This window comes from Mycoplasma corogypsi, from assembly GCF_045276875.1.
Classification (GTDB): domain Bacteria; phylum Bacillota_I; class Bacilli_A; order Mycoplasmatales; family Metamycoplasmataceae; genus Mycoplasmopsis; species Mycoplasmopsis corogypsi.
This window is the reverse complement of record NZ_CP174163.1, coordinates 519043-576713: the sequence shown is the minus strand read 5'-3', so window position 1 is coordinate 576713 and position 57671 is coordinate 519043. Positions and strand designations below refer to the sequence as shown.

The following is a 57671-nucleotide window of genomic DNA, read 5'->3' as shown; positions in this document are numbered from 1 at the left end:
TAATTAAAAATACCAAAATTCGAGCAGCTGTAATTAGTCATAAAATCGCAAGCAATCTAAATGATATGAGCACTTTTTATGATTGTGCTAACATTTTCAAAGTTATCAAACTCAACGAAGGTTATTTAATCTATGAAAACCCACCAGCTCATTTAGATCAGTTAGTAATTAATGAAGCTGGAGTTCATATTTCATATACTTTGCATAACGAAACTAACCAAAAAAGCAAGTAATAAATGCGTGGCCACGCATTTTTTTGTATAAAAAAATCTAGCAAGGCTAGACACTGGCGGGAGTTGCAGGATTCGAACCCACACAAACAGTTTTGGAGACTGCAGCACTACCGTTATACTAAACTCCCAGTGCTACAATTATACTAAAACTAATTAGAATTTTAGTTTTAGTATCTAGGTTATTTAAAAAGACTAATTTACACACTAATTAGGTGCATGATTAGTGCTTTTTTAATATCTGAAAATGGCACAAATAAAAATTATTTTGATAATAGAAAACTTAATTTTTAATATAATAATATTAATATTGTAGAACCTATATTTTGTCAAAGGAGACGATATGAAAAAAACAATTAACGACTTAAAACTTAAAGGGAAAAAAGTTTTAGTTAGAGTTGATTTTAACGTTCCAGTTAAAGATGGAGTTATTTCTTCAACCAAAAGAATTACAGCTGCTTTACCTACAATTCAAAAAGTTATTGAAGAAGGTGGAAAAGTTATTTTATTATCACACCTAGGTAGAGTTAAATCAAGCGAAGATTTAGAAAGTAAATCATTAAAACCTGTTGCAGTTGAATTAGCAAGACAATTAAGAAAAACAGTTACTTTTGTTAACCAAACAAGAGGTGAAGTTTTAGAACAAACAATTGCACAAATGCAAGAAGGTGACGTGTTATTAATGCAAAACACACGTTATGAAGATTTAAATGATAAAGCTGAAAGCAAAAACAATCCTGAATTAGGTGCTTACTGAGCATCATTAGGTGATGTGTTTATTAATGATGCATTTGGTACAGCTCACCGTGCACATGCTTCAAATGTAGGAATTAGCTCAAACATTGCTGAAAGTGCTTTAGGGTACTTAATGGAAAAAGAAGTTTCTTCATTAAATAAAGCTATCGAAAGCCCAGAACACCCATATGTTGCTATTATTGGTGGTGCTAAAGTTTCAGATAAATTACCAGTATTAGAAAACTTAGTTAAAATCGCTGATAAAATGATTATCGGTGGTGGAATGGCTTATACATTCTTAAAAGCTCAAGGACACAGCATCGGAACAAGTTTAGTTGAAGATGAATATTTAGATTTAGCTAAACAATTCTTAGAAAAATACGGTGAAAAAGTTATTTTACCAGTTGACCACGCTTGTGCTCAAGAATTCGCTGATGTTGAACCTACATACTTTGGTTTAGAAATTGCTGATGGATACATGGGGCTAGATTTAGGACCTGAATCAATGGAGCTATTTGTTAAAGCATTAGAAGGTGCAAAAACTGTTGTTTGAAACGGACCTATGGGTGTAACTGAATTCAAACACTACGAAGCTGGAACACTTGCAGTATGTAAAGCTGTTGCTGATTTAGAAGGATGCTACTCTGTAGTTGGTGGTGGTGATTCTGTTGCTGCTGTTGAAAAACTAGGAATGGAACAAGAATTCTCACACGTATCAACAGGTGGTGGAGCTTCTCTTGAATTATTACAAGGGTTAAAACTTCCAGGTGTTGAAGCAGTTCAAGACAAACCTGCTAACAAAAAGAAATAAGAAATTAAATAATTAATGATTAAGCAGCTTTTGCTGCTTTTTCTATGCTTTTAATAGTAAAATTTAATTATGACTAACGAGCAACTATTAACCAAATTAAAAAATGTACCAAAACAACCAGGTGTGTACTTATGAAAAAACGCTCAAAATGAAGTTATTTATGTCGGCAAATCTAAAAACCTATTTCACCGAATGCACCAGTATTTTGAAGGTTCTATTAACTCATATAAAACCACTAAAATGGTGAGCCAAATCTGTGACTTTGATATTTTCGTAGTAAAAAGCGATAAAGAAGCTTATATTTTAGAACGAAACTATATTGAAACTTATAATCCTAAATACAACTTACAACTTTTAGATGACAAACGCTATCCATACTTAAATATTAGTTTTAATAACAATTTATACATTAAAAGTACTTTTAGAATTACTAAATCAACGCCAAATAACTTTTATTTTGGTCCATTTACACGTAGAAGTAATTTAAGAGAATTGGTTCACATTTTGCAACGATTATTTTTATACAAAAATGGTTTACCAATTCTAAATGAAACACCTGAGTTTTGGAAAAATAAGTTTGAAGCTGTCATTGAAACTTTAAAACTAAAAAATAGTGACATTTTAAAGCAAATTCATCAAAAAATGCTTGATGCTTCTGATAACTTAAACTTTGAATTAGCTTTAGAGTACAAAAAAGCCTTAAATGTCTTAAATGAGTTAAAAGAAAGACAAATTAGCGAATTAACTAACTTTAAAAACATTGATGTTTTCTCATTTAAGGAAAAAGATAATTATTTATTTATCCTAATAGTTGTTTATCGTTTTGGGGTGCAAATTTCACACTTTAGTTTTGATTTGCAACTTGTTGATAATTTAATACACACCATCGATTCATTTATTGAGCAATACTATGAATTTAATGAAATACCTGATACTATCGTATTAAACAGTGAATTTCAAGGTAATGATTTTAATAGTTTATTTGCGAACAAAATTGTATATCCCAAAATAGGTATCTTAAAACAATTAATTATGCAAGCTGATCAAAATAATATTATTAATCAATCGTTAATTGATCAATATAAACTTAAAGAAGAATTAAATGTAGCTTTTTGAGACGAAATGCGTAGTATTTTCGGTGAAAATGTTTACAATCAAACAATTTATTTATTTGATAACTCAACCATTAACAATCAAATACCAAGTGGAGTAGCTGTTGCATATCGACAAGGAAAAGAAGCTAAAAGTTTATATCGAAAATTCAATCATACGCAGTACTTTGAAAAACTTAAAGGTCAAGGTGATGTGCAGCTGATGTATTTAACTGCTACTAGGTTTTTTTACAGTGATAAAAATATTTTAAGTGATGGTGATATCATTATATGTGATGGTGGTTTTGCACAAATCCAACAAGTTTTATACGCTTTAAAAGAAAACCAAATTAGTACAAAAATTCAAGTGTTTGGATTAGTAAAGGATGATAAACATCGTACTAGAAAATTGGTTAATAAAGGCGGAATTGAAATTAATGTTAGCAAATTAGTCTTTAACTTTTTAGCTCGTATGCAAGTTGAAGTGAATCGTTTTGCTAAAAGTTTTATGCGAAAAAGACATACTAAAAGTAATTTTAGTTCACAACTACAACAAATTAAAGGAATCGGTTTAAGCACTGAACAAAAACTGCTGGCAACTTTTGAAACCTATTCAAATATTTATAATGCTAGCGAAGAAGAATTGGCCAAAGTAGTAGGTAAAAAAGTGGCTAAAAACATTAAAGAAAGTATCAAAAACTAGTAACAAAAAAATAGACATAGATTAGCTATGTCTATTTTTTTATTAAAACTTAATGTGGCATTCAACTGTTGGATTTTTATCACTGTAATCTTGATGGTATTCTTCAGCTAAATAGTAGTTTTGGAGTGGCAAAACTTCTGTTACTACTTTTTTGTTATAGTTAGCTTGAAGTTTTTCAATTGTTTTTAAAATAACTTCCTTATCGCTTTCGATTTCATAATAAATTCCATTACGGTATTGAGTTCCGTGGTCTGGACCTTGGAAATTTAGCGCTGTTGGATCAATTACTTTAAATAAAGTTTTGATGATTTGTTCTAAACTAATTTGGTCTTCATAGTAGTATACTTCTACCATTTCAGCTGCATTAGTTTCACCTGTACAAACTAGTTTGTAACTAGGGTTTTCTACTTTTGAATTTCCATAGCCAACTGTAGTAAATCTAATACCTTGGATTGTTTTAAAGTATCCTTGCACACCTCAAAAACAACCACCTGCTAGATAAATTCTTTTCATAATTATTCCTCTAATCCTCTAAAAATAAAAATCATAGCTATAGAAATAGCTATGCTAAAAATCAATTATTTTTGTGATTTTTTTTCAAGACGTTTGTTGAATTTATCAATTCTACCTGTTGCTTTAGCTTGAGTTCTGCTTCCTGTGTAAACAGGGTGGCAACCTGAACATACGTCTACTGTAAAACTTTTACGTGTTGAGTGAAATTTGAATTCTTTAGAACATGTTGAACATTTAACATTAACTTCATGATAAGCTGGGTGAATATCTTTTTTCATAATTTAATTCTCCAATTTCTAGTTACTATTTTGAGTAGAACTCAACAATCAGTGCATCTTTAATTTCTGTGTGTACTTCTGTTCTTTCAGGAAGTCTATCTAAAGTAACTGTGAAGTCTTTTCTTGTTAATCATGCTGATGGTGTTCTGTTTTCTAAAGCTTCTTTAACTTGTTTGTTGTTTCTTGAAGCTTCTTTTAATTCAATTTTATCCCCTAAAGAAATTGACATTGAGGCAATGTTTGCTTTTTCACCATTCAATGTGAAATGTCCGTGTGATACTAATTGACGAGCTTGTCTTCTTGTTTGTGTGAATCCAGCTCTGTAAACTACTGAATCAAAACGTGATTCTAGTAATTGTAGTAACACTGTACCTGTAACCCCTGGTGTTTTAACAGCTTTTTCAAAAACTCTTCTTAATTGTTTTTCTGTTAAACCGAACATGTATTTAACTTTTTGTTTTTCATATAAGTGTAAACCGTAGTCTGAAAGTTTTACTCTTCTGTTTCCGTGTTGACCTGGTGCGTATTCTCTTTTTCTTCCTTTAGAAAATTCTTTACCTGTTTCTAAAAGAGAGAAACCATAACGACGTGATTTCTTGAACACTGGTCCTGTGTATCTTGACATATTTTCCTCTTTCTGCATATAATAGAGGGATTATTTCCAATTGGGGAAATTTAACTTAATACTTTCAGCCCTTAGCAGCTTGCTTACTAGTAAATTGTTACACAAGTTAAATTTTAATTCCAATCATAATAATCTGCTGTTATTTATGCTTATAAATTTTAACACAATAAGTTTAAATAAAAAGCTATAAATAAATAATTTATAGCCTGTATTTTCAGCGTTTTAGTATTTTAGAATTATTTTCCGAATTTAAAGTGACAAATATCACCATCTTTCATTATGTAGGTTCTACCTTCTTGTCTTAATTTTCCAGCTGCTTTAGCTCCAGCTTCGCCACCATAACTAATGTAGTCATCAAATGAAATAACTTCAGCTTTAATAAATTTTTTCTCAAAGTCAGTATGAATCACCCCAGCACATTTAGGTGCTCCTCAACCTTTATAATACACCCATGCTCTAGCTTCAACTACACCAGCTGTAAAGTAAGTTTCTAAATTTAATAAATCAAATGCTTCACGAGTTAAAACATCTAATCCACTAACTTCAATTCCATACATGTTTAATAATTCCATTTTTTCAGCTTCATCTTGTACTTCAATTAATTCGCTTTCTAATTGAACACAAATTGGTAGTAGTTTTTTGTTTGCTTCTAGTGAATTCTTTAGTGAACTAAATAATGGATCATTTTGGTAATTAGCAAATTGTTCATTGCTTAAGTTTGCTACATAAATAATTGGTTTGAATGTCAATAAATGATACCCCTTGATGTATTTAATTTCATTTTCATCAAGGTCAACTTTTCTAGCAGGAATATTTTGTTCTAGTGCTTGTTTAATTTTGGTTGCAGCAGCTTGTTCTATTAAACCTTCTTTATCACCAGCTTTAGCTTTTTTGGCTACACGATTTAAAACATTATTAATTGTTTCTAAATCAGCTAATAACAATTCATAGTTAATAATTTCTTTATCCCTAACTGGATCTACACTATTAGCCACGTGCATAATATTCTTGTTTTCAAAACATCTAATAACATGAATTATTGCATCAACTTCACGAATATTTGCTAAAAATTTGTTCCCAAGACCTTCACCTTTTGAAGCTCCTTGAACTAATCCAGCAATATCCACAAAATCAAAAGTTGCATAAATGATTTTTTCAGGATTAATTAATTTTGCAATTTGTTGTAAACGTTTATCAACCAATGGAACTGATGAAATATTAGGTTCAATAGTTGTAAAAGCATAGTTACTTGCTTCTACTTGTTTTTTAGTAATCGCACTAAATAGTGTACTTTTTCCAACATTTGGTAATCCGACAATACCAGCTTTTAAAGCCATATTTCCTCCTAGCAATTTAGTTATTATATTTTACAAGATTTTTAATTTTCTCGATAAATAAAGTCTTAAAGCATAAAAAACAAGCACATAAGTGCTTGTGAGTTAATTAGATATCAACAGATGATCTATTTGCTGGTCTTGTATCAGAATCTAATTTCTTAATATAGTTGTAGAAGAAGATACCGTTTGGAATTGGTGTTATTTGTCTAATTCCTGCAACGTTGTTAGGAACTTCTGGACCTATTAATGTATCTAGCATAGCTTGGTCAGTTAGATTATATAATGCTGCAAAGTAGAATGCAGCAGCTAATTTATTTGCATGACCAATAGTGAATCTATCATCATTTTTTAGTTTAGTTGGATCAACTGAGTATCCTGAAATTCTACCTGCTAGTGGATTATCGTTATTTGTAGCTGTATATTTGAAAATTGTACCTTTGCTTGGGTCAACATTTAAGATTTTTTCACTAAATGCATTTGCAAAAGCGTCATATGCTGCTTTAGTTTTTTCGTTTGTAAATAAGAATGGTAGAGGTTTTAAATTTTCTTTTAGATACACAACGGTTGAAGGTGTATTTATAAGTGTTTTCTTATCTGTTGGACTAGCAGTTTCTTCATTAAATTTAAGAGGTTCTCAATATTTTGTAGGTTGTCCTGAAGCGTTAATTGTAATATTGGTATAGTTGTTGAATATTAATTTTCATCTAAAGAATGGATTTAGTGAAAACTTAATAAAATAAACTTCTGGCATTTTAGCCATTAATGCTTTGATTGAGTTTACTGTTTCATCTGAAACAGATGCAGTATTTTCTGAATTATTCGCATTTGCAGGTTCAGCTGCTGTATTAGTAGCTATAGCTGTTCCTGGCTGCATTGGGGCAGCTGCTGAACTTTCATTTGAATTTGATGCTGGTGTATTTGAATTACTTGAACTTGTTTCAGCTATGAATTTTTCTATATTAACAAGCGCTAAAGTTTCAGTTAGTTTATCTTTGTAATCTTTATAAGAATCTTGAGTTAATCATAAGTTTTTATCTAATTCTTCTTTGTAATATGTTGCAATTACTTGGTAAATTGGTAGTAAAAGTTTTGTTTTATCATAGAAATATTTTTCAACTAGTGCTTTAACACCATCGATACCTTCTTGAATTTTAGCCACCGTGTTTGGTACTCTTTTGTCTCTTGGTTCTGACATAAATCCATAGTTTGCAGTTCCGAATTTTTTAAATTCAGTGTTAAATTCATCAAATAATTGAGCATTTTTTCTGTCTGTAATAAATAACGGACCAACAACTGCCTTAATAACTGAATTACTTGTTAAAAGATCGAATTTACCTGATGCATTTTTTGCATATACTTCAATAATATTAACAATCTCTGAAACTCAATTTCTTAATGCAATCAGCTCATAGTATTTCTCAAATAGCTCTTTATGTTCATTGTATTTAGTGATTTGAGCATCAATTTTAGCTTCAGCGGCATCAAATTCTTCTTGTGAACTATCTGCTGTAATTGAATCAAGTGACAAGTAATCATTAATTAATTCATCATTATAAAATGAGTTTGTAAATGATGAAGTTTTTATAAATAGGTCTCTTAATTGTAATGCTTTAGTTACAACTTTTTGTTGTCTAGCGTCTAATTCTTGTTTAGCATGAATAGCAGCTTCTAAGGCTTTTTGAACTTTAGTTAATGCAGCTTGTAATTCTTCTAAACTTTGATTTTCTTTAGCTAATAAACCTTCAGCTTCAGTATAAGCTTCTTCTAGTTTTGTTTTTTCTGCTTCAAATTTGCTATATTTAGCAACTTCATCTGTTTTAGCAGAAATTAGTGTGCTTAAACTAGCTCTAGCATTATCTTCATTAGCTTTTCTTTCAGCTTCCATTCTAGCTTTTTCGGCCTCAGCTTCTCTTGCTAGTCTAGCTCTTTTTTCTTCTTCTGTTTCAGCTTTTGGCTGAGTTTGACTATTAGTTTGGGTAGGATCTTGACACGCTACAACAGTTAAAGGAACTGATGCAGTAAGTGCCGATGAAACTAATAGTAATGTTCTTTTTAATTTCATTTTTCTCCTTTTATTCGTAGATACCTTGTTTTCATTTATTAACTTCTTCTTCTGTTCCTAAAACATAGTGATCATCGTTAATTTTAATTCATTCAGGTTGTATAGTATCGTTATAACCGTGAATTTGTGGATTATAGACATAACCAATTAAACTTCCTTTTGTTCCTTCAATTGATGGAACTGCATCTAGTAAGCTTTTGGTGTAAGGATGAAGTGAATGGTGAGCTATTTCTTTTGTAGAACCTATTTCTAGTAATCTACCTTTGTTCATAACAGCGATTCGATCAGAAATATATTCAACCATTCTTAAGTCGTGAGCGATAAATAAGATTGTTAAATTATATTTTTCTTTTAGGTCGTTAAATATATTAACTACTTGTGCTTGGATTGAAACGTCTAACGCAGAAATGGGCTCATCAGCAATTAACAATTGCGGTCTAAGTACTACAGCACGTGAAATACCAATTCTTTGTTGTTGTCCACCACTAAACTCCAGTGGATAACGACGCATCACACTTTCATCAAGTCCAACGCTTTTTAAAATATCTCTAACTAAAAATCTCTTACATTCTTTTTCTGAAAGTTTGTTTAATTTATCACGCTCAATTTTTTGTTCTTGTAAGTAAGTTAAAGCTTCTAAATCATTATTATCTTCTAAATCTAAAGCTAACTTTACATATAAAGCATCATAAGCTTCATTTTCGTTTGTTGCAATTTTAGTATTTAACTCTGTTAAATATTTAAAGTGGAATTTTGGGTGTGTTTTATGTCTAATAAAGTGTCTATATAGGTATTTTTGAACTTCTTGATCAAAGTTATATAGATAAATTTCTTTAGAGTTTTTAGTATTATCTAACCCTTCAGAAACAACTGATTCAACATTAATATGTGGATTTAGTGAGTTAGCTGGATCTTGGAAAATCATTTGCACTTTATTAACCATAAAGTTTAAGATTTCCTTATACTCTTTTAATTTCTTACCAGTTTTAATTCCTCTTTTTAATTGCTTTGGTAAGGTTTTATCAAGTAATTTGATTTCACCAAAACTATAAGGAACTAGTCCAACTAGTGTTTTACCAATGGTACTTTTACCACTACCACTTTCACCAACTAGTCCTAAAACTTCACCACTATAGATGTTTAAGTTAAAGTCATTTACAGCTCTAAATGCTTTAGTTCCTCTTCCGTAAGTAATATCAACATTTCTTAAAGAAACTAGAATCTCTTCTCCGTTTTTTGGAGTTAACATTTCTTTAGTTCCTTTTAATGGTTCTCTTAGATAGTATTTTTTACCAAAAATAGTTTTTTTAGTTTCAATATATGCAGCCATAATTATTTAGCTTTATAAACAACTTTTGTGCTACCATCTTTTACACTAGTAGCTATAACTTGCTTGATTTGGTTTTTAGCTAAATACTCCTTTCACATTTTTTGTATTAAGTGAGGTGGTTGATATTTTGGTGCATTAACATCTAATAAAGCAGATTTAACACGGTGAGTTTCACTTACATAATAAAAACCAGGTTCTTCAACAAAATCATTACTTAAAGCGTAGTTATTTCTAGGAGCGAATGCATCTCCGACAATATTATTTAAGTTAGCAGGAACACTACCACGAATAGTTTCTAATCTTTCACCATTATTTAAATCAGGCATTGATAAAATTAATCCTCAAGTATAAGGGTGTTGTGGGAAACCTAAAATTTCTCTAGCAGTTCCTTCTTCAATAATTTGTCCAGCATACATAATAGAAATGTAATCACTAATTGAAGCTACTACACCTAAGTCGTGAGTAATGAAAACAATTGATAACTTAAGTTTTTCTTGTAAATCTTTAATAACATCTAAAACTAATGCTTGCACAGTTGGGTCTAGCGCAGTGGTTGGCTCATCCATAACTAAAATTTTAGGTTCAAGTGTAACAATAGCAGCAATAACTACACGCTGAATCATACCCCCACTCATTTCATGTGGATATAAGTTCATTACAGCTTCTGGATCATTAATTTTAGTTAGTTTTAAGTATTCTATGGCCCTATCGTATGCTTCTTTTTTAGTTTTAACTACTTTATTAATTAGCATACCTTCCATAATTTGTTTACCAACTTTCATAGTTGGATTTAAAGTTGACATAGGGTTTTGAAATACTGCTGATACGATTTTTCCACGGTATTGAGAGTTTTCTCAATTTCTAAAGCTAAATTTTTCAACATTATTGTTGTATAGTTTAACTTCACCTTTATCAATAACAGCATTATCTCCAGTTAGTCCGTATAAAAGTGAGGTAATAACACTTTTACCACTACCACTTTCTCCGATGATAGCGTGTACTTTTCCTTCATAGATTTTAATACTTGGTCCACGTAGGACTAAGTTTTTTTCACCTGGACGAGCTGGGTTAGTAAATGATAAGTAAATATCATTAATTTCAGCAGCTATTTTTAATTTTTCACCAGTTGAAAATTCTTGATATTGGACATCTTTGTAAAATTCATCTCAATCAAAGTTTTGTCTTTGATTTCTTAAAAATGGAATAAATCTTTTAACTCTTTGTAAGAAGCTACTTTTAGCTTTATTAGTTTCTAAATTAGCTTTTTTCATATAGCTCCTTTTATTTTTGTCTTCTTAAAGCATCTTGAATGCTTGATCCAATAAATTGCACACAAGTAGTAATTGTAACTAAGAAGAATGCTGGCACAAAAACATATCTTAAGTATGTTGGGAATAGTTTTTGTCCTTCTGAAATTAAGTTCCCTAAGGTTGGAACATCATCGATTGCTAGTCCAATAAATGCTAGTGAAGTTTCACTTAAAATAACACCAGGAATAGTAAAAACTAATTGTGTAATTAAAATTGGAATAATTACAGGTACATAGTTTTTTAAGATTTTATAAGTTGGAGTTCCTAGCACTTTTGAGGCTGCTACTCATTCAAAGTTTCTCGCACGTTTTACCTGTGCTCTAATTTGGTTAGCCATACCGATTCAACCAGTCATTGATAAGGTTAAAGCAATAACTCAGAAGCTTGGACTTAGAATAATGGTTAATAAAATCAAGATGATAATGTTAGGTACAACTGAAATAACTTTAATTACAAAAGTCATAACTCTATCAAATCTCTCAAATTGTCCCATCATAATTCCAATAGCTAAACCAATCATAATTTCGATAGTTGTAACAACTAACGATAAAGCTAGTGAGTATCTAAGACCTCACCATAATCTAGCTCAAAGATCTCTACCAACTGCATCAGTACCTAAAATATGATGAATTCCATTGTTATCATATTCGTTAAATGTTAAGTTTTTAGACATAACATTTGAAATTGTAGGATCAGGAGTAGTAAATGGCACGATAATAGCTAACGATACAATTAAAAATAAAGTAACTAAACCAAATACTCCAAAAAAACTTCTTGAATAACGGTGAATAAATTCTTTAAATAAGCTAGTTTGTGGACTTAAGTGTTGAGATTCGTTGTACTCAAAAGCATCTCCAATAATTTGTCATGCTTTGTGGTTAAATGGTGATACAAAAGCGTTTGGGTGTGGGCTATCGCTATATTTTTGATTAGTTTGTTCTTGAGCTTGAAGTTTGTAATAACGCTGTAAAAATCAGTTTCAAACTTTTTGTTTAAACTTTTGCATTACGCACCTCTCCTTCTAACTCTTGGATCGATAGCTTCATAAAGAATATCTCTTGTTGCAAATGAAAGTGTAGTAAGTAGTGAGAAAATTACCACGATAAATAAAATAACATTATAGTCTTTTGACTGAATTGCTTGTAGTAATGTTGCTCCTCCACCAGGGATGAAGAAGATTTGTTCAATAAACACACTACCAATAAAAGAACCAAAAATAACAGCTGGTAAGAAAGTAGCGATTGGGAATAAAGCTGGTTTTAGTGCATGTTTTCACACAAAACGGTTTTTAGTTACACCTTTTAAGTAAGCAAATTTGGCATGAACTGAGTGTAGTTCACGGTTTAATTCAGTACGGATGTACTTAATGTAAACAATAATACTTCCAAGTGATAAAGCTAAACCAGGTAGGATGTATGATAGGAAGTTTCTTTGGTCAAAGATATATGGCAATCCAATTAAACGGCCTATAAAGACTAGTAGTAAAGCAAAAACAATTGATGGAATAGAAGAAAAGATACTTACGATAACACTTGAAACAACATCTACTACACCACCTGGGTTTTTACCAACCCATACACCAATTGAAATTCCGAGCACAATAGTTAAAACCACACTAAAAATTCCAACTAAAAATGACATATAGAAACGCTCTCAAATAAAAGCATTAATTTCTTGACGTGGAAATAGTGATAGTGAAATACCAAAATCCCCACTAAATAGGTTTTTTAGGTAAATAAAGTACCTTTGAATTAATGGTAAATCTAAATTATATTGAGCTTCAATAGCTTTTCTTAATTCTGAATCTTTAATTTGGCTTGTTAAAGTAGTTGAACCAGGAATGATATTAATTAAAAAGAAAGTAATTGAAATAGCAATAAGTCCGATGATTAGAAACTCTAGTAATGTAGTGATAAATCTAGTTGTACTTTGTAAAAATGGCGAGTTAATTGATGTTAACTTTTCAATAAAACTTTTATCTTCGTTTCTCTTGTTACTAAAAATTATTTTATTATCGCTAATTATATATTTTGGTTGTTTTTGTTTCATTAACCTACTCCATTTCCGATATTTGTAGGAAGTCCTGGTCTTGGTGGTCTAGTGATATCATAAGCGTATTGAAGGTCGAAAGTATATAGTGATGAAACACCTCCTACTTTACTTACTTCTCAGTTAGTATCAACTTCCATAAGTGGTGCAACAGGAGCTGCATCACGTAAGATTTTTTCAAAAGTTCCAATTAAAGAATAAATATAGTCTTGTGCTCAACCTTGTTTTGCTTCTTCAGTTGTAAAGTTTCCTGAGAAAAACGAACTTAAACGGTCTGAATATTGTTGCACTGATTCATCATTTTTTTGTAGTGATAAATCAATAGCTTTACTTCATAAGTCTAATTCTTTAGCTTCAGTATTTCCATTTGCATCTTGTTTATTGATTTTAATATTTGGTTCAATTAATCTAGCTCTAGTTTCACTAGTATGAGTTAAAAAGTCTTCTAAAGTATACTTATCAACAAAAATATTAACTGTAGCTTGTTCTAATTTAGCACGCTTAATATTTGGGTTTTTAGCAATTAAATAATATAGAAGATTTTTAGCCATTTGTTCACTTGCGTAGTTGTTTTTGTCTTTTTTAAGCTCACCTAAAATAAAGTTAATGTTTTTGTTTACAAATGTAACAATAGCTACTAAATCATTTTCATTTTGTTTTTGAGCTGCTATTGCTTTTTCAAATTGGCTATTTAATTCAGCGTTTTGGTTAATTATGTTTCTAATTGCATCCACTTGTGTTTTAGTTGCATTCTCATATGAACCACCATATAGTTTATCAACTAATAATTTGACAAAGTAATCAGCATAAATAAATCCACCACTAGGATTATCTTTGAATCCGAATGTAATTCCATCAATTTGATTTAACCCATCACGTCTAAAGAATGCTGATATATAGTCTTGTGGTGCGTTTCCACCGATTTTATCATAGTTTTGGTACACGAAGTCAAATTGTCCTTCTTCATAAAATGAAGCAAACACTTGATCTGGTAGACTCTTAATTTCAACTTGAATAAATCCACCACTCATGTATTCGATTTTTTCTTTTAAGAATAATCCAGCTTTTCTTTGTTCATCACTTGAGTTATTTAAGTATCTTAAAGTAATACCTTGAACATTTGGGTGTGATTTTTTGAACTGATTTAAGTAGAATTTAGCGGTATTTAAGTCATAAAGGTTATCGTGACGTACTGTTTTTTCAAAGTTATATGACTTAGCTAAGTGTAATAAGAAATCGTAGTTAATTAGTGGATAAGAAACGAATTTATTTGGCGCTTTTGGATCTGGAACTAAAGTTCCTGTTTCTTTGTTGTTAAAAAACATTTCTAGGTTTCTACCGTCAAATGTTTTATACTGACCAAAAGCAGTTCAAATATTAACTGGGAATGAGAATTCTCAACCTACGTATCTTAACATTTCTTCACGGTTTAACGCGTAATAAATTGCGTTTCTGATGTTTTGATCTTGGATGTAGCTATTTCCGTTACTTTCTTTATCTAGATTAAATCCTAGTCCAATAGTTCCATAACCTGTATTTTTCTTTAAGTACTTACGTGTAGTAGCACTTGATCAAAATTGGTTAATTTTAGTTCCTGGAACTTGTGCTTGAGAAATGATGTTATCTTCAAAGAAAATAGTGTTAATGTTAGGGTCGGTTGTAAATAAAATCTTAATTGTATTTGGAATAACATTATCTACATTGTAGTAATCTTTGTTTTTTAATAGATACATATATCCTTGAGGACCTAAAATAAAACGTTCTTTATCTAGTAAAAATGGACCAGTAGTTAAGAAATTATCTTTATTAATTCCGTAGTTTAAGATTCCACCAGCTTCAGTTTCAACATATTTACGGTTAATTGGGAATAACTGCATTAAAACATGAGTTAATAAGAAACTTAAATCTGGGGTTTTATTTTCGTTGAAAATAGCAGTAAATCCATACTTATTGTATGAAAGTTGTCTAGCACTAGTTTCTAAGCTACTTGGTAGTTCTGTAACGTTATTTTTTGTAACACTAAAAGTTTGATAAGGATTTACAAAAACATTTTTAACTAGCATAATTTCAACTACTGTACCATTTTTATTTAGTAGTTTAAATGGTTGAATTTTCTTATCTAAGCTAAAGTTTGGATTTAATTCTAAACTGTTACTTACTTCTTCATTAGAATAATCTAAAAAGTATTGTCCAGTGTATAAACCAAATTTTAAAGCAGCCTCTTTTATATTATTTACTTGTTCTAAATCGCTTTGGTCTTCTTTTTGACTATCTCATACGCTTGCGTATGGGTTTTGTACATAACCAACTAGAGAATTAAATTGTTTAGATAAGCTTTCGACTAAATCTTTAGTTTCTTCAGTTGCAACTAATGAGGTTAAAAAGTTAGCTGCATTAGTTAAACTTTCTTTATAAATGTTGCTATATGCTTTAACTAAAGCACTGAAGTTTTCGTCATTTTCGGTTGAAAAGTAAGTTTCAAATTTACTTGCAAAATTACTAAAACTAGCATCATTAAACCCTAGTTTAACTAATTCCTTTGCGTGTGATACTAAAAATTCATCTTTTTTAGTTATATATTCGTGTCTTCCTCATGGGTTTTTGTAAAACTTACCATGTTGTTTGTTGTATTCAACTTGGGCATTAATAAATTCTTCAGCATTTCTAAAAGCCATTTTCTTGATTTGGTCGAATTTTTCAGATCCATTATTGTAATCTAAAATGTATTCAATGTAATCACGTATGTCTTGTGCTGAAACAATATCACCGTTGCTTCAGACGTTTTTACCTTCATTTACAAAGCCAGTTACAGCCATATAGTTATTGGTGTTTTTAGGGTTATGGAACGCATAAACTGATGCACCTTTTTTAACGTCATCACCGACACTATTTTTACCTAATCCACCGTAAATACTAAAATCGTGAAGTCCGTATGAGCTTCCTTGCACATTACCAAATCCGCCTTCGCTATTTAAACTTGAAGTTGAATTTGGATCATTTGGATTTTTCTTGGTGCTATTAAAGAAAGCGTCAAAATTTGATGAATCTTTAGATCTTCTAGTATCTACTAATACGAAATTGTATTTTTGAGGCACTAATAATGATTTTAAATCTTCATTTGGTCCATTTTTTAAGAAAACTTCAACTAAAGCTGGTGTTACCTTATTCATTGAATTTCTTAACACATAATTTAAGTTATTAATAGGTTCAGAAGCTAAACCTAAATCATAATCAATAATGTTATTTGTTTGCTCTAAAGTAGTTTGTTCTTTAGTTGTTTGACAAGCAACTAATGGCATAATTGCACTAGCACTACCAAAAGCTAAAAAACCTTGCATTAAAATTTTTGATTTTGTTTTCATTTTGCCTCCTTCCTATCCTAGTGTGTTAAATTGATAATCAATTACGATAGTTGCTTTATCAACTACTTTACCGTTTTGATCTTTAATAGTATTTGCAGCTGAAACATTGATTGGTGATTGGCTTACTAATTTACCATTTTCAGCTATTTTTTGTAAACTTCCAGTATTAGCTTTTGCTACAAAATTACCATTTTTATCAACAAATTCAATTGCATAAGCTGATTTTGGTTTTAGTTTCTTTTGATCACGATACTTACCAGCTAGAATGTAATCACTCATTCATGAAATATATCCATAGCTTTCTAAAGTACGTTTTGAATTTTGATCAGCTTGTTTTTCTAATCAGAATAAATTATTAGTATTTTGAATATTAACAGCTAAAGTTTGTACATCGTTTGCATCATCAATATTTGTAAATTTAATAAATAATCCACCGTTATTTACAGCTTTTTTGATTGCATCAGTGTTTTCTAAAAATCCATATAAAGAAATCGCATCTAGTTCTTTATTTCTGTACACACTTGAAATGTTTCTATTTCCAACTCCATAGTTTAATAACTGAGACACAAAGAATGCTTCAGGAACATTTGAAACATAATCAGTTCCATTAAAGTGTTTTAGTCTTCTTTGATTTTGTGGGATTTCAACAGGTGTACCATCATCTTTATAAAGTGGCATATTAATTTTATCTTTTTGGAATCTGTCGCTAAAGTAACCGTTAGATTTAGTTATAAATTGACCAAAGTAGTTTGATTGTCTTTCATTTGTTTGGTCTGAAGTTAGCACATTTTTGTTTAATTTAGCACTAGCTAATCATTCTAAACGAAGTTTAGATGAGATATTTTTTACTTTTTGAGCTACTTCACCTCTTTTTAGAATTGAAGCTTGGATTAACTGTCTGTTAGTGTCAAATTTTTTAGTTACTTCAGAAATTTTGTTAATAATTGCAAATTTTCCTAAACCACTAGTTGCGTTTAATTGTTTGTTTAATTCAACTAATTCATCTTGTAGTTTTCTGTTTTCTGTTCTAACAACTTGTTCATCATTTAAGATTTTTACTCTTTCTAAAAATAGCTCGTTTAAATCTTTTTTCATTTTTTCAGCGTACGGAGCGTATGTATTAGTTAAAGTAGCTACCATTTCACCTTCTAAAATATCTTTGTGTGAGTTTTTTAAATCATTAATAAAGTTAATTTGAGTAGCATCAACTATGTAATCTAAACCAGTAAGTGATTCAGAAACATTATTTAAGTAATTTGGTAAGTTTCCGAAATTATCTCAGTTAGGTACATATGTAGTTTGTACATAATCACGAGTTAAAGTTTCAGCAAATGAGAAAATATAGTCAGTCATTTTATCTTGAATTAATGTTTCAATTCTTGATAAGTTGTAGTTTAAGAAGTCATTTGAAGGTAACCCTGTACCTAAAACTGAATATTCAAAATCGCTTAAAAATCCATTTACATCTTTACCAAAGTTTTTTAGTCAGAAAGTATTACCTAAAAAGTTAAATAAGTCATTTGTATTTAATGATTTAATATCTTCTTGTTCGGTTAATCCTAATTCAATAACAAAACTATCAACTAACTCTTGAAGTTTTTCAATAGTCATAGTTTGCTTTTGAATTCCTTCATCTAAAGCATTATAAGCTTCATTGCTTTCAACATAGTTTTGAGCAAATTTAGGATCTAAAATTGTGATACCAAATTCTTGAGATAAAATAGCTCTATTTTCAATTAAACCGTGAGTTTTAGTTCCATCTGCTTTTGGTTGAGAAACTATACTAAAGTCTTTAACACTTCATAATAAGTTAGAGTTTCTAAATAGTTTTAGAATGTAGTTAGCTAGGTTTTGTTCGCTTTGTATCACTTGTTCAAGTGCTTTTGCTTCTTCTGGTTTATTTTGAGTTTTAGCTGCTTCAATTTTGGTTTGTAGTTTTTGTTTTAGAGTTTCAAAGTTAAATTTAGATTTGGCATAATCGACATCCACATTGTAAATTGGGTTGTTATTTGCATCTACACCACTAAATTTAATTTTTGAATAATCAATAGAAAACATATCAAACATATCTTTTAATGAGTTAAATTTTAATCCATCTAATTTTACGTTCGTAGTTGCATCATTTACCTGAGTAAAGTTGTTAAATGAGCTAATTAAAAGATCATCAATACCTACATTTGTAATATTTCTATTTGCAAGTAAACGGTTAATATCTGAAGGAACTACAACAAAAGTATTTGTTGGTGTATCTGTTGTTAAGTTTGGATTATTTGCATCTAAATATTTAATAAATCTACTTTGACCAGTAAATCCTAAAAATATTGGGAATGTAAATGAAAATGGAGCTTGTCCGTATGGAATTTTTAATTCGTATTGTTCAGCTAAAGCTCTTAAACGTGGAATTCTTTGGCTAGCTAGTTCACTAAAACCTATTTTGGCAAAGTATGGAAATGTGTAAGTTGCACTAAAGTTCGAATCTGCTGCTTTAAAAGCGAATGTAGCGTTAGCTCCTGAAAATGTTCCACCAGTTCTAAAAGCTGGATCTTTAGCATATGTATCATTTGGGTATAGTCTTTTTAAAGCGTCCACTGTAGTTTTAATTTCACTGTCTCTAGAAGCTAAAAAGCTATTAAAACCAATTAATAAGTTTTGAACTTGAGTACTTAATGTATCTGTTTCATTAATTACATTGTATTGGTAGGCGCTACGTTCTTTACCGTTTAAGGTAAAACTATAAAAGTTAGCTTTAGCATCTTTTTCAATTGGGTTTTTTCTTGCTTTAACAACTTCAGCGAATTTAGCTTTATCAACACCTTCTAATAAAGTTGTAAAACTAATACTTGGTTTTCCTGAAATTGAGGTAGCGTTATTATTTCAACCTGAATAGAACTGGTTTGCATCAATTAAGTTTTTAATACTGTCTGTGATAATTTTTACTTGTTCTAAAACATATTTTTCACTTTCAGCGCTTAATTTAGTATTTAACGGAACATTAATTACTGGATTGTTGTTTTTATCTTTGATATAAACTTCTTTGACAACTAGTTGTCCGTCCACTCTTTCGCTTTTAATTACGTCAATTAAAACATCTTCTTTATTTGAAGTGTTTTGATCACCTAAAATGGTAAATTTAATTTTATTTCCCATTCCGTCAGTGATGTTTTCTAAAATGTGTTTTGCTGTAACTTTAACAAACTCATTGCTTTGTTTATTATTGATAGTTTTAATAATACCTCTAATAAATGGGTTTAGAGTTCCTGAGTGTCTATCAAAAGCGTTAGCGATGTATAAATCACCTACACGCACATCTCTTAATTTAGCAGCATTAGCTAATGATTCTTCATCTTGTAAGAAACGACGTTCAGGTTTTTCAATAACAGTAAATGGATCAGCACCTTTATATCCGTTTCCTCAAACTAAAGTATCATTTTCAACGACTTTATTACCTTTTAAAGTTTCGTAAATAAAGTTAATAAATTCACCATTTTTATCTTTGTTATCTAAAGCGTCAACTCTTTCAAAATCAAGTCCGGTACGAGCGAATAAGTAGTTTCTTAAAGCATTTTGGTTGTAGTAACTTTGAATATTAGCTCCACCACGAACGTTTAAAGCACCAACGATAACTGAATCAATTGATTCATTAAGGTTTTGAGAACCTTCAAGTGTATAGTGGTGTCCATATTCATGAGCTCCAACGTATTTTAAGAAGTCTGTTGAAATACCTTCGTAGTTTTCGATAAAAGTATTAAGAATAATTGGAAGACCGATTCTATCTCCATCTGATAGTCCTTTATATGGTCCATCAACTACTTTGAATTCATAAAAACCTTGGTTATTAAGTGTTTTTTGAATATGTGGACCATTTAAGTCTTTAAGTAATTGTGGGTATTTTTGAATAACTTTTTCAACTACACCGTTATATACTTCTGTATAAAGTTGGTAAGTTTGTGATTGTAATTTAGATAGTTTATTTCCGTTTTCATCTACAACATTAGGGTTTCCTGGTGCTGATGCAATAATTAATGGATTAATTTTACCTAAATAACCAGCTGCTAGCTTAAATTCCTCAAAACTATTTAGTTGCTCTTGGTTCATATTTGAAGCAAAACTAATTTGTTTAGTTTTGGTTTTATCAGCACTATTTTCTAAAGTTACATTCAAGTTAAAAATATTGTTATTTTTAACAACTTCCATTTTTGTAATTTTGTATTCAACTAAATTGGCATCATTTGGATTTAGTTTTAGTCTATTAAATGCTTGTGCTTGTGAAGCGTAGTATTTAACTGTGTTATCTTTTTGGTAAACAAAAATGTTTTTGTTTGAATTTTCAGTTAAATAAGCATTTATATCATAAAAATCTAAGAAATTAACAATTGAATTTCTTACAGCATTAGCTAAAGTGTTTTCAGTTGCAATATCATATTGATTACGCACATTTTTAGTTAAGTAAAATTCACTTAAAGCAGGGTTATCGCTTTGAGGTGTGTCTTCGAAATTAATTCCTAACGCTAATTCATCATACTCAATAGCTCTAATTCTTTGTTTTGAAACGCTTTTGATTTTTCTTAATTTTAAGTCACTAAATTTAATTTTGTCAAATAATCCAGCATTTTGGTTTTTGAATTCATTAAATTGTTCTTCAGTTAGATTATTTGGCAATATTAAAGTTGCAAAATATTGCTTAGATGAAGCGTTTACACCTAATTCATCACTAGATTCGTTTACAACTGTGTGAGTGTATGCTTCATCTTTATAAGTTAAAAAGCTCATTCCAACTAGTTTTGAAGGCATTGGTATACCTAAAAAACTTTCGATGTTAAAGTCATCGTCTCTACCTCTAGCACGGTCATTATCTGCATGACGCTCATCACGGTCAAAGTTATAACTTTGACTAAATGAACGTTTTTGGTTGTTTTTAACTGCAGTTGCTAGCGGAATGTTGTTTAGAAACTCTTCTAATGTATCAATACTTACATTGTTTTTAAAAGTGGTATAAGCTAATGAATCAGGTCTAAGTCCAGCACCTCCAGCTTCATTGTATAGTGGAAGTGAACCGAAAAATGCATCAGGATAGAATTTAATTTCACTAGATTCTTTACGATCAGTCGCATGGCTACCTAATGTAATTGAGTTACCATTTTGCACAGCACCTCTAACAATCCGGAATGTATTTAAAGTGATAATGTCTGGTCCATAAGCAACATTGTTCATGAATCACTGTGAGAAATCATAAAACTGTTTTGGTTTTACAGCCAAAACATATTCATTTAAGAAACTAAATGAACCGTATTTAATTTTTAATGCGAATTCTTGGTTGAATCTGTTGAAAAAAGCTGCATAAAACTCATCGAATGTGTACTCTTTATTATTGTCTAAAAATTGAAATTTATCAGTTTGTAAGTTATATTTTCCAGCTAATTTCTTAGTATCACCCACTAATACGACGCTAACATCACCTTTGATTTTGTTATTTTCACTATGTATTTTAGTACTTAGTAATTGGTGATCAATCGGAGCGTATGTCCCTAAAACTTCATCAGAGTTTCTAGCATAACCATACATTGCGCCAATAATTGATCCAGAGGCGACTGTTAGAATACCAAGTGAAATTAGTGATTTACCAAGTATACTCATTGGTTTTTTACTTTTTTTCATAGGCTTCCTTTGTAATTTTTCAAACTCATTTAAGTGTGAAAATTAATAAAAAAAGTGTATAAAGTTTAGAGATACGCAGTATCTTTTATTTTTATACACATTTTGTTGTATTTACTTTTTTGTAAAAGTTAGAAATTAATTAATTATTTTTGAACCATTCCTGCAACTTCAGCAGCAAAGTTTGATTCAACTTTTTCAATACCTTCACCAACTTCGTATCTCACTGATGCAACTAGTTTTGAACCGTGGTTTGATAAGTATTTTTCAACAGTTAAACTATCATCAACAACAAAAGCTTGTTTAGCTAAAACAAATTCTGATAATTGTTTATCTAATCAACCTGTTACAATTTTTTCTTGGATTTGTTGAGGTTTTAATGAGAAGTTAGCAGGTTCTTCAAAACCGGCTTTAATTGCTTCAAGTCTATCAACTGGAATTTCTTCAACTAAAGCAAATTCTGGGTTCATAGCTGATACATGCATTGCTACGTTTCTTGCAGCTTCAGTATTTGAACCTTCAACTGTAACAATCGCAGCAACACGGTTATTGATATGTGTATATACTCCTAAAACTTGACCTTCTTGTGTTTTAACTACTTCAACACGACGTAGTGTAATTTTTTCACCAATTGTAGCTGTTGCATTTACTAATGCTTGCTCAATTGTTTCACCGTTAGCTAATTTAACAGTTAAAGCTTGTTCTAAGTTTTGAGCATCTGAATTTAAGATCGCTTGTGGAACTTCCTTAATTAATGAAATAAACATTTCATTTTTAGCAACGAAGTCTGTTTCTGAGTTAATTTCAACCATAACAGCTTTTTTGTCTGTTCCTAGTGCGCTAACTGCACCTTCTGCAGCAACTCTACCTGCTTTTTTAGCAGCTTTAACGATACCGTTTTCTTTTAATCAGTTAATAGCAGCTTCAATATCATATGATGTAGCTTCTAAAGCTTTTTTACAGTCAATTAAAGCTGAATTTGTTCTTTGTCTTAATTCTTTAATTAATTCTAATTTGTTGTCAGCCATGATTACTCCTATAGGTTTTAATGGTTAGATAATTTTAATAATAAATTATTGATTGTTTGCTCTTTGTTGTGATTCTGGTAACACAATAGCTTCATCATCTTGGTAAGCAAATAATTGTGTTCCACCTTTAGCTTTAGCAATAGCATCAGCTAAAACTGTCATAATTAATGTAATTGATTTTGCTGAATCATCGTTAGCAGGAATACCAAAGTCTAAGAAATCTGGATCAGCGTTTGTATCTAAAATACCAATAACTTTGATTTTCTTTCTTCTAGCTTCTTTAACAGCAATAGCATCTTCATTAGGGTCTGCTACGATCATAACTTGTGGTAAACGTTTCATGTTTTTAATACCATCTAAGTTTTTGTGTAGTTTTTCTAATTCTTTTGTAAAGTTTAAAGCTTCTTTTTTGGTGTAACCTTGGAAGTTTTTAGCAGCTTTAGCTTCTAATTCTTCCATCTTTTTAACACGAGACATAATTGTTTCGTTGTTTGTTAATGTTCCACCTAATCATCTTTCTGAAACATAGAATGAATCTGTTCTTAAAGCAGCTTGTTTAACAGCTTCTCTAGCTTGTTTTTTTGTTCCGACAAAGATAAATGAAGCACCTTTAGCAGCTAATTGGTTTACTAATGAGTAAGCGATTTCTAAAAGTTTTTGTGTTTTGATAGCATCAATTATGTGGCTACCTTTGTTTTTCTTGTTAGGAACAATGTATTCCTTCATTTTTGGGTTTCATGCATGTGTTTTGTGTCCGAAGTACACAGCAGCTTCTAATAATTTATTTTTTGAAACAATTGGTTTTTTTTCTTTAATTAATTGTTTTTCTGACATGTTTTTTTAATTATCCTTTTCTTTAGTTTGTTAGTCAATGTAAATGTTTCGAACGCCTAGCACTTAATAATCAAGCACACCCAAGCGAATTCACATTTACAGTTCATTATTCATATGGAAAAATCTACAAAGATTTATATTCTAATAATAATGATCATTTTATAGAGTTTAGACATTTTACTAGTACACTCAAAACTCTTGTAGTTATTTTATCAGATTTTTAATTTATTAAAAAGATGATTTTGTTAATTTTTAGAATATCGCTTAATAATCAGTGTTTAAGTTAAAAAAGCTATATTTTAAACTTTTGTTTTTATCCTAAACTTAGGTTCACCTGGAAGTAAATCTCTTTCATATGTTATTCTTACGACTTCATACAATACCTTTAAATTTAGTCTATTTGAAGCAAGTGTTTTATCTGTGTTTTATAAAATTCCACTAAACAAATATGATTAAAGCCTGCTTTTGTAGTGCTCCTTATGTTATTAAAAAACTGAACCTCATTTTCGATAAATTACGAAGAATGGGGTTCAGTTATGTTCGTTAACTAAATTACTAACTTTGTTTTTGCACCGGAAATAGTCTTGTGCTGTAGTCTTGTCCGTATATTTTTCTAACTTGTCCTAAATATGAACTAGTTTGATTTGGATATTTAGGTAGTGAGTTAATGTAAGGATATTTAATAAAATCGTATTTTAGCTCTGTACCGTTAATTAAATTATATGCATAAATTAAACGGTAATCTCCTGTTCTGATATCAATATCTTGAACAAATGGAGCTCCAAACCCTAAAAATGTTTCAGGTTGTCCGTTATTTGAAACATTTTCATTATTTGCATTGTTTGCTTCTGGGCTATTTGGAGTTGGAGTGCCGAAGTTTGGTATATTCGGTGGAGTTTGTCTATAACCTGCACCTCATAAAATACCTACTGGTAAACCTTGTTGGTCTAAGATAACACTACCACTAGAACCACCTGAAAGAAGCTCGCCATTATTTAAAACATATGTAACACCATGGTAAGCTAGTGGGGTGTCAGCAAATCTAACTGGTTCATCTAATGAATTATTATCATTTTGAAGTGAAATTTTAATGTAATCTGTAAATTCACTAGAAGCTGCATTTCTCTTATTTTTAGCTACACTTGTTCTTAAAACTGGATGAAACACTTCATTATCATATGGGTATGCTGAAATGTAATATTTAGTGTGGAAAGCATATTTAGGTGTATTTAAATAATATTGAACTTCATTAGATAATTGTCTTTTATCTTCATCACTTCCTTGTGGTTCTTGATCTGTAATTATAGTCTTTCTCTCACCGAAATCGTTTAAACCAACTTTATAGTAGTTGCTTCTAATAATTCCTAAAAAAGCTAGGTTGTTATCTGAATAAGGAAAATCAGGTAATGCATTAATCGTATCGTAAATATTTTCTTTACTTACTAGCTTAAATGAATCATCTAGTGCACCGATCATTCTTTTAACATGATTATTAAAGGCTAAAAGTGAGTTTTTATATCACTCATCAACTAAAATATCAACTTGTCCATTTTTAATATGATTTCTGTTTCTTTCGTCATAATCTCTTATTAAAGTTTCATCATCTTTAACTTCATAATCGTACTCAAATACAGCAAAATCTGTATAGTAATTATCTCAAACCGAAGTGTTATCTTTTTTAATGAAATCTTTGGCAACAAAGATTGATCTTGGTAAGTTATTTGAAAAACCGTTATCTGTAAAAACAGTTCCTGAGTTACCTTCAAATCAATTTAATTTTGTTAATTTATTAAGATTATCAATTTTAACGTTATTGTCAAAATCGGCTGTACTATTAGTTTTTAATGCTAATAATTTCTTGCTAATCTCTTTAGATTTTGTTGTATATTCTTGTGCTTTTTCATCGTCAAATAAGTCATTAACAAATCCAAACGTTACTCCAGCTGTTTTTGGTACATTCGGTTGTTTGTACTCATCTAAATCTTTTTCATTTGATAAGTTAGCGATAACATGAACATTAGTTGCAAAAAACAACTTATATTTATTAGGATTGTCTTGATCTCTATGATAGTCGAGTAATCACGCTGAACCTGAAACTGATTTACGATCACTTAAAACAAATTGAACACTTACAGATCTAGCTGCTGCTTTTGCTAGTTGTTGTTTGTTAGTTAAAGCGTCATATTTAGTGTTATATTGTGATTCGCTATATTTATAAATTTTCTTCAAGTTTTCAAGTGATACATTCATTTCGAATGCAGTTAGATCTGAATAAAGATTTATAAGCATACTATAGCCTACAGTATCATCTAGTCTGCTAATTCATTCTTGTGCATATTGTGGATATTGCTCAATAAAATCTTGAATAGCTTGTGTTACTTTCTTTTCTAATGCTAATGAATTTTCTTCATAATTGTAAATTAAAAGTTTTTTATATTCTTTTTCTAAATCTGAAATTGAATGCGCTGGGTTTACATCATAATCATTTTTTAATGAGTGAATTAATTTAGTTAAAGTATCTCTTTTAATATCAAGTGTTTTTTGTGAAATTAATCCTTCAACACGGTCTTTTGCTAATATAAAACTATCAACATCATTTGATTGTCTTAAGTCTTCAATTGCACTATCATTTATATTAAGTCCAGCTGCTTTAATTAATAATTGTTGTTTGCTTGTTTCTAATCTAACATTTAGATTTGAAACTGATTTCGCTAAAGTTGCTTCAGCTTGACTTAATGAATTAGCAAAATTAGTTAAATTATGTTCTTTAAGTCAGTTTGCAAAGTTCTGAATATTAGTTCTTTGAATACTAATACTATTATTTGTTTTAGCTAATTGAAGCAAAATGAATTCTAGTTTAGAATCGCTAATACCTAATCTATCAATGTTTTGTCTAATATATGATATTGTTTGTTGAATTTCTTGTGATTGTTTTTTAATTTCAAATAAATCTCTTGAAATAGCAATAATTTCATCATTTGCCTTTTTCTGTTCAAAATTTAAGGTTGTCAATGTTGTATTGTTAATTGCTAATTGTGCTGTATTTTCAGCTATTTTGTTGGTAAGATTAGCTCTAAATTGTTCTTTGTTAGCTTTATATTTTTTATATTCTTCTAATAAACTGGTTTTATCTTTGATTTGTAATTCAGTATTTTTTAGAACTTTGACAGCATCAAAAATCGCATTAAGTGCGTTTTCTTTCTTATCGTAAAATTCTGCAAATTCCTTTTTCTTTGCTAAATAAACAGCATCTTTATCTCGAAATTCCTTTAAAGCAGCTTTTAAACCATCGATATCTCGAGGATTAGTTTTACTTAATTTTGTATAGTTATCAAAGGCTGTTCTAACATCTTTTCTAGGTGTAACAAGTGTTTTATCCGCTTCTTCAGCTGCTTTATCAGCTTTTTCTTTTTCAGATTTTAATTCTTCTAGATTAGCTTTTTGTTTTTCTAGTTCTGCTTTTAAAGTTTCTAAAGATGCAGTATTTTCAGCTATTTTTGCATCGATATCAACATTCTCTGAACTATTTTGAATTTTAAGAAGTAACTCTTGATAGCTTTGTAAAATTGAGCCTGTTAATTCTTGTTTAATAAATTCAGGTAAATTAGTTACAAATTTAGATAATTCTTTAGTTTTTTCAGTAATTTGGTTTAAAGAATTATCATATTGATCCTTCAATTGTTTAAGTCTTTCAAAACGCTCGTTTTTTAATTCTTGAATTGCACTGACAAAACTTGAATAACTTGTAACGTGACTAAAATCACGCTCCTTATTCATAAAGAGCTTATTATTGTTAGTTATTAGTTTAAGTAATTTGTTAGCTTTTTCAATATTTTGATTATAAGCTTCAATTTTTGTAGAAAGCTGTGCTAAATAATCATTTAATCCTTGTTCATCTAATTGTTTTAAATCATCTGAAAGTAGATTCAATTCTTTAGGTGCTGTTTGAATTTTTTGATTGATTTGTTCAAGTAATAAACTTTTACGACGTTCTTGCTCTGCTTTTTGTTTATTTAATTCACGAGTTTCTTGTGATTCACAAGAAATTAAAGCAAGTGGAGTTAAAACAGAAAGTGAAATAGGAGCAAATAATTTAAAGTATTTTTTATATTTCATCTGATGCAATCTCCTTCACTTTTTATATATTTAATTTTACTATTTATTAACTATATTTTTGAAAAATCTAGCAGTTAAATGAGATTTTTTGGAAATTTTTCAGGTTTAGGTTTTGTGTTTCTGCATAATTTTATTTCAAAACATATTTTTTAACTTAAAGGTACAAAAAAACCGATCGATATCGGTTTTTTACAATACTAAGATTTAGTTTTGTTGAAGTAGTAAGTTGTAATTTGACTTTGTAATTTGTTATCAACTGGTTGAATAGCTTCGTGTTGAATAACACCTTTAATGTCATTGATTTCGTATAAATTAATAGCGTTTTTATCTTGTCCTTCTAAAATATCCATAAAGTAGTTTCTTGAAACTAATTCATAGTCCACAGTACGAGAAGGAACGTAGTTAACAAACGCAAAGTTATCAAGGTTAAAGTATTTTTCTTCTCCATCAACAAATTGATCTGAATCATTTAAATCAATCATTGAAATTAGTCTAGCTAAAACAAGTGCTGCATATGAAAGTTGTTCTTCTTCACCTTCAGTTTCTTTAACTTTTTCATATAAACCACTAGCAAATTTGTAAGCACCTTCGTCATCTTTTTCAACTAATAATGAGTGTAATGGAACTAAAATATTATCTTGTTTAGTTGCAACAAAGTTAGCTAATTGTGCATTAAGTGCTTTAGCGTTATTGTTGTAAGTTTTGGCTAATTCAACGATTTTTTGAGCGTATTCTTTAACGCTAGCTAAATTATCATTAGCTAAAATAGCTTCAGAAAGTACAATTGGAGAAATATTAATTCTTTCTTCAATGTTACTATCTTCGTTATTTCCTTCTTTTAGTTGTTCGATATGCTCATTTTTTGCTTTAACTCATCTATTGTAAGCTGCTTCGTTTAAGCTTAAGTTTACATATGGATTCATTTTTTGAATAAATGAATTAATTGTTTGCTCTAATTTAGTTTCATCTTTAATGAGTGAACTAAAGTATTTATTAGCAGCAGCTTCAGTTGAAGATAGTGAAGCGTTTAAGTTTCTAGCTTTAAGATCTAATCAGTAGTCTTTTTGAAGCTCTTCATTAAATCTTTGTAATTTATCTAAGGCAGCTTCAGTTTTTAAATCTAAAGTTTGAGCTAAATCAAAATTAGTTTCTTTAGCTTTATCATAAACTAAGTGCATACCTGCAAAAATACTATCACGAGCATGTTTTATGTATTCGACATTGTTACGCTCTACTCTTGCTCTTTGAGCATCACTAATATCTAATCCACCACTTGAAAGTACTAATCCATCAATTAGTAAGATGTTATTGGCTGGTTTTACAGCTCTTAAAGCACCATCACGGCTATAACCTACAACGTTATCTGATCCGTAATATCCATCAATTGCGTCTCCGTTGTACATTAAACCAGCTGTATCAGTATTAGCGTTTGCTCTTCTAAATTCAGCCTTTTCTGCATCAGTGTATTCTTCAAAGTCTTTATCTTTGTATTTAACTGCACTTTTGATTACACGGTTTAAGATTTCTAATCCATCACCGTTAAAGCTAACGTGATTGTCATCTTTTACATCAAATCCAGTTCCATCTTTAATAATTTGAGTAAAGTAGTCAATTAAACGTCTGTAAGTTGTATCTAAAACTTCACCTGTAAATTCACTAGCTGTACGTTTTGCTTCTTGATCATCATTACTTTTTGGTAGTAATCAATAAGAACTTCCATAAAGCATGTTATCTCTAACTGAGTCAGTGATTAAGAATTTTTGGTATCCAGCTTGTCTTAAAGTCTTGAAAATATTAACTAATTCAGTTGGTCCAAGTTCTTTAACATGGTTTTTAACAGCTTCATCGCTTCCGAAGTTAATTGTGTATGGATCTTCTTCTGGATTTTCAAGTAAGTTGGTAGGAATTTTTACTTTATCACCATTGTAAGCTACAACAGCATCTTGAGAAAAGTATGGATAAAAGTACTCTCAAAGTTTATGGTCATTTTGACCTTCGATATACTTTTTACCTTGATTTTGTGCAATTTGACGAGAAATAAATTCGTCATATTTAGATAAGTGATTAAACACTTCAGGTCTTAACGAAAGTTTAACTAAGTTTTCAGTTTTTAGTTTCTTTAAAGCTCTAGTTTTAGCATCATCAGTAGCTAAAATTTGAATTTCTTTAATTGGTTGATCATTTTTACTAAATAAAATACTGTAGTCAATTTTTGCAATTCTACCTTCACCAGCTAATTTAGCAGCTAAATATTCAACTCCAATTCCAGCTACAGCTTTATTGTTAATAATTGCGTTATTAAACTCGTTAATTTCATCAAATGTTTTGTACTCAAAATTTTTGTTTAACTCGTCTAAATTCCCTTTTGAAATATAAGCTTTATAGTTGTAAAAACTAGGCTTAAATGGTTTTTCAATTTTCATTGCCACAGCAGTAGAAACAGCGGCCGTTGCAGCTACTCCAGCTACAGCTGAAAAAAGTATTTTTTTATTAAGACGTTTTTTCATTATGCCACCTTTCTTTTTGCTTTAACCATAGTATAGACAATGTTTCCGATAATGGTAAACACTAATACAATAGAACCTAACACCAAAGCTCAAGGTTCAAATGAACCTTCATATAGTTTACTTCCTAAAGTGCTGGTATTTGAAACAGTTTTGGTAATAATAAAGTCATCAAAACTTAAAACACTAGTAACAACTGCAACCATTACGATTGAAGGAATCATATACACAAAGTATGTTTTAAATCAAGCTCTTAGACTTGAGTATCCTAAGTCTTGTGCAGCTTCGTATAAGTTATTGTTGAATTTTTCACTTCTTGGAAGCATTAGTGAAATACCAAATGGCAGTGCCATAACGGTATGAGCAACAATCAAACGAATAAATCCTTCACTATCAGTTGCTAAAATACCAAAAAAGGCACTAAAAACTAATACTAAACCAATTGCTGTAATGTTATCAGGGTTAATTAAAGGAATTCCTGATGATGATTGTACAAATCTTTTGATAGATTTGTTTCTTTGTCTGTATAAAGTGTAAGAAGTAAGTAAGCTAAGTACAATCACAAAAAAGCTTACTATTGCAGCTAAAAGTACAGTGTTAGCAAAAGTTAAGTCTCTACCTGCATCAAATAAATTAGCAAAGTGTTCAAAAGTAAATGAACCAGGTTGCAATCTTGTTTCAACCTCACCTTTAGGACTTGCTGGGTTAAAACTTAAAACAAATCCAAAAGCTAGTGGAACATAAACTAAAAGTAAAATTAAATAAATATATGAACGTTTTAAGAAGTTACCTAAATTACTCATAGTGTGCTCCTTTCTTGAATTTGAAAATAACTCTTGGAAGGATTAATATTAGTGAGTAAATTCCAACAAAAATTGCTGAAACTACAATAACAAGTACACTACCTGCACTTAAGTCGTATTTGTTTCCTGGGTTAATTTTTGAGTTAATTAAATCCCCAATTAATTTGTTTTGTGATCCATCAGGAAGTAATTTAGCAGAGATAACGAATGTAGTTGCGCTTGCTAGGAAAATCATTCCTAAACCACTTAAAATTGCTTTAGTTCCATATGGAATAATAACTTTAAAAATTGTTTGAAAGTCGTTATACCCTAAGTCGTTTGAAGCTTCAGTAATGTTTTTAGGCATGTCTTTAAATACTGAATATAAAGGCATAACCATAAGTGGTAAGTTTAAGTAAGTTAAACCTAAAATAATGAAAGCTTCATTGTTTAAACTACCTGGATTAGTTGCGAAAATTGCTAAAAATAATCCTTTAATGGAGTAAATTCTAGCAATTGTGAAAATTGCCATTGGAGAAATAATTAAGCTTAGTGCGTAAATTTGAAATACTTTACTTTTTGAAGTTGAAATAAAGTAAGCGTAAGGGAATCCAATAATTAAACAAAGTAAAGCAGAGACGATTCCGATTCATAAACTACGTCCGATAATGCTTCAAGTGTTAAATTCCTTGATAATTTCAGATGAATCGAAATTTTCACCACCAACTAAGCTAAATGCACTAACAACAATTAATACCACTGGTAGGATGATAAATAAAACTGAGATGAAAAAATAAGGAATAAGTAACAATGTCTTTTTACTTAAATGTAATTTTTCACTAATTTTGAAAAGCATCGTTACTGTAGTCTCACTTAGGATCTTTTTTCATTAAGTGAATTGAATCGATTGTTCAACTTAAGTATACTTTTTCATCTATTTCAAAGTGTTTTTCAGTTTCAACATAAACAATATCTTCGTCTTCTGTTTCAACTGTTAGGTAGTTGTAACTACCACGGTATGAAATTTCTCTAACATACCCTTTAATTTTTCCTTTAACAGATTTTGGTTCTGCAACGATATCAATATCTTCTGGACGGATTAATGCATCAACTTCATTTCCGTCTTCGAATTCTTCGAATTCATGAACAGTTTTGAATTCTTTTCCAAGTAATCTAACGTTTCCATTTTTAAGAATTTTAGCATTGTAAATGTTTGAGTCACCGATGAATTTAGCTACTCAAATGTTAACTGGGTAGTCGTAAATATTTCTAGGTGTATCATATTGTTCGATAATTCCACCACGCATAACAGCGATTCTATCTGATAACTCTAATGCTTCATCTTGATCGTGAGTAACAAAAATGAATGTTAGACCTAATTCTTGTTGAACTTGTCTTAATAAAACTTGCATTTTTTGACGAATTTTAGCATCTAGTGCACTTAAAGGTTCGTCTAATAATAAAATTTCTGGTTCAATAACTAAACTTCTAGCTAACGCTACACGTTGTTTCATACCACCACTTAGTTGGTGTATAGCTTTATTTTCATTACCTTCTAAACCAACTAGTTTAATAATGTTTGTAATTTTAGTATCAATTTCTGATTTAGTCATTTTACGTTTGAAGTATCTGTTTTCAAATGCTTCAACTTTTTGATTTACATAGTTTTCTCAATATGAGTACTTAAAATCAGAATCGTCAAGTCAGTTTTGACGTTTTTTGTATTGGTATGTACCAGGTTTTAATGTTTCAAGTTCTTTTTCATATGTTTCTTGAATTTTGTCTAATTGAGCCATTTTTGCTTTAGCTTTTTTAATTCAAGCTTCTTTTTTAGTTTCTAAAAGAGTAATGTGTCTTTCGTTTACATGTTCTTTATTAACTCTTTTTAGTTTTAGTCCAAATGCAATATTTCCGTAAACATTTAAGTTAGGGAATAAAGCGTAATCTTGGAAAATAGTTGATACATTTCTTTTGTATGCTGGTAAGTCTTTAATGTCATATCCGTTGAAATTTAATTCTCCACGTGTAGCTCATTCAAAACCACCAAGTAATCTTAAGATTGTTGTTTTACCTGAACCTGATGGTCCTAATAAGGTAACAAACTCCCCACGTTGAATTGATAAATCAACACTGTGAAGTACAGTTTTACCATCAAACTCTTTAACAACTTCTTTAAGTTCAATAATAGGCTGTCCTGATTTTTTCTTTTTAGCCATCTCTCTCCTTTCTTATATAAATATGCATATCATTGCGTACCTAAAAAAATCATTAAAAATCTGTAAATAGATGCTTGATCTATGCTGCTAGGTAATTTTTAGTGCATATTCGTTTTTATAATTCATATTATAAATAAAAAATCAAAAAACAAGATTTATAAAATCATTATTTTTGAATGTTCTTCATATCTCGACACGTTTACTATAGTGCTGAATATATAGCTTCAAAAGTAAATGATGCGCATAAAAAACACTAAAAAAATTAGATACGAAAAAAAATGCGCATTAAAAATTTTTTTGATTAGTTAAATTTTGAATTAATATGCAAAAATATCGTCAAAATGTATTAAATTTTGAACTGGCCAAGCTAGTCTATAAATGGGGTCAAAATATGTGCTAAAAACTTAAGTAAATAAAAAACACATAGGTTTAATTCCCTATATGTTTAAGTGAAATTTAAGCAAATTTTACTAAAGCTATACCATCTAAATTAGCAAATAAACTTTCAAACTCTTTATAATGATTAGCTGTTAAATTGTTTGGTTCAACAAATAATTTATCTAGCTCTAAATCGTTAAAAGTTAATTGTTTATTAGTTCCATAAAATCAATAAATATTTGGTTCTAAACTTATATCATTAGATTTAATATCGTACACAAATAAAATGTTTTTCGTTAAGCCATGCTTTTCATTATATAAGCAGTAAATTTTATAACTATGATTATCAATTTGTTTAACATACATATCACTAATAGTTAAAAAAGGAGCATTTTTTGCAGCTGGTAATTTTAAAACATTACCATGACTATGACCTGCGTGCGAATTATCATTTTGATATTTATTAATCAAATGTTTAAATAAGCGCGAATGTGTTTTTTCATCACTTAAATCTTTAAAGCTATAAAAATCTGTTGGATAAATTGTTAACCTGTTCAAATTATTCATAACTACAAATGGATAATTAGCTAATACACTATTATATTTAGTTTCTTCTTGGTCAAGAAAACTGTTTTTTAGAGTTTCTAAAACAGATTGAGCATTTTTGTTTTGTTTATCTTTTTGATTAACAATTGTAGTAAACAAGCTTTGATTTACATTTTGCTTTTGTAGTTGACTAAAAAAGTTTTCTTGTTCAGTATCATTTGATTTATTTTCAGATCCGCAAGCTACTAAAGTAAGTGGTAGTATTACAACAGAACTACCAAATAATAATCATTTTTTGTTCATAAGCTCCTTTAATTATATTCCATTATTGTAATATGTTAAAAATGAATTTAGAAAATTAGTGGCTAACCACTAATTTCAATTAAGCAAATTCGCTATTAAATAATGACACCATTTCAGAATCGACTTTCATTCTTCTAATTAATACCATTATTTTTCAATAAAAACCAAATGATTCTTGAATATCTAATACACGAGCCTTGTTGTCTAATTGATTAGTTTGAATCACTCACTTCATGTATCTTTTAAGCTCTCAAGCTGAAATTTTTAAGCATTCGTCGTATTTTTTTAAATAGTCGGCTAATTTTTGATTCTTTTGTTTTTTGTTTTTAATATAGAAAGAAATAATTTTATTTGCAATTTTATGCATTGTTAAGTTATTTAAACCAAAATAAATTGCTTCATATTCACGCACATAGTGCACAAATGATAAATCAAGCGCAGCTTCATCTAATCTTTCTTTATAAATTTTCAGCACCTTAAATTTAACATCTTTTAAAGTTTGATTATGATTTTTTAAATCTAAAACAATCGCTTTAAAAATTTCTGGTGGTTCTTGAGCATCCTCATTTCCTTCACTAAAATGTCAAGCTTTTTGTAAACCGATTTTTCATTTATAAATCATGGAATTTAAATCATAATCTTTTAAGGTATAACTTAATACATATGTATTAGCAGATTGAATCAGAAAAATAGCATGCTTAGCTTGATTGTAGTATTGATTGTTCACTTCAAAATCAGGTAAAAGCCTGATTTTTTCAAGCAAATCACTTGGAATTGTAGTAGTTGTTGATATTAAAGTGGTATAGTTAAAATTGCGCATCAATACCTCCCTTAATTTTTAACATCACTATAATTTTACTCTTTCTCTTGTAAAAACTTAAATTAGTTGCATAATTTCATTTATTTTTTATCTTTTTGCCCTAAAATTTTCATTTTTAGTAAAAAAATTTTTCTATTCAAATCTAACTGATTAAGCTTATATTTATATATAGTAGCATTTTAGCCTTAAAAATGAGCTTAAAAAATAATTTATAAATTTTTTTAAGCCTATATTTTAGAGTTAAAAGTAAAAATAGCACAATTAGTAAAAAATGCTAAAAAATCTAAAAAACATAGCATAGAAAAACTAAAAAGTTATATACTAATTTAGTATATAGAAAGGGAGCTAATGACAAAAAACCATTTTGGAAAAATGGAAGAAATTGCTTTTTGAGTAATTTATTTACCAGTGTGCTTAATTTTTTTAATCATTGGATTATTAGATCAAAAGTTACTTGGGCTCTTTTTTGGGTATGCTAGTGGAGGAATGTTAGCTTACTTTTTTTTCAAGGTAAATATCATCGTTTCAACTTTAGTTTTTAAAGCATCAAATAAGCGGCTAATTTACTTTTTTTACTTATTTAAGATGTTTTTTATAGCTATATTTGTGTTTGCTTTGTTTTATCCAGCGATAAAAATTAATCAACATTTTGCTCCAAACAAAAACCAAATAGATCACATAAGAACAGCTACAATTAACTGAATTACTATTATAGCTGGCTTATCGATTAACTTTTTTGTTTTTGCTTTAGCTGAAATCTTTCGTTTGATTCAGCCAAAACTAAAAACTAAAAAATATAAATATGGAAAGGAGGCTTAGTATGAATGGATTTTCACAAGCGTTAAACAATCCTTGACATCCACAGTTAGTGTCTTTAATTGTTTCAGTATTAGTTATAGTTGTTTTATCTATTACCGTTGCTATTAAGGTCACTAAAGTAAAACCAGATCAAGCACCTAAAGGTATTGCGCAAATTGCTGAAGCGTATGTTGGATTTTTCGATACTCAAATCGAAAATACTGTTGGTAATCACTTTTATCGTGCAAAACCATACATTATTACATTATCAACTTTTATTTTAGTTGGAAACTTTATGTCAGTTTTTGGTTTTGAACCAATTGTAACAAGTTATTCAGTGCCATTTACTTTAGCTTTAGCTAGTTGATTAGGTATTTTTGTATGTGGTGCTATTTATGAAAAATGACATTATTTATTACGTTATTTAAATCCGTTAAAAATTTTGGATACCGTTGGAAAAATTACTCCATTAATTTCACTAAGTATCCGGATCTATGGAAACGTAGTTGGTGGTTCAGTTGTCATCTTCACACTCTATTATTTTGCAGCTGGAATTAAAGTTGGTACATTACCAAATACTCCAAATATTAGTGGAATGATATTTTTAGCCACAATCATTACTCCATTTTTACATTTCTACTTCGACTTATTTGGTTCGACATTGCAAGCTTATGTGTTTACGATGTTAACAATGGTATACTGATTAGTTGAAGTTGAATCTGAAACCAAAGAAAAATCAGACTCAAAAGTTAAAAAAATAGTAAATAAAATATTTTATAAAAATAAATTAGTACAAAATCAAACACAAACTGTGTACTAATTAGGAGGTATATATGGATATTAAAGATGGATTAGTAGCAATTGGTGCTGGATTAGCAGCTATCGGAACAATTGGAACAGGTGTTGGACAAGGTTATGCAGCTGGAAAAGCTGTTGAAGCTGTTGGTAGAAACCCAGAAGCTGAAGCAAAAATTCGTACAATGCTAATCATTGGATCAGGTATTGCTGAAACAGCTGCTATTTATGCTTTAGTTATTGCTTTACTTATTAAATTCGTATAATAATGAACTCAACTATTGTAAAAACATTAACTTTTGCAGCTGAAAATGTTGAAGCTGCTTCAAATCAAGCTGCAAATGGTAAACCATTATCATTAGCTGATAAATTTGAAACTTTATTTCCTTCATGACCAATTATAGTAGCAACTATTATTGCTTTCATTATCGTTTTTGTGTTTTTAACTTATTTTGTATATAAACCAGTTAAAAAAATGATGAAAGATCGTCATGATTTTATCCAAGGAAATATAGATGAAGCAATTAAAGCTAAAGAAGATAGCTTAGAAAAATTAAATGAAGCAAACGAAAGCTTAAAAAGTGCTCGTGTACAAGCTACCACAATTATCAATAAAGCTAAAGTTAGAGCTGATAAAGTAGCTGATTTTTACACTACAAAAGCAAGAGCACAATCAAAAAGACTGTTGGATGAAACTATTTTAGACATTCAAGCCCAACAAAGAGAATTTGAAATGAATTCTAAAACTTACGTGGTAAACCTTGGAACAGAATTAGCAACTAAAATCTTAAAGCGTGAAATTTCGCAACAAACACAAGATGAATTAATTAATCAATACTTAAATTCAGATAAAGATGCTGAGGATATTTAATGTATACTAATCAACATTCATCTGCTTATGCAGTTGCTATTTTTGACTTAGTAAAAGACGAAAATAAATTCCAAGTTATTCAGCCACAATTTGAAAAGTTATTAAAAATTATTCACCAAAACCCTGAATTAATCGACTATTTAAAAAACGATATGATTGATGAATCACATCGTTTAGAAACTATTGACTTAATTTTAAAAGACTTTGATGAAATTGTAATAAACGCTGTTAAAGTCATTGTTTTAAGACGTAAAGCATCAATTTTAGTGCATGTAATCAAAGAATATTTAAAACATTCAAATAGCGAGTTAAGAATTCGTTTCTTAAAAGTGGTTTCTGCATTCCCTTTAACTGACGAACAGCTTGAAAAAATCAAGCAAAAAATGCAAAAAGTTACTCGTAGAACTATTGAATTAGTTAATGTAGTTGACCCTAATTTAATTAGTGGTTTTAGAATTGAATCAAGAACAGAAATTCTTGAAAGTAGTGTACAAAATACATTAGAAAAACTAAAACAAGAAATTATAAATAACGAACATAAGAAAGGAGCATAGATGGCAATTCGTTTTGATGATATTTCAGCAATTATTAAAGAACGTATTCAAAACTTTGGAAAAAACATCGACCGTAGCGAAATTGGTCAAGTTATTTCTATTGGTGATGGTATTGCGCTAGTTAGTGGGCTACAAAAAGTACGTAATTCAGAAATTGTTGAATTTAAAAATGGAGTTTATGGACTTGCTCTAAACTTAGAAGAAGAAACAGTTGGGGTTGCTTTATTTGGTAATGCCAATAGCGTTAGTGAAGGTGATACAGTTAAAAGAACTGGTGAAGTTATTTCAGTTAGCGTTGGTGATGAGTTATTAGGTAGAGTTGTTGATGCTTTAGGAAATCCAATTGATGGAAAAGGTCCAATAGCATCTAAAAAGAGAAGTGAAGTATTTAAAGTAGCTTCAGGAGTTATGTCTCGTAAAGAAGTTAACCAGCCACTAGAAACTGGTATTTTAGCAGTTGATACTATGATTCCAATTGGAAAAGGTCAACGTGAATTAATTATCGGAGATAGACAAACTGGAAAAACAGCGATTGCAATTGACTCAATTATTAATCAAAAAGGTAAAAATGTACTTTGTGTTTATGTTGCAATTGGACAAAAAAATTCAACTGTAGCTCAAATAGTTCAAAAACTTTCAGATGCAGATGCTTTAGGTTATACAACCGTTGTTGTTGCTGGAGCTAGTGAATTAGCACCACAACAATACATTGCTCCTTATACAGGTGTTACAATTGCTGAAGAGTGAATGAGTCAAGGCAAAGATGTTTTAATCGTGTATGATGATTTATCTAAACATGCTATCGCTTACCGCACACTATCACTACTGTTAAGAAGACCACCTGGTCGTGAAGCTTACCCTGGAGATGTTTTCTACTTACACTCTCAATTACTTGAACGTGCTGCCAGAATGAACCAAGATTATGGCGGTGGAAGTATTACTGCTTTACCAATTATTGAAACTCAACAAGGTGATATTTCAGCTTACATTCCAACTAATGTTATTTCAATTACTGATGGTCAAATTTTTACCAAAGAAAGTTTATTTAACTCAGGTCAAAGACCTGCTGTAGATATTGGTTTTAGTGTTTCTCGTGTTGGTTCAGCTGCTCAAACTAAAGCGATGAAAAAAGTGGTTGGTTCATTAAAACTTGAATTAGCTCAGTATAATGAAATGTTAGCTTTTGCTCAATTTGGTTCTGATTTAGATGATTCAACTAAGTCAATATTATTACATGGAGCTAAAGTGTATGAGTTATTAAAACAAGAGCAATATTTCCCAATTCCTCAGTCAATTCAAGCAATAATTTTAATTGGTGTTAAAGAAAGAATTATTAATCCAATTCCAAAAGAATACATGCATGAATATCGTGATGCTGTAATGAACTGAGCACTGCACGAAGTACATGAATTACAACTAAAAATTGAAGCTACTGGTGAATTAGACCAAGAAGTATACCAACAAATTGAAGTTGCACTTGTGCACATTGTGAAAGAAATTATCGCTTCAATTCCAAATTATGATGCTCGTATGTACAAACCACTTCCTGAAAAATACGAAAGTATTCAATAATGGCTAACTTAAACGCAATTAAAAATCGTATTGCAGTAGTTTCAAACACTCAAAAAATAACTAATGCAATGCAATTAGTTTCTACAGCTAAACTTCGTCAAATTCGTAAAGAATACGAAAACATTGAGTCATATTTAGACTTATTAATGGACACTTTTGATAGTTTAATTAAACACGTTGAACCAAATGAATTTTATAGCATTTACCCTAAAAATACTGAAGCTAATTCAGACTTATATGTCGTAATTACTAGTGATTTAGGTTTATGTGGTTCATATAACTCAAATGTCATTAACCTATTAAAACAAACCTTAAAACCAGAAGATAAAATCATTGTTTTAGGTACAAAAGGATATAACTTATTACAAAGTAGCCATTTTAAAGAACAAATTATCAATTACTTTGTTGATTATGGTGAAAAAGTAAGTTATCAAATTTCAAATCAAATTACTAAAGATGCTTTAGAAATGTACGCTAACAAACAAATAAATAGCATTAATTTAGTTTATACTAAGTTTATTAACAACATTCGTCAAGATGCGGTAGCACAGAAACTATTCCCACTTGAAATTGGTCCAAAAGTAAAAACTGTAGATAAGAATGTTCAAATTATTGAATTTGAACCAAATGCCGAAGTGGTTCTCAAAAATTCAATTCCATTATATGTAGGAAGTTTAATTTATTGTTTAGGTAGTTCATCAAAAGTTTCTGAGATGGCTTCTAGACGTAATGCGATGGAAAATGCCACAAATAACGCTAAAGACTTAATTGTGGATTTAAGACAAAAATTCAATTCAGAACGTCAAAGTGTTATCACACAAGAAATTAACGAAATTGTGGCTGGTGCAGACGCAACATAAAAAAGGAGGTAGCCATGACACAAAACAAAGGTACTATTGTTCAAATTTTAGGACCAGTAGTTGATGTGCGTTTTAGTGAAGGTAAATTACCTAAATTATTAAATGCTGTTACTGTCGAAGCTGATGGTAAAATCTTTACTTTTGAAGTAGCTCAACACATTGGTGATGATACTGCTAGAACTATTTCAATGGTTTCAACTAATGGTTTACAAAGAGGGATGGAAGTAATAGATACTGGTGCTCCAATTTCAGTGCCAGTTGGTAATGATGTTTTAGGTAGAATGTTCAATGTTTTAGGTGAACCAATTGATAATTTACCGCTTAAAAAAGATGTTGAACATAGCCCAATTCACGCTCCAAGTCCAAGCTATGAAGAACAAAAAACTACATCAGAAATTTTAGAAACTGGTATTAAAGTTATTGACCTTTTAATTCCATATGCTAAAGGTGGAAAAATCGGTCTATTTGGTGGAGCTGGAGTTGGTAAAACAGTTTTAGTTCAAGAGCTAATTAATAACATAGCAACTCAACACAATGGTCTATCAGTTTTCGCTGGTGTTGGTGAGAGAACTCGTGAAGGAAATGACCTTTATTACGAAATGAAATTAGCTGGTGTTTTAAATAAAACAGCATTAGTTTTTGGCCAAATGAATGAACCTCCTGGTGCACGTATGCGTGTTGCTTTAAGTGGTTTAACAATGGCTGAATACTTTAGAGATAAACAAAACCAAGATGTGTTGTTATTTATTGATAACATCTTTAGATTTACACAAGCTGGTTCAGAAGTATCAGCTTTATTAGGTCGTATGCCTAGTGCTGTTGGTTATCAACCAACATTAGCCACTGAAATGGGTGCTTTACAAGAAAGAATTACTTCAACTAGACGTGGTTCAATTACTTCAATTCAAGCTGTGTATGTTCCAGCTGATGACTTAACTGACCCAGCTCCTGCAACTACCTTTACTCACTTAGATGCTAAAACAGTTTTAGATCGTTCAATTGCTGCACTTGGTATTTATCCGGCAATTGACCCACTTAATTCTTCTTCAAGACTTTTAGACCCATTAATTGTAGGTCAAGAACACTATCAAGTAGCTCAAGAAGTGGTAGCTATTTTACAAAGATTTAAAGAATTACAAGATATTATTGCTATTTTAGGAATGGGTGAATTAAGTGAAGAAGATAAGAAAATTGTAGCTCGTGCTCGTAGAATTAGAAACTTCTTATCACAACCATTCCATGTTGCTGAAAAATTTTCTGGTATTAAAGGTGCTTATGTTTCGTTAAATGATACTATCAGAAGCTTTAAAGAAATTTTAACTGGAGCTTATGATGAGTATCCTGAAGATTTATTCCGTTATGCAGGAAGTTTAGATGATGTAATTGCTAAATACAAAGCTTTAACTGAAGCTAACCAAAAAGCAAATAAACAAACACAACAAGAACAAGAGACTAATTCAGAAAAAACTGAAGGAATTATCCAAAGCTAATGGAAAACACAAAACAAAAAACAGTGCATTTAACTATCACTGTTCCTAGTGGTGTGTTTTACGAAGGTGATGTGCCGATTGTAACGCTAAAAACTGCAGTTGGTTATATCGCTTTACAACCTGGTCGTGAGCCGCTGTTTAGTAGTGTGGAAATAGGAAATGTCTTTATTGGTTGAAAAAGCTCACCAGAGTGCATTACTTGCGTAATTGGTGGTGGATTGGTTTATGCTGATAAAGAAAAAATTAACATTATAACTGATGATATAATTAATGTTAAAAACATTGACCTAGTTCGTGCTCAAAATGACCGTGATAAACTTCAAGCAATGTTATCAGATAAAAAATCAGATACTGACATTTCTAAGCTTGAACTTAAGCTTAAAAAGACACTTTCTCGTATTGATTCATATAATTTATACAATAAATAATTTAAGTAGCCATAAGGCTATTTTTTATACCTAAAAAAGCAAAAAAAAGCATTAAAAAAGTCTCTAACAAGTAGAGACTTTAATTGTGTATGACAATTGATACACTTGAAATTATTAACAATGATTATTTGTTAACACGTACACGAACAACTGAGAAAGGCATTAAAGCAACGATTCTAGCTCTTTTAACTGCTGTAGACACTTTTCTTTGGTGTTTAGCACAAGCTCCTGTTGATGATTTACCTTTAATTTGACCTGTAACTGTTACGTATTTTTTAAGAACATCTAAGTTTTTGTAATCTACGTAACCTACTTTTTGTTCACAAAATTCACAAACTTTTCTTCTTGAACCATATGCTTTTTTACGTTTAATGTATGCCATTATTACTCCTTATAAAATTATCATTTGAAATTATTTTGTAATGTCTTCAATATTTTCGATTATATTCATGAACTCATCATCGTCATCAAAGTTTCCATTAGTTGGATACTCTGCTGCTTGATCTGAATTCACTGGACTAATTTCGTTTGGTGTAATTGTGTTACTGTTTTGAATATTGTAAGAAACATCACTAAAAGCCATACCTACATTGCTTGGTTGACCTAAAATTTCATTTTGTTGAATTGATTGATGAAATGGATCGTGTTGGAAACCAGATTGATTTGGATATGGAACACCTGCATACTGATTTCCGTATTGATTACTTAATTGGTTGTATGAACTTGCTCTTTTACGAGCTTCGATTTGATTTTTATTCTCTAAAATTCAAGCATAGTTTGAATGTACTTCAAACGCTTTAATTGTTTGACCTTGTTGATTTTGATAGGTACTTGTTCTTAATTCACCTTCAACAACAAGTAAAGTTCCTTTTAGTGAGTTTTTAGCAATTGCAGCTGCTAATTCACCTCAAAGAACTACTGGAATAAAATCAGAGATTCGTTGGTCGTTAATTTTTCTACGACTTACAGCTAGATTAAATCTTAAATAATGTCTATTATTTTTTGTTTCCTGTAAGACTAAATCTTGTGCAGTTCTACCGATTAATGTAACTTTGTTATACATACGACCCCCTGTTTTCGAAATAATAAACGACTATTATTCTTGTTCAGCACTTGCTGGTTTTTTAGCTTTAACTTCTTTATTTGCGTTGTTTGCATTTAAAGGTCTTGGTGATTTTGTGAATGTGTTAGCTTTTCTTTTTGGTCTGAATTTTGAAGGTTTAGCATTAATTCCTTTTTCTGTATCTAGGTTAATTACTAAGTTTCTTCAAACTTCTTTTGAAATGTTTGTTCTACGTGTGTATTCTGCAATAGCTGATCCTTCAGCTTCAACTAATGCTAAAATACGGTGTGCGTGTTTTGATTTGTTAATTTCGTAGGCTAATTCATTACCTTCTAATTTTTCAACAGATTTAACACCATTTCCAAAAACTTCTCTTAATAAAGCTTCGTATGATGACATTTCTGATTTAGGGTCAATGATTGCCATAATTTCATATTTGTTAATCATTTTTTCTCCTTATGGTCTAATCTGAGTTGCTGAGATTTTAGCAACTAAGGAGTATTATAGAGATACTCATAAATAACTATACCATAATATATTTTTATTTAGTAGATTAAAAGCAATTATTTTAGCACTTAAATACAATGTTTTTAGTAATTTTGCTTAAAAAAATTTTATAAGTTGTTTTATTTTAAATATTTAAAATAAGGCTCTAAAAAGCGTGTAAATTCTAAAAATTCTTTTTTGCTATACCTACTAAAAGTGTATATTTTTATATATGAGTAAAAAATTAGTTATTGTGGAGTCGCCAAACAAAGTTAAAGCGATTCAAACCTATTTGGGAAGTGATTTTGATGTAGTTGCAAGTAGTGGTCATATTTTTAAAATGCAAACTAGAGGTAAGCAAGCTTTAGGGATTGATTTCGAAAATTGAGAGCCATTATATTCATTAGATGCTTCTAAAAAACCATTAGTTAAAATGATTAAAGAAAAAGTTGATTTAGCTGATGAAGTTTATTTGGCAACTGACCCTGATCGTGAAGGTGAAGCAATTAGTGATCACTTAAGAATTCAATTTAAATTAGACCAAAAACAGTATTGAAGAATTAAATATAACGAGATTACCAAAGATGCTATTTTAAATGCTTTAGCAAACCGTGGGCAATTAGATTCAGGATTAATTGATTCACAAAAAGCTCGTAGATTGCTAGATCGTATCATTGGTTTTAGATTAAGTAATTTATTAAGAAGCAAATTAAGAAACACCCCAGGTTCACCAACAGCTGGTAGAGTTCAATCAATTGCTTTAAAATTAGTTGTTGATCGTGAAAATGAAATTAGAAGCTTTATACCTGAAAAATACTTTAAATTACATGCTGTATTAGCACCGAATAATGATTTAGCATATTATTTTAATGAAAATGCTACTAATTCAGATCGAAAAGAATGAATTTTAGATAATGAATTAGATAAAATTAAAGAATATTTCACAAAAGCACCTAAAAAATTAAAAGTTATCAATATCAAACAAACTGATAAAAAACTAGGAGCTATTACACCACTAAAACAATCTACTTTATATAGTAAAAGTGGTTTTTATGCCAAATCAACGCAAATAGCTGCACAAAGGTTATTCGAAGGGTATAATGGTGAAGATGGGATTATCACTTATCCAAGAACCGATTCAACTAGATTAAGTGCTACATTCGTAGCAGAGGCTAAAAAATTTGTAGCTAATAAATATGGTGAAGAATATGTAGCTACAGATGTTAAAGGTATTAGTGGTGACCAAGATGCCCATGAAGCAATCAGACCAACAAACTTAAAATTAACTCCTCAATTACTAAAAGAAAAATATCCAAACATTGATAATATTGATTTAAGTTTATATAAATTAATTTACGAAATTACCTTACAATCAGTGATGAAAGCTCCAATTATTTCATCTACTTCATATACATACCAAACAGGTGACTATAAGTTTAAAAATAACTATTCAAAAGTTAAATTTGATGGATACTATATCTTGTCTGATAAAGCAAGTGCATATGACAAAATAGTGGATCCAAAATATACATTAGATCAAGAAGTTGATGTTAATGAATTTAACTTCACAGAGCATCAAACTAAACCAGCTCCAAGGTATCATGATGGATCACTTATTGAAGCTTTAGATGCAATCGGTGTAGGTCGTCCATCAACCTTTGCTGTAACAGTAAGTACTATTCAAGAACGTAAATTTGTAACCAAAGAAAAAGATAAATCACTGCACCCAACTGAATTTGGTCAAATTGTATTAGAAAGACTAATTAAATCATTCCCAAATATCATCAATGAAGAATATACAGCTAAAATTGAATTAGAATTAGATGATATTGAAGAAAACAAAAACACTAAAAATAGTGTTATGGATGAATTCTATTCAAACTTCTTAAAAGAATTTGAACAAGCAAGTGATAAAATTGAAGCTTACACATTCCCTCTCATTGAACTTGAAGAACCTTGTCCAGATGATGGTGGATTGTTGCAGATTAAAACAAATAAAAAAGCTCAAAAATTTGTCGCATGTAATAACTTCCCTAAATGTCGTTTTACAAGAAGTTGTACCAATGAAGAAAAAGCATTATTTGCTGATGATACCAGTGAAGATGATGATTTAGTAGACGAAGAAAACTAAATTAATGAAACTAAAAAACTCCAAACTATTAGATTTGGAGTTTTTTGTTACTTGTTAAAAACATTTAAAGCGTTAATGATGAAGTCGCTAGACTTATTAATATCTTCTTTTGTGAAGGCGAAAAATGAATTTGTATAAACCTTAAAACTTAAATTAGGATCTGTTTTAGATGTTAATTGCTGTTCTATCACATATATACCATGGTTTGAATTGTTAATTTTACCTAATCTAATTCCTGTGTTTAAATTACTATCTATTTCTTTTAAGGTTAGATTATCAAAGTTTACATATAACAATTTATTTGTAACATTGTATTTATCAAAAACACCTACATTTATATCTAAATTAACTTCTTGATCAAATCAGTCTTTTTTAGATAGGTTATAGTTAGTGTTTTGGTATCCAAATTTTAACCCAGATTCGTAGTAAACTAAATTGTTATCATCAGTAATTTCTAGGTAAAATGGTTTAGTTTCAAGAGTATTATTTGGATCGTATTGAACTTTAATTTTTAGCTTTATTCAACCTTTTTGTTTTGTAAAGTTTTGGTTATTGATGCTTAATTGACCATATCTCACATCTGATATGATTTTTTGATAGTTTCCACCTTTAGTTTCACTATAGTAAACATCAAAATTATAAACATCTACATACGTGTTGATAATGGATTTTATTTCAGCAGCTACAGGTCTATTTAAGTTAAATTTATAACCATATCTATCAAAATCGGCTTTATTTATAAAGTATTTTTCACTTGGTATATTAAGTAGAAACACTTTTTGATATTTAGTACGAACTTTAGCTAAAATTTCTTCTACTTTATCATTAATTTTTGCTATTTCTGGTTTTAAATCAGTAGATTGATTAGCCAATAAAACTCTTAATGATAATTCTTTTGAAAACTTATCAAATTCCTTTTTAGAAGCCACACTCATTTGGTGCATGTTGTTTCCAATTGTAAATGAATTAATGATTGTTTTAGCTAGAACTAATTCATTGATAATATCTTGTTTTGTGTATTTATATCCATCAATTAATGATTTTAGTTCTTGATTACTTTCTGGTTTAATTGTAACTCAAGAATTATCTGATAATTGACAATGTAAACCATTGTAATCAACATAGAAATTAATAAGTCTTTTATTAGTATCTATTGTTATTGTTTTACCAATATTTGTTTGTTTATCATACACATAAATTTGTTTGTAATTAACACCACTATTATTTTGACGAACAAAGAAAAATAATGATTTATAAGAATAAAATAAAGGTAATTTATTTGCATCACTTACTTGCAACATAATTTCTTTAGCTATATTTTCATCATTTATGAATGAGCTTAACGATTCTTCTGTAGGTGTCTTTGTGTCGATAGTGTTAGAAATAAATTGTGTTTTGTATTTAACTTTGTTAGTTTGTGAGTCTTTATATTGATAACGTCTTAAAGCGTATCATTTACCGTCTCAATATTGATATGAACTTCTTTTATCATTAGGGTCATCAACAAAGCTCATCATTCAACCATTAGGGAAAACACCTTCTGTTTTGGTTGGTGCATAGTAAACGTTTTCTGGTACTCAATTCATAAATCAAAACTTAGAGTTAAAAAACTGAACACCTGAATGACCTTTTGTAGGACTAACACCAGCTCCAAATAGAAATTCTTGGTAATTTATTATGCCTGGGATGGTTGAAGCAAATGGATAAATATGGTTTTTATTTGTTGATTGTTTTCCATAAGTTGGATCTGATGTATATCATTTATATTCATTTGTTCCAGGGAGTTTTAATTTAACTCAAACTAATTGGTGGTAATTGGTAAATTCAAAATCTAAATTAGGATATCCAGTTACTAGAGATACAGCAGAAACACCGTGAAGGTTTAATAAAAATTCTAATGTACTTGCAATACTTGCACAAACACCAGTGTGCTCGATTAAAATATTTTCTAATGGTTTAGCTAAATTCGTTAAATCATATCTGTATCAATAAGTAACATGTTGATATAAAACATAAAACTTATCTAAATCACTCATACCTTCTTTAATTAAGTCTTTTGATTTTTTAATAAATTCTTTTAAGTTTTCCTTAAAAATACCTTCATATAATCACCCTTGAGCAAAATTATAATTACCTCATGAACCTCTTACATATCCAGTATCACTTACATCAAAACTAATTGATGAGTTAGTAGTTGTATAGTATGGGAAGTCTTTGTGATACTTTTGAAATCAAGTGAAATATGCCTCAGCCATAAATTTTTGTGGAATACGTCTTTGACCAAATTTAAAGCCTTCAAATCTAGCTTTAGACATACTGTAGTTGAACATATCATGTAAATCCTGTTCAGTTAATAAAGAATCTTTCTTTCTAACTAATGGTGCATCACCTCAATCAAAATTTTCATCTTCAGTTTCTTAAGGTTTAACTTTTAAATAGTATGGGTTAATGAAACCGTTTTCATCGAATTTATTAAGTTCAACTGAATAATTTGCATATTTAAAGTCACTCTTTTGTTTATCTGTCAATTGATTGTATTTTTCTGCGTATTCAGGGTCAATTTCTGGATTTTTAGCATAGAAATTAGTTGAATCAATTGTGTTAACTAATGCTAGATCAAAAGGTATTTCTGTTTTTGTATTAGGGTGAACAGATGGTTGAGATGGACTAGTAGGTTCGGTAGGCTCAGTGGGGTTAGGATTTACAGGTTGAACTGGATCAGTAGGATTGGTTGGTGTAACCGTTTCTTCACTTGTACTAGCTTCATCAGTTTTTGGTGTTGTAGATTAATCACTCTCACTCTTTGGATCAGTAGTATTTTCAGATTCTCTATTAATATCATCTTTCTCAGTTGTATCTTCATTTTGTTTAAAGAAATCAGACTTAAAGTTAATATTTAACCTATTTAAGATATTTAGAGATAAATAGTTATTATCGGTTTTAATGATTTTAACATTATCAAAATGTTTATTGTTTAATTTTAATAAATCTTCCATAACCTTTGGATCGTTTATAGTTGATAAAAACTTGTTTCTAAATTCCTGATTATTACAAAAGTTGTGTTCAAATTCTTTAACTGTATATTTGTTTGCTAGTTTTTCATTTGTATACTGAATAGACGAAGTTTTTTCTTGAGTTTCACAAGAAACTGCAGTTAAAACTGTTAAAGGTGTAATAGTAGCTAAACTGATACCTGCTAGATTAATAATTTTCTTATTTTTCTTTTTCATATTTGATTCCCAATTATTTTTACTTAAAAATTAGTGTGTAAATTAATATTTAAATTTTATTACATAATAAATTTAATAGTAAAAATTAATTAAGTTTTTAGGTAGTTTGGGACTAAAACTCTGGTTTTACAGCTAAAAACTATTTTTTAGTAAAAGGTTTGAAATATCAAGGAAGACCAAAATCATTAGGTGAAAATGCGTTTAGCTTCATTATGTTTCTAGCTAATGAATTTTTATTTAGCAAGTCAAATGGATTTTGTCCATCATTATTTAATCCTCAATAATTGAACCCATTATTTTCATACAATCATGAGGTTAAAGATTTTCTTGGAGCACCACTATTAATAGTTGAAGCATATGAACCACTAGCGTCGATTACACCTGTTCCTGAATTACCTGAGTTATAAAATGTTGGCATAAATGGAGTTTGATGATCAAATGTATTAGTTTCAGTTCCTCACTTACTTCTAGTTATGATATAACCTGCTTGTTTTCCGTAAGGGAAACCTAAAAATCCACCTGCAAAAGCATTTCTAAATGCAAATCTAGCTTGAACTTTTTCTTCACCTCTATCTTCGCTAGGTGGTAGGTACTTGGTAAAGTCATTTAGAGGTAATGAAGGAAGTTTTAATCAATTTTTATAATATTCAGCAGTATGATATTTACCTTCGGATTGAGCTGTTTTAATTAACTCATGAGCATCAAGAATAATTATAGTCATATCAACAAATTTATTATTAACTTGCACATAACCTAAACTTCTTAAAATCTTAGCTTGGCGGTCAAATTCTTTTCTAAATTCAATACCAATTTGATTAATACCACTTCAAACAATTTGTGCTTTAGTTTGAATATTGTATAAACCACTTCAGTAACTAAAACCTGAATCCACATTATTTCCGTAGTTTTTACCAGGAATTGTTGGTTTGATATTTTGAAATTTCTTTTCCAATATCGCTTTTTGTGGATCGGTTTGTAAACTATGATCATTTATAACGTGGTTATTTGTTACAACAAATACTCTTCCATCATTTGGATCACTTGGGCTTACTTTTCCAACCATAGTTGCAGTACCAAAATTCATAGCAAACGCTCTTTGAGTAATTTCTGTACCTAATTTAGTATTTCAGTATGAATGCAGTAAATATTGTGTATCAAATTTGTAACCTTGGTTAGTTAACCAATGAACATTTTGGTTAGGATTGTATTTACTTGGATCAGTTTCATTGTCTTGAGAATAAATAGGAAGTGGCATATTTTCTTGTGTATATGCCATTTTCTTATAATTTAGAATGTTAGTTGGATACTCTGAAAAGTGCTCATCCATAACTGTATTTGTATAAGAAATATTAACTCTCGAAGCAAAGTGATCTAGGTAAAATTCACGACCATTAATTACAGTGCCTTTTACATCATTATATGTATTATCTAAATCTACTGATCTAGTTTCCTTAAATAATTCACCACTAGCAAATCCATAATCTGGATTAGTTAATGTCATTGTGAATTTAATACCTTCATCAGTTAACTCTGCAACAATTTTATACTCAATAATTAGGTTTTTCCGTTGTTGTGTTACATGAACTTGTTTAGTACTTTGTGTAATAGTGACTGTTTTTGTTCTATTTAGATCGTTTCAATCAATATCAAAGTCTATACCTTGATCATCGAAAGCGATTCTTTTTAATCTATCATCATCAAAATACAATGTATTACCATATAAATGCATATGTATTTTTGGATTTTTATTAGTTGAAACAACTAATTTTTCATAGTATTGCTTTTTAAATGTTCAAGAAGCTTTTTTATTTGTAATTTCTCAGAAGTTATCTTTTAAAGTTAATTCAATATTTCTATCTCTAACAACTTCATCTGGTTTTACTAATGTAACTAGAGGTTGTCTATAGTTGTATTTATTGTTATTAAGCGCTTTATTTAGTTCTTTGATTATGGTTTCATCTGAAGTACCACTTCCAGCGTTTCCAGATTTACGGAAACCTGAAATTTTATACCAGGTTTTACCATGAATAAATGTATTAGAATCTATTTCGTATTTTAAAGTGATATATAGCTCACCAAGTCTATCGTTAGAAAGCATTGTTTTATCCACTTTTATTTTCTCTCTTGAAACATATACGCCATGATGCAATGTGTAGATGTTTAATGGAGAAAAAGATAAAAAGTTAGATTTTGTTCTTTCATCTAATTTTGTAAATGCAGAAGCTGTATTACTTAATAGCGGTGAGTTAGTGTTTATACCCAGTTGTTCATAACTTATAGTGTTTAAAAAGTCTTCTATCATAAAGTCTTTATAATCGTTTTGAACATTTGTAAATGTTATATAGTCAGAAGTTTTTAATCTAATATTATTATCTGATTTGTTAATAAATCCTAGTTTAAATTTAATAGAACCAACATTAGTTGCTGCGCTTACACCTTGGCTTCTAATGTGTCTTCCTGCTGGTTGTACATCATAGTAATAAACAAAGTAATCTTTTAATAATTTACCTAATTGCAATCCATTAGACTGACCTGTACCTAATGCGTTTGAACCAGCTGGTACTGTTTCTGGCAATCTAGGACCTTTATCCTTATAATTTTCACTTTCAAAGTTTCTAGCATTTTCATCTGCAACTTCTACTTTAGTGTTAAAATCGAATAAGAAATTCATTTTATCTCAAGCTTTTTGGCGAATTATCTCACCTGAATTAACCATTCTTTTTCCATCAGTATATCGATAGACAAAGTTGCTTGAGTTTATTTTATTTACTTCAGCTTGTAAATTACCTGTTGGTGCTACAATTCCTGCACCTTGAAAATCTTCATCTGTATATCATTCCTTACCATTTTTAGGTTTGATATCTAATCTAGTTAGTGGTTTAAAGTATGATAAAGTGTATTTATCACTTACTACTGAAGTTGGTAAATCTCTACCATCTTTTTGCAGTTTATAACTAACTTTTAGTGTTCCCTTTATGTTATTTGCATCACTAGTTTCAGCTACTACAATATTGTATTGGTATAGTTTTGGGTAACTAAATGTTTGATTAAGTTTATCAGCTGTACCTTCACTGGCAATAAAATCTGATTGTGAAATACCACTATTTTTGAGTGTTACTAAAGTATTAAAATCATTATTATCTTTAATAAAGTTATTTAAATCAGCTTTTAGTTTTAAGGTTTCATATGTATTTGCAGCTACTACAACATTAGTTGTAAAGCTACTTTCATCTCTTTTAGTAAATTTAACCTTAAATGTAAGTGAATTAGTTGCTGCTGTATATACAAAAATATGTCTACTATCTAAATTTAATACTTCAACTGTTGGATATTCAGTTTTGTTATAGTTAAAAACTCCACTAATAAAGTGGTTTAATACTTTAATTTTTTCTTGATAACTATTAAATGGATCTAGTCTTGCATTTATATTACTAAATGTTTGATATCATTGATCATAAGCTGCTGAAGAACCTCTTTTTAATACATCACGAATGTAATAAATAGCTACATAACGACCAAAAAATTCATTCATTGTATTTGAAGGAGTTGGGTTATTGTAGTATTCTTTTTCGTTTTTAGTTAAAATTTCAGAATATTGTAAGTTTAAGTTTTTTAGACCATTTGGTTTGATAATTTGAGAACCAAAAGAAACATTTTCAACTGATTTTACAACCTTTTTGTTGTATAAAATATCAATTGTAACTTTAGTTTCACCTGAATCAGAATTAAAACTACCAGCTTTAATTCTGTATTTAAAGTAATTAGCTACACTGATGTTTTTGTTTTTAAATAAGTTGTCTATTTCATCTTGAGTTTTCGCATTAATTTCTTGATCAAATAAATCAGGGAATTGATATTTACGAATCTCAAACATTGTTTTTAAATCTAAATTAGCATTATTAATACTATCTAAAGCATTTTTAGCAGTTTGATCAGAACCAAAAGACATACTTTTTAATACAGTAGTGGATAAACTTCCTTTTGTTATTCCATAGCTAATTAATAAATTATTTACATTTGAATTATCTAATTGAACATCTTTGATTTCACTTGTTAAATCACTTGCTGAAACATTTGTTTTTAAATACAATTTAGAGTTATCTAAATTAATTGATAATGAATTTAGGGTAATTCCGTATCTACTTACTCCATCAGCTTGCGTGGTAGAAATATTATCTAAAGCATATTTTTTCAGATTAATAATTTCTTCAGTTCATAGTGGAGCTATTAAACCATAAATCACCTTTAATTTAGATAGATAATCATTTATTTCACTAGTAGTAGAAACCATAAGTTTTGGTTTACTTACAATAGCGTTATTTAGTTTATCTATATCAGAAATGCCACTTTTAAATGGTTTAATTTTCTCAATAAAAGGGGTAATTGTTGTATTTAAATATGATAAGTATTGGTCAACAGCTTCTGTATTTGCTGAATTTACACTTAAAGAAGATAATTTAGCTTCTAACTCACTTGTTTTGGTTGATAGTCATTCGATATTTTGATTATCTATATTTGTAATTGAACTTAATAATGAATTAAATTCATTAGCGACAGCACTATTTGCGCTTATAAAAGTTCTAACAGAGTTAATTACTTCATTTAATTTATTCTTTTTCGCCGTTCATTTAGTATTATAAGTTTCAATTTCCGCTTTTAGTTCTAAACTTTGTTGACTTATTGAATTCATCAATGAAATATCATTTGTATTTAGATTTAAATCGCTAAATTTTCTTTTTAAATCTTCATATTTTGAACTAAAAGCCTGATATTTGGTGCTATTTTGTGCAGAATTAAAATCACTTAATATTGATTTAAGTATGTTATCGATTTTAGTTCAAGTTTTTAGCTTATTTAAAGCTGAAACTAATTTGGCTTTATATTCTTCAAGTTGTGAACTTGATAATGAACTTACTGAATTTTCTTTTGCAATTAATAAATCATAATCAAATAATTTCGGATTAGAAGTTTTATAAGCTTTTAACACTGATATTAAGTCTTGTAGGCTTTGGTCACTGTTATTTTCAGGTGTATCTACAACCGATGATACATCTGTAGAACTACTATTGTCATTTGATCTGTTTTCTACGGTACTATCAGTGTTTTCAATATTATTTTTATTATTATCAGAATTATTATTTGAATCATTATCTTGTTTTTTAGGTGCTATTTCTTTTTCATTATTTTTTTCATTAATAGTTTTAACAATTTGATCTTGATTTTCACAACTAATAAGTGAAACTGGAAGTGTAATTGAAGCTAAAAATCTAACTATTAGAAGTTTTTTATACTTAATTTTCATATTTACCCCTTTTAACTAGGATTTATTGGCATTTAAATTTTAAACTTTTCCATATTTTAGTTATCAAAAACGTATAAAACCTTGACCGTATAGTTCAGTTTCCCATCTTTTAATAATAAATATAAAAAATTAAGTACATTTACATTCATACTCACCAACAACCATTTTTTACCTACTTTAATTGTAAATATTTTTATAGTTATTTTTTCCTAAGTTTGTCCGATTTTGGTACTTTTTTAGTCTTATTTTAGTGTTTTATGATATTTTAAGTCATAGTGTTTATATATTAGATAAAAAGTTTAAAACTAAACAAAAGAACCTATTCTAAAAATAGAACAGGTTCTTTTTTATAAAATGGGCATAAGTAACTATGTGCTTATATTGGAATATTTTATGAATAAAGGAATATGTTTAAATTGGATTCAATATTTTTAATTTATTATGCTTGTGATTCGGTTGTAGCAGCTGCAGCTAATGTATCAACTGGTTTAACAAATTTTGTTAATGGAATTCTTACTAAAAATGTACTGATTCAACCGTCTCAAGTTCTACCTTGAAGTGCTAAGTAAACAGCATTTTCATCACCTTTAACTTGTTGTAATACTAATTTATCATAATCATTTTTATGAGTAATGAATCAAAAGGTTCTTCTTGTGTTATTGTTTGAGTAACCAGTGAAGATACCACCTCTATTACCAGTTGTTGAATTTGTCGCGTTAAATCTGTTGTCGTATCTGTTAATGTAATTTCTTACAACATTTTGGAACTTATTATTTCCATTTCAGTATCAGTCTCTAAATGATTTATTGAATTCGTTATTAGTAATAGCATATGTTTTATTAACTGTTTGGTTTGCAGAATCTTCAGTTGTACCAATTTGCCCAACTAATGCAGATGCATCAACTGGAATAGCTGGTCCGTTATATTCAACAAATGTATTTAGAACATCTCAACCAGCTTTTAGGTTTTCATCTGAAATATTACCATTTGGTGCTTCATTTGTATCAGGGTATGTTCAAGTAAATTGTAGTGGATTATTAGGATTTTTTGGATTTCTTAAGTCTCTAAGTCTTAATGAAATTGTATTTCCTGTTACTGTATTACTACTTAATGTTGAATTGTTTGCAGCAGCAACTGTTAATGTAACGATTGGGAATGCGTAAAATCTTCTATCAGCATCACTATTACCGTATTTTCTCATTACATACTCAAATGTAATTTTAGGACTTGATAAAACAACATTATTGAATTTTTCAGCACCTAATTGTTTTACTAAACCATCAGATAATAATTTTCAGTTTTCAGTATTTGCGAATCATTTATCTAAAGCTGTTTGTAATTCATTTTTCTTAGTTTTAACTTTTTCTAAAGAAATAACTTGATCTTCACTGTAGTATCCAACTTTAGTAAGATTAGTTAATTCAGTTGATATTAATTTTATTTCTAAACCTGGAAGATTTTCAATTTGAAGGTGTGGTAAAAAGTTGCTTCAATTTAGTTTGTAGTCGTATGGATTTCTGAAGTATGCTTCAGAATTATTTCTTGAATCACCGTTTAATGCTTCTTTTTGTGATTTTAGACTATTTAATAGTTTAGAAACAACTGCAGCTGTTGTATCAAATGAAGCATCATCAGCTTTAACTACCTTTTCACCTTCTTCTTTTACGTAGTTAACTAATTGTAATTGAGCTGTTGTTCTTACTGGTGCTCAATATCTTGAGTTTGATGCATTTTCACCTTGTGGTGCAGAAGTCAATGCTTCTAAAGCAAAATTGTATTCTGGATATAAAACTAGTACTTTATCTAAAGCTTGGTCGAATTCAGCTTTATTTGAAGCGTTGTAGTATTTTTTACTGTATTCGTTTCTTAAAGTTAAACTTTCCAATGCAACAGTTTGCAATTCTTTTGCACTTTCTAAAATTCTTTTGATATTTTCAGCTTTAGTTGTTTTTTTGCTAACTGTTCCATTAGATGCAACTAATGCGTTAACGTGAGCTAGTAAACTATCTTTTAATGTTGATACAAGCACAGCATTTTCACCAGTCTGTTCATCTAATTTTGTTTTTACTTCAGCAACTAAAGTTGTTAAGCTTAAGTAAGCTTTTAATTCAGTAACAGCTGATTTCAATGCTGTAATTGATTCATCAATTTTAGCTTTTGTAGTGTCAGCTGATTTTAATTTCTTATTGTCTAATAATGCTTCAGCTTCGGCTAATTTAGCTTCATATGTAGTTTTTTCAGTACCATTTAAGCTTGCAGTACTTTCTTTACTTTGTTTAGCTGTTTCTACTTCATTAACTAAGTTAAGTGTAGCAGCATTCAATTGTGTAGCCTCTTCAACGATAGTGTTAATTCCATCTTTTGTAGTAGCTGAATCGATTTTTCCATCAAATGATGTTTTAACTGTTGCAGATAAATTTTCTAAAGCAGCTACGCTGTTTTTACCTTTAGTTTTTTCATTATTTAATTCTGTAAC

40 protein-coding genes, 1 tRNA gene and 1 pseudogene (2 of these 42 only partly in view) are annotated in these 57671 nt (G+C 29.5%); 14 read left to right on the top strand and 28 right to left on the bottom strand.

Annotation, left to right across the window (positions count from 1 at the left end; all coding sequences use genetic code 4):
• Positions 1 to 233 carry the end of an MHO_4530 family protein gene (locus ACJA23_RS02360; RefSeq protein WP_406613637.1) on the top strand. Its footprint begins 1438 nt before the window's first position, so 233 of the gene's 1671 nt are visible here — the last part of the coding sequence; its start codon lies beyond the left edge, outside the window; the stop codon is at positions 231 to 233.
• A 54-nt stretch (positions 234 to 287) separates the two neighbouring features.
• Here ACJA23_RS02360 and ACJA23_RS02355 read toward each other — a convergent pair.
• A tRNA-Trp gene (locus tag ACJA23_RS02355) sits at positions 288 to 361 on the bottom strand.
• Positions 362 to 573: 212 nt separating this feature from the next.
• On the opposite strand from ACJA23_RS02355, the gene ACJA23_RS02350 reads away from it, so the two are divergent.
• Together ACJA23_RS02350 and ACJA23_RS02345 are read left to right on the top strand one after the other, a co-directional pair.
• Positions 574 to 1776: a phosphoglycerate kinase gene (locus ACJA23_RS02350; RefSeq protein WP_406613635.1), complete on the top strand. Its 1203-nt coding sequence runs from the start codon at positions 574 to 576 to the stop codon at positions 1774 to 1776.
• A 69-nt stretch (positions 1777 to 1845) separates the two neighbouring features.
• Positions 1846 to 3570: a GIY-YIG nuclease family protein gene (locus ACJA23_RS02345; RefSeq protein WP_406613633.1), complete on the top strand. Its 1725-nt coding sequence runs from the start codon at positions 1846 to 1848 to the stop codon at positions 3568 to 3570.
• A gap of 42 nt (positions 3571 to 3612) precedes the next feature.
• Here ACJA23_RS02345 and msrA read toward each other — a convergent pair whose 3' ends face one another.
• The 20 genes from msrA to ACJA23_RS02245 all read right to left on the bottom strand — a co-directional run bounded on the left by msrA (position 3613) and on the right by ACJA23_RS02245 (position 35615).
• Positions 3613 to 4083, bottom strand: a complete 471-nt coding sequence (msrA, locus tag ACJA23_RS02340; protein WP_406613631.1) for a peptide-methionine (S)-S-oxide reductase MsrA — start codon at positions 4081 to 4083, stop codon at positions 3613 to 3615.
• 65 nt (positions 4084 to 4148) lie between these two features.
• On the bottom strand, positions 4149 to 4361 hold the full coding sequence (gene rpmE / locus ACJA23_RS02335) for a 50S ribosomal protein L31 (RefSeq protein ID WP_406613629.1): 213 nt from the start codon (positions 4359 to 4361) through the stop codon (positions 4149 to 4151).
• Between the two features lie 25 nt (positions 4362 to 4386).
• Positions 4387 to 4986, bottom strand: a complete 600-nt coding sequence (gene rpsD / locus ACJA23_RS02330) for a 30S ribosomal protein S4 (protein ID WP_406613627.1) — start codon at positions 4984 to 4986, stop codon at positions 4387 to 4389.
• A 236-nt stretch (positions 4987 to 5222) separates the two neighbouring features.
• Positions 5223 to 6323: a redox-regulated ATPase YchF gene (gene ychF / locus ACJA23_RS02325; RefSeq protein ID WP_406613625.1), complete on the bottom strand. Its 1101-nt coding sequence runs from the start codon at positions 6321 to 6323 to the stop codon at positions 5223 to 5225.
• A 106-nt stretch (positions 6324 to 6429) separates the two neighbouring features.
• Complete coding sequence (locus tag ACJA23_RS02320) at positions 6430 to 8385, bottom strand: hypothetical protein (RefSeq protein WP_406613623.1); 1956 nt, start codon at positions 8383 to 8385, stop codon at positions 6430 to 6432.
• A 10-nt stretch (positions 8386 to 8395) separates the two neighbouring features.
• Complete coding sequence (locus ACJA23_RS02315) at positions 8396 to 9715, bottom strand: ABC transporter ATP-binding protein (RefSeq protein WP_406613621.1); 1320 nt, start codon at positions 9713 to 9715, stop codon at positions 8396 to 8398.
• A gap of 2 nt (positions 9716 to 9717) precedes the next feature.
• Positions 9718 to 10986: an ABC transporter ATP-binding protein gene (locus ACJA23_RS02310; RefSeq protein WP_406613619.1), complete on the bottom strand. Its 1269-nt coding sequence runs from the start codon at positions 10984 to 10986 to the stop codon at positions 9718 to 9720.
• 10 nt (positions 10987 to 10996) lie between these two features.
• Positions 10997 to 12031: an ABC transporter permease gene (locus ACJA23_RS02305; protein ID WP_406613617.1), complete on the bottom strand. Its 1035-nt coding sequence runs from the start codon at positions 12029 to 12031 to the stop codon at positions 10997 to 10999.
• A complete protein-coding gene (locus ACJA23_RS02300; RefSeq protein WP_406613615.1) occupies positions 12031 to 13074 on the bottom strand; it encodes an ABC transporter permease in 1044 nt (347 codons plus the stop codon). The genes ACJA23_RS02305 and ACJA23_RS02300 overlap by 1 nt, the downstream gene beginning before the upstream one ends.
• On the bottom strand, positions 13074 to 16436 hold the full coding sequence (locus tag ACJA23_RS02295) for a hypothetical protein (protein ID WP_406613613.1): 3363 nt from the start codon (positions 16434 to 16436) through the stop codon (positions 13074 to 13076). The genes ACJA23_RS02300 and ACJA23_RS02295 overlap by 1 nt, the downstream gene beginning before the upstream one ends.
• 12 nt (positions 16437 to 16448) lie before the next feature.
• Positions 16449 to 22091, bottom strand: a complete 5643-nt coding sequence (locus ACJA23_RS02290; protein ID WP_406613612.1) for a PDxFFG protein — start codon at positions 22089 to 22091, stop codon at positions 16449 to 16451.
• Between the two features lie 143 nt (positions 22092 to 22234).
• The gene (gene tsf, locus ACJA23_RS02285) at positions 22235 to 23116 is read right to left on the bottom strand and encodes a translation elongation factor Ts (protein ID WP_406613610.1); all 882 of its coding nucleotides are present in this window, start codon (positions 23114 to 23116) and stop codon (positions 22235 to 22237) included.
• Positions 23117 to 23161: 45 nt separating this feature from the next.
• Positions 23162 to 23950: a 30S ribosomal protein S2 gene (gene rpsB / locus ACJA23_RS02280; RefSeq protein ID WP_406613608.1), complete on the bottom strand. Its 789-nt coding sequence runs from the start codon at positions 23948 to 23950 to the stop codon at positions 23162 to 23164.
• Positions 23951 to 24505: 555 nt separating this feature from the next.
• Positions 24506 to 28066: an MIP family Ig-specific serine endopeptidase gene (locus ACJA23_RS02275; protein WP_406613606.1), complete on the bottom strand. Its 3561-nt coding sequence runs from the start codon at positions 28064 to 28066 to the stop codon at positions 24506 to 24508.
• Between the two features lie 197 nt (positions 28067 to 28263).
• Positions 28264 to 30573: a hypothetical protein gene (locus ACJA23_RS02270; protein ID WP_406613604.1), complete on the bottom strand. Its 2310-nt coding sequence runs from the start codon at positions 30571 to 30573 to the stop codon at positions 28264 to 28266.
• Positions 30573 to 31373: an ABC transporter permease gene (locus ACJA23_RS02265; RefSeq protein ID WP_406613602.1), complete on the bottom strand. Its 801-nt coding sequence runs from the start codon at positions 31371 to 31373 to the stop codon at positions 30573 to 30575. The genes ACJA23_RS02270 and ACJA23_RS02265 overlap by 1 nt, the downstream gene beginning before the upstream one ends.
• A complete protein-coding gene (locus ACJA23_RS02260; RefSeq protein ID WP_406613600.1) occupies positions 31366 to 32208 on the bottom strand; it encodes an ABC transporter permease in 843 nt (280 codons plus the stop codon). Before ACJA23_RS02260 ends, ACJA23_RS02265 begins: the two co-directional genes overlap by 8 nt.
• Positions 32192 to 33568 (bottom strand): ABC transporter ATP-binding protein, encoded by a 1377-nt coding sequence (locus tag ACJA23_RS02255; RefSeq protein WP_406613598.1) that lies wholly within the window; start codon positions 33566 to 33568, stop codon positions 32192 to 32194. Before ACJA23_RS02255 ends, ACJA23_RS02260 begins: the two co-directional genes overlap by 17 nt.
• A 456-nt stretch (positions 33569 to 34024) precedes the next feature.
• Positions 34025 to 34795 carry a hypothetical protein gene (locus ACJA23_RS02250; protein ID WP_406613596.1) on the bottom strand — a complete coding sequence of 257 codons (771 nt, stop codon included), beginning with the start codon at positions 34793 to 34795 and terminating at the stop codon, positions 34025 to 34027.
• 79 nt (positions 34796 to 34874) lie between these two features.
• The gene (locus ACJA23_RS02245) at positions 34875 to 35615 is read right to left on the bottom strand and encodes a hypothetical protein (RefSeq protein WP_406613594.1); all 741 of its coding nucleotides are present in this window, start codon (positions 35613 to 35615) and stop codon (positions 34875 to 34877) included.
• A 348-nt stretch (positions 35616 to 35963) separates the two neighbouring features.
• Between ACJA23_RS02245 and ACJA23_RS02240 the strand changes: the two genes are divergently transcribed.
• From ACJA23_RS02240 to atpC, 9 genes and pseudogenes are all read left to right on the top strand, one after another.
• Positions 35964 to 36434 (top strand): hypothetical protein, encoded by a 471-nt coding sequence (locus ACJA23_RS02240; RefSeq protein ID WP_406613592.1) that lies wholly within the window; start codon positions 35964 to 35966, stop codon positions 36432 to 36434.
• 1 nt (position 36435) lies between these two features.
• Positions 36436 to 37233 (top strand): F0F1 ATP synthase subunit A, encoded by a 798-nt coding sequence (locus tag ACJA23_RS02235; RefSeq protein ID WP_406613590.1) that lies wholly within the window; start codon positions 36436 to 36438, stop codon positions 37231 to 37233.
• A 13-nt stretch (positions 37234 to 37246) separates the two neighbouring features.
• Positions 37247 to 37474, top strand: coding sequence for an ATP synthase F0 subunit C (gene atpE, locus ACJA23_RS02230; RefSeq protein WP_406613588.1), 228 nt, complete (start codon positions 37247 to 37249; stop codon positions 37472 to 37474).
• A 2-nt stretch (positions 37475 to 37476) separates the two neighbouring features.
• Positions 37477 to 38079, top strand: coding sequence for a F0F1 ATP synthase subunit B (gene atpF / locus ACJA23_RS02225; RefSeq protein ID WP_406613586.1), 603 nt, complete (start codon positions 37477 to 37479; stop codon positions 38077 to 38079).
• Positions 38079 to 38633, top strand: a complete 555-nt coding sequence (gene atpH, locus ACJA23_RS02220) for an ATP synthase F1 subunit delta (protein ID WP_406613584.1) — start codon at positions 38079 to 38081, stop codon at positions 38631 to 38633. Before atpF ends, atpH begins: the two co-directional genes overlap by 1 nt.
• A complete protein-coding gene (gene atpA, locus ACJA23_RS02215) occupies positions 38634 to 40205 on the top strand; it encodes a F0F1 ATP synthase subunit alpha (RefSeq protein WP_406613582.1) in 1572 nt (523 codons plus the stop codon). It begins immediately after the preceding gene.
• Positions 40205 to 41065: an ATP synthase F1 subunit gamma gene (atpG, locus tag ACJA23_RS02210; protein WP_406613580.1), complete on the top strand. Its 861-nt coding sequence runs from the start codon at positions 40205 to 40207 to the stop codon at positions 41063 to 41065. The genes atpA and atpG overlap by 1 nt, the downstream gene beginning before the upstream one ends.
• A 14-nt stretch (positions 41066 to 41079) precedes the next feature.
• A pseudogene (gene atpD / locus ACJA23_RS02205) lies at positions 41080 to 42459 on the top strand (F0F1 ATP synthase subunit beta); the annotation flags it as partial.
• 95 nt (positions 42460 to 42554) lie between these two features.
• Complete coding sequence (gene atpC, locus ACJA23_RS02200) at positions 42555 to 42983, top strand: ATP synthase F1 subunit epsilon (RefSeq protein ID WP_406613578.1); 429 nt, start codon at positions 42555 to 42557, stop codon at positions 42981 to 42983.
• 124 nt (positions 42984 to 43107) lie between these two features.
• Here the strand turns inward: atpC and rpsR are convergent, their stop codons facing one another.
• From rpsR to rpsF, 3 genes are read right to left on the bottom strand one after another with little or no spacing between them, the layout of a single operon-like run.
• Positions 43108 to 43365: a 30S ribosomal protein S18 gene (gene rpsR / locus ACJA23_RS02195; RefSeq protein ID WP_406613576.1), complete on the bottom strand. Its 258-nt coding sequence runs from the start codon at positions 43363 to 43365 to the stop codon at positions 43108 to 43110.
• Positions 43366 to 43395: 30 nt separating this feature from the next.
• Complete coding sequence (locus tag ACJA23_RS02190; protein WP_406613574.1) at positions 43396 to 44046, bottom strand: single-stranded DNA-binding protein; 651 nt, start codon at positions 44044 to 44046, stop codon at positions 43396 to 43398.
• A gap of 33 nt (positions 44047 to 44079) precedes the next feature.
• The gene (rpsF, locus tag ACJA23_RS02185) at positions 44080 to 44493 is read right to left on the bottom strand and encodes a 30S ribosomal protein S6 (protein ID WP_406613572.1); all 414 of its coding nucleotides are present in this window, start codon (positions 44491 to 44493) and stop codon (positions 44080 to 44082) included.
• A gap of 271 nt (positions 44494 to 44764) precedes the next feature.
• Between rpsF and topA the strand changes: the two genes are divergently transcribed.
• Positions 44765 to 46663 (top strand): type I DNA topoisomerase, encoded by a 1899-nt coding sequence (gene topA / locus ACJA23_RS02180; RefSeq protein ID WP_406613570.1) that lies wholly within the window; start codon positions 44765 to 44767, stop codon positions 46661 to 46663.
• A 47-nt stretch (positions 46664 to 46710) separates the two neighbouring features.
• Here topA and ACJA23_RS02175 read toward each other — a convergent pair whose 3' ends face one another.
• The gene (locus ACJA23_RS02175; protein WP_406613568.1) at positions 46711 to 48993 is read right to left on the bottom strand and encodes a hypothetical protein; all 2283 of its coding nucleotides are present in this window, start codon (positions 48991 to 48993) and stop codon (positions 46711 to 46713) included.
• Between the two features lie 268 nt (positions 48994 to 49261).
• On the opposite strand from ACJA23_RS02175, the gene ACJA23_RS02170 reads away from it, so the two are divergent.
• Positions 49262 to 49453, top strand: coding sequence for a hypothetical protein (locus ACJA23_RS02170; RefSeq protein WP_406613566.1), 192 nt, complete (start codon positions 49262 to 49264; stop codon positions 49451 to 49453).
• Here the strand turns inward: ACJA23_RS02170 and ACJA23_RS02165 are convergent.
• The 3 genes from ACJA23_RS02165 to ACJA23_RS02155 form a co-directional block, all read right to left on the bottom strand.
• Positions 49450 to 49893, bottom strand: coding sequence for a hypothetical protein (locus tag ACJA23_RS02165; protein WP_406613564.1), 444 nt, complete (start codon positions 49891 to 49893; stop codon positions 49450 to 49452). The genes ACJA23_RS02170 and ACJA23_RS02165 overlap by 4 nt on opposite strands.
• Positions 49894 to 50032: 139 nt before the next feature.
• Positions 50033 to 55195, bottom strand: a complete 5163-nt coding sequence (locus ACJA23_RS02160) for an MGA_1079 family surface serine endopeptidase (RefSeq protein WP_406613562.1) — start codon at positions 55193 to 55195, stop codon at positions 50033 to 50035.
• 439 nt (positions 55196 to 55634) lie between these two features.
• On the bottom strand, positions 55635 to 57671 hold the 3' portion of the coding sequence (locus ACJA23_RS02155) for a GA module-containing protein (RefSeq protein ID WP_406613560.1). It continues 249 nt past the right edge of the window; the window shows 2037 of its 2286 coding nt (coding positions 250-2286); the start codon falls outside the window, past its right edge — the gene reads right to left on this strand; it ends in the stop codon at positions 55635 to 55637.